Origin of the sequence: Bradyrhizobium sp. LHD-71 (genome assembly GCF_031157255.1) — a bacterium.
GTDB lineage: Bacteria > Pseudomonadota > Alphaproteobacteria > Rhizobiales > Xanthobacteraceae > P52-10.
In genome coordinates this window covers 1-57,671 of sequence record NZ_JAVIFX010000028.1, presented here as the reverse complement: position 1 = coordinate 57,671, position 57,671 = coordinate 1, and the positions used below count along the sequence as shown (strand labels likewise).

Here is a 57,671-nt window from a genome sequence, read left to right as displayed (position 1 = left end):
ATCGGCAAAGGCCGGCGCGACCGTCTCGCTCATGCCGGCGCAGCCGGACAGCGCAAGGCCAGCCGCAAGCGGCGCCAGCAGCGCGACGGAGCCGCGCAGAAAACATGAAAACGAAGCAGCCATGCCGGATGAATAGTCCCCGTAAATTGCGAATGCCTAAAGCAACAACAGATGTCCGGATTGAGGCTTCCGTGGCGGGATCGGTCGGCCGACGCGGGAATCGCAACGAGCGTTCGATCAAGCGGGCCGATCCAGCGCTCAAAGCGTGTGCGAAAACAACTGTATTCTCTTTGCCTTAGACTATTTGCGCCGTATAGATGGGCCGATGCGGGCGTGGCGGAACTGGTAGACGCATCGGACTTAAGCCATTGAGTGCCCTGGGGGAAACCCTGGGAGCAGAACTGCTCAAAGTCGGGGAAACCTTCACTGGCAATCCCGAGCCAAGCCCCCGTCAGGGGGAAGGTGTAGAGACTAGACGGGCAGCACCTACAGCGGACAAGCGCCAGGGTGAAGGGATAGTCCAGACCACGAACGCCGGGTGGGCGGCGGCGAAAGCCGAAGTGGTAAGAAAATCCGTGGGGCCGCAAGGCCTGTGCCGGTTCGAGTCCGGCCGCCCGCACCAGATCCCGGCGATCGCTGGCGCCATCGAGGCGGCGAAGAGATGCTCCCTCGCCAAGGACGAGCACCTCCTCTACAGCTGTGGGTCCGAACTCAAGGGTAAGTCGCCGGCGGACACGGGATATTCCGAGCCCAACAAGAGCAGCAGACGATCATACGTGATGGATACTTCAATATCACAGGATGAGATTCCGCGACGCGCGCTGCCAAAGCATCTTAGGAGCCTGGAAGCGGAATCCATCGAGATCATGCGCGAGGTGATTGCCGAGTTCAGGTCACCCGTGATGCTGTATTCGATCGGCAAAGACTCCAGCGTGATGCTGCACCTTGCCATCAAGGCATTCCATCCGGCGAGGCCGCCTTTTCCTCTTCTTCATGTCGACACGACATGGAAGTTTCGGGAGATGATCGCGTTCCGTGATGAAACGGCGCGTCGGCTCGGGCTCGATATGATCATCTATGCCAACCAGGACGGATTGGCGCGTGGCATCAGCCCCATCGCCTCCGGATCTTCCGCGCATACCCAGATCATGAAGACGGAAGCGCTCAAGCAGGCGCTGGACCTCCATGGCTTCGACGCGGCATTTGGCGGAGCGCGGAGAGACGAGGAGAAGAGCCGAGCCAAGGAACGCATCTTCTCCTTCCGCTCGCAGGGGCATGTGTGGAATCCACGCAATCAGCGTCCCGAATTGTGGAACCTGTTCAACATGCGGATTCGGCCGGGCGAAACCATCCGCGTGTTTCCACTGTCTAATTGGACCGAACTGGACATCTGGCACTACATCATGCTGGAAAGAATTCCCGTGGTGCCGCTCTACTTCGCCAAAGAACGCCCCGTGGTGCGGCGCGACGATGCCTGGATCATGGTGGACGACGATCGTCTGCCGCTCGCGCCCGGCGAGCAGCCGGAGATGCGGCGTGTGCGATTTCGAACCCTCGGATGCTATCCGTTGACGGGGGCCATCGAATCCGACGCCACGACCCTTGAAGATGTTCTGTCCGAGATGCGATCGACGCGTCTGTCGGAACGTCAGGGCCGCCTCATCGACAGCGACGAGACCGCCTCGATGGAAAAGAAGAAGCGAGAGGGTTACTTTTGATGGACGGCGTCGACGTTGCCGGAGAGCGCGCGAGCAAGGACCTTCTCAAACTCCTGACGTGCGGATCAGTCGACGACGGCAAGTCCACGCTGATCGGGCGTCTTCTTCACGATTCCAAGCAGATCTTCCAGGATCAATTGTCTGCGCTTGCTAAGGATTCGGCACGCTATGGCACGACGGGCGACGACATCGATCTGGCCCTTCTCGTCGACGGCCTCGAAGCCGAGCGTGAACAGGGAATCACGATCGACGTCGCATATCGCTTCTTCGGAACGTCGAAACGATCCTTCATCGTCGCGGATACGCCCGGGCACGAGCAGTATACGAGGAACATGGCGACCGGAGCATCAAACTCCGACCTTGCCATCCTGCTCATCGATGCCCGGAAAGGCGTTCTGATCCAGACACGTCGGCACTCGCTGATTTGCTCACTCCTGGGTCTGCGCCACGTCGTCCTCGCCGTGAACAAGATCGACCTGGTCGCGTATCAGGCGAGCGTTTTCGAGCGGATCGTCTCGGACTATCGCGTCTTCGCATCGAAGCTGGGCTTCTCGTCGATCGAAGCGATTCCGATCTCCGCCCGCGACGGCGACAACGTCACGAGCCCGTCGCGCAAGACGCCCTGGTATGGTGGCCCGACCCTGCTGGAATACCTCGAAACCGTCGACATCGCGCATGGAACTGCCGACAAGCCGTTCCGGTTTCCGGTGCAATGGGTCAATCGTCCGGGACCCGATTTCAGAGGTTTTGCCGGAACGGTCGCCTCCGGCACGATTCATCCCGGAGACCCCATCATCGCGGCCGGCTCCGGCCATGCTTCAAGCGTGAAGGAGCTCCTCACTTATGAAGGCTCGCAATCGTCGGCAACCGCAGGCGAGGCCATCACGCTGGTCCTGGCGCATGAGATCGACATCGCGCGCGGCGATCTCCTGGTCAGTTCGGCGTCGCGTCCCGAAGTCTCGGATCAATTTGCTGCTCATATCATCTGGATGAGCGATCAACCGCTCATCCCGGGCCGTTCGTATCTGGCCCGTATCGGGACCAAGACCACGCCGATCTCCGTCACCGGGATCAAATACAAGATCGACGTCAATACGCGCGAGCATCTCGCGGCCCCTACACTGGGTCTGAACGACATCGGCTTCTGCAACCTGTCGACCGGCACGCCGGTCGCGTTCGATCCATACGAAGAGAACCGCAAGACCGGCTCGTTCATCATCATCGATCGGCTGACCAACGATACGCTCGGCGCCGGCATGATCGCCTTCGGCCTGCGACGCGGCACCAACATCCCCTGGCAGGCGACGCTGGTTGGAAAGGCCGAGCGTGCCGCACACAAGCAACAGAAGCCGGCCATCATCTGGTTCACCGGCCTGTCAGGGGCAGGTAAATCGACCATCGCCAACATCGTCGAGCGGCAGCTTCACGCCGCCGGTCATCATACGATGATGCTCGATGGCGACAATGTGAGGCACGGGCTGAACCGTGACCTCGGCTTCACCGAGGCCGACCGGGTCGAAAACATCCGGCGCGCCGGCGAAGTGGCAAAGCTGCTGGTGGATGCGGGATTGATCGTCTTGTGCTCTTTCATTTCGCCATACCGGGCGGAGCGCGAAATGGTACGGCGACTGGTCGCTGATGGGGAGTTCATCGAGGTCTTCGTCGACACGCCGATCGAGGAATGCGCAAGGCGCGATCCCAAGGGGCTCTACGCAAAAGCGAAAGCCGGCGCGATCAAGAATTTCACCGGCTTCGATGCGCCTTATGAAGCGCCCGAAACTCCCGAGATTCATTTGCGCACGGTCGGCCAGCAGCCCGAGCAACTGGCCCATCATCTGATTGCTAAGCTGACCGAACTTGGACTGATACGATAGAAGGCTCGAGCCCTCGCATCACAGTCTTGCTCGCCTGCAGACCCAACGAAAACTGGCGCGCAGAACGCTTGCGTAGACTGACATCAAGCTGCGCTCGGCGATCACGCCGGGGGCATATCTCAAATCGTAGAGATTGGGATCGACGGGACCGATCCTCATCGGCACGGCGATGACGCCGTCGCGACGCTCGAAAAGGTTGTGCCTCAAAAAGCTTCCGAGCGGTCGGATCTCGCCTACTCTGTCGTCACCGCCGGAAGGTGAGACAACGGGGGCGGTTCGGCCTTCAGTCGCATCGGCTGAAATCCCACCGTTCGAGAAAGCACGCTCCCCTCCGGTATCATCCGGCCCGCGACGGCGGAGCTTCTCCAGCTCGGACTTGACGAGCTCTCCGACCATCGGCGCGACCTGTCGTTCGACCTCCCGCGCGACGATTTGAGCACGCACCGACGCCAAGCTTTCGGAGTTCGCAAATCGTGCGAGCTCCTCCGCGGAGAGCTGACGGAGATCGGCGCTGCCAGCCGAGAACGGAATTCCATAGTAGCGTTGGTTGAATGAGACAATGTTGTGGTCGAGGAAATCCGTCTCGACCAGGAACGGAACGGAGAAGTGCGTGGTCGACATCAATCGCAGGGGCCGATGACGAAACGCCGCGACGTGACGCGGCAGGACCGACGAGCCGTCGTAACCGAACTTCACCATGAAGTCCTGAGGGAGTGCCTCGAGCTGACGGACGACGTCCGCCGACAAGGCCTGCCGCCATCCGTTGATGCGGCCCTCCCTGAACGTGGGGCTCGAACGACCGGATGCCGCGGCGCAGATATCCCGGGTGATCCCAGGCGCGTGCAATTTGAGCTGCAGCGACCACACCAGCGCCTCGAATGCCTCGTCCGAACCGCCGCCGGCATCACCAACGATCTCTTCAAACGAAATCGGGACGACGTTTCCGCAGTCCAGCCAGGCTGCAAACTCGCCGACCCGATCGCGGACCGAGCCCAGCAGCCATCGATCCTCCATCAGCCGCGCAATGCGTTCCTCGAAGGAGAGATGTCCCAGCAGCACCGACAAAGGACTGTTGCCGTCGATGTGCCAATAATTCGCTTCGGAGACCAATATGTCGAACGGATTGCGGTAGTTGAAGAGCGCAGGCGACCGCATGAAGGGGTGAGCCCGATTGCCGAACGGCGCGCGCTGCAGCTCGTCCCGGAAGAACTCCCGCGTCATGGTATGCGCATTGCTGTGAAGCAGATAGTACCAATGACCGCCCTTCGGCCGGTCCGGCGCGACGCCCCCCGCCGCATAGCCAAGCGCTTCTGCCAAGCGAAAGAGGAGATGTGTGCCGGCCTTGGGGATCGATATCAAATAGAGCGGCAGCTTCGAATAGTAACGTTCTGTGACCGGAGCAACCAGAGCTGGCGCGCGGCGGTCGACATAGCCGAGCAGCGCGGCGCTGACCGTCTCTGCATCACCACCGATGAGGAGAATTGCGTCGAAGGGATCGAACGCTTCGGGCTCGGCCGAAGTCGGCGTCTGGCCCCTCCGTTCCGATACTCGGAAAGCTTCGCCGAACTCCGAAGAAAGGGCTGACGCAATCTCAGCGGCCGCATCGTCTAGAAGGTACGCGGTGACAGTTCGATAGCCGCCATCCAACAGGCCGCGGGCGACTCCTATCCAAGAGTTCGCATGGTCCGGCTCGGAAACGAATTGGAGAGAGCGCCCTCTCTGCGGCGCGCGGTCGTTTTCAGGCATCGTGTCGGATTATTCCATATTCAGTTTGCAACGCCATCGCTCAACGCGATGCGCAGGGATTCGTAGGAATCCCGGACGATTGAACCGGGGATGCTGTGCGGATCCCGGTCCGTCAGGTCTATCGGACCAACGGCCTGCGGAATGGCGCTGAACTGGCCGCGGTGCGAAACGATGTTGTACTCGTTCCAGCTGCGGATGAGCAGTGGCGGCACGCTGCGGTCGACCTCGAGCACCTCAGCCGAACCGTCCGCGAAAGCCTGTCGAACCATGACCTGCAGTTCATTCACCATCGCGGCCGTGGCTCGCGGCATCCTCTTTGCCATAGCTGCGGAGGCGGCTATGGCCGCCTCGACGCTGGCAGTGGCGCGAGCCTCCGATGAATAGTCACCCGCCAGCAAGTGATCCAGTACGGCATTTAGTTCCCCGGCCGCCGTTTCAGCCGCCTCCCAGACTGCCATGACGATGCCCTCGTCCGAAAAGCCCGAACGCTCGACGGTCGAATGGACGCGCCATCCGTATCGTCGAAAGGCAAACGCGCTGGCATCGATGTTCGACTTGTTGAATGCAAAGCCGAACAGATCGAGATCGGCGTGGTCCTCGAACACCTTTCCGCGGGAGACCAGCTCCGCAACGCGCCGTTGGAAAGGCGTGTACCGTGCCTCATCGAGCGGCTCGATGCGGCCATAGCCGAATACTTGCATGGCATCCTCGAGGCCATGCTCCCGGATGATCTCGAGATGCGCATTGGTCATCCAATTCTTCCAATCGCCGACCAAGCCCTTGCCGCGCCGGTAGTTGTGCTCGTGGTGACCGGTGAGATTGATGTGATCCAGTCGCTGCCAAATCTGGCCGGCATGATCGGCCTCGATGACAAGGCCTGCCTGCCGCGCCACGCGCTGGATGGTTTCTGCCGAGCGATCGATCAGATCTTCCCATCGCGTCACATGAAAACGATCCGCGACCGGCAAGAACTCGTCAAAGTAGCCTTTATAGTGACGGACGATACCGGCGAAGAAGTCGAGATTTGTGAATTTGAAAAGTGCCAGGTTCTGCCGCATCTCATCGTTGTCATCGCGCGGATCGACGTAACGCTGAATATACTCGCTGGCCAACGCATTGAGAGAGAACAGGGACGAGTTGATGATGCCGATAGGATTGCGCACGGACGCGAATTTGCGAAAGTCGTGGTACTGCGCAAGTTCAGTCCACAGTCGCGGATGACTGTGAGAATGAACGATCGCATCGGTCTCCAACACCTCCGCCGGATGGGCAATTACCAGGATGAAGTCGCCCATGCCTTTGACGCCAAGATATTTGCGGAAGCACGCGCGGGAAGGATCATCCGCCTTCAACCATTTCGGCCCACCGGCGACGGTCTTGAAGTTTCCGTTGTAGATCAACCTATCGCCGACGCCCGCCGCTGCGAACGCGGCCTCAATGGCCGTGGAGATATAGTGCTGCGCCTGCCGGACCGCCGTGTTGACCAGTCGCTGCTTGATGCCGTAGCGCAACGGGTCCATCGGCAGCAGCTGCGAAATGACGCTGCTCAGCAGCGCGAAACCGCTTCGCGGCGCTCCCACGACCAAAGGGCGCATATCTCAAAAACCCTAATTTGCGTGGCCTTTGTCCACTTTGCGCGCACAAAGTACACATAACGATGCTCTGGAAGCAATCGTGAATCGTGCTCTGCCGGCCTGTCGGTCATCGCTTCAACGTGATCCCGCACGATCGGCTCATATGCCATCAGGACATGCACATCCATTCAGCTGCAGAAGCAAGGAACTCCACGCAACGCGCGCATGAACATCGCGGCCGGCCTCACCCGTCGGACGGACGAACTGCACCAACACGACGGTGCCGTCGGCAGACTCTCTGAAAGCACGGCCACAGCGACTCAATTCAGCGACTTGCTTCCGGCAGTTGCGGCCACATCGGCTCGGTGCGGCTCCATTTTGTCACGCTTGGCGATGATGCCGGCCAAGGCTGCCACCCCTAACACGTACATCCACCCCTCGGTGAAGTCGGACAGGTGGGAGTTGAAGACTGACCCGATGATGTTTTGTGTGATGACGACCAGACCCAAATCCGAGATGTATCCCGACCCGACGAACATCCGCAGATGAGCCCCCCACATTCCGTAGAGGACCAGCACGCCCAATAGCCCCCATTGGACTGCCGCGCTCAGCGTCTGATTGTGTGGATTGGCAATGATCTCAGCCGAAGCCCCAGTATGGCCAACTGCCGCAATCTCGAACAAATCCCGGACCGATCCCGTGCCGTGGCCGATCCAAGGCTTCTCGATGAAGAAGCCAATGGATTTTCGCCAGAACTCCAATCGCTTTCCGACAGAAGACGGGATGTCGGCGCTACGGTATTCTTCAAATTGAGTGCCGACGGAGAGAATGCGGGCGCGCAAATGAGGCGACGAGAACCATGAAATCGCGAGTACCAGCGCCCCGACGATGGTCATTGCTAAGGCGCCTTTGCTCCCAGCATGTCGCCAGGCGACCACCAAAAGCATAAAGGGAATGCAAACGAGCGCCGTTCTCGATGTCACGACGAATAGCAGATTAGCGGCAAAACCCACCCCGAGCGCGGATGCAAGCATCGCGTATTTCCAGGCCTTGCGCTCAGCCGAGTACAGCGCCGCCAGGATCAATGCCACCAGGCAAACGGCAAATTCCTGGCTCTGATCGATGTAGTTTCGAACCGGGACGCCATAGTCCTCGCCGCAACATCGGCCGGTCTTCAGTGCCAGGGTCGGCTGGAATACGACCAGCCAGGAATACAGGAGGAGGACGGTGCAGGACACCAGGAACGCGACCAGGATCCAATGGGCCCGCTCCGATTTCTGGAAATAATAAAAGAGGAATGGAAACAACAGCAGCTTGACCATCGGGCTGAGGCCGCGGACCCCGTCGGACATCCCTGCCTCCGACCAGGAGATGCCGACGACCGCCAACGCCAGGAACGCGAGAGGAAAGAGCGAGGCCGGCCGGCGGAACGAGCGCGTGAAAAGCGGGACGTCCGCGCTGCCCAAGACGATCGCCAACAGCGGGATCAGAAGAATCAAGAAGCCCGACGTCGACCAAGGCAGTGTGGCCGACAGCAAAGCGGCCAATACATCCGCAGCAACGAACCAGTACCGAGATGTCCGAAAGGCCTCAAAGCGCTGTCGTGCGGTCAAAACGCTCAAGATCGAACCCATCGATACCACGTCGCAGCCGCATTGGCCGAGCTCTGGAAGGAGGAACCGCGCCAGCTTAGGGGCAAGAGTTGTCCCGTTATCGGCGCGTAGACTTACTTGAAATGACCGTCAATTACAGCCACAAGACGAACGGGACCACCGTCCATGCGCCGCACCGAGCCCATTAGCCGATTTTCCATGGCACTGAAAGTTAGCCCCGCAGACTTCCGGCCACCAAGTTCTTGGAGCGCCGGCATCCGCCTCCAGCACTGATCCCCTATCGTCAGGATCGCATGCGGCGAACTATCTCGACACCTGAATATCAACACAGCAGCCCGCTCATGCAGTCTTTCTGCGGCCCCGGTCAACCAAGGACAGATAGTTAGGTATGACAGACACAAAATATCTGAGCCTATATACCGGCAACCACGGCAAGTTGGACGGAATTGAGGACTATATCACTCTGATCGCTGCGATTATGGGGAAGCGCGGGATCGACGTGAAGGTTTCCTCCACTCTCGATCCCGAGGCGATCAACGTCATCATCGACGAATTCACGAACTACGTCGAGAATCGGCGCATCGCAAACTTCAAGACAGCATACCCGCACAGCCGAATGATCTTTGTGTTGACGGAGTTCACCGTCCGCAACTGGGGCGTGACGTCCTTCAACAACTTCGGCGGTCCTCTCGATGCCGCGACAATCGCTTTGTTCGACGTCTACCTGCGGCTCGCTCGCGATGACTTCGGCAAGATTGGTTTTGGAAGTGTTCTACGGCTATTGTGCTATTCTCCGCTATTGGCCATACAGCTATTGCCAGCCATCGCGCAGCTAATTCTGCGGATATTCTTCAAGCGCTTCTCGCGCCAGCGGGTTGAGTTTCTGCGCAGCAACCACCGCACGATCTACTTTCACATGCGCTACCTCGGCTTGATGGCCTCCCTACACCACGCAGATGCTGTAATCACCAGCCACGAAAAGGTCTTTGAAGGCACCAACCGCGAAAGCAGGCGCCCTCTCGAGCATTTTGGCGTCCTGTATGCGGAGTTGGATCCCGAGACAGTGATTGACAAGTTGATGCGGGAAAAGAAGCTCTTCATGGAAATCACAGGCACGGTCACACGGTATCGCCAGAAATGGATTGAACGCATCAATCGACAGCTGACTACGCTGGGGCTGCAGAATGTCTTCTATTATTGCAAGGCGCTTCCGTTCTCTTTCCTTGCCTCCGACGAGCCAGCTAACCGCGCCGCTTATTCGCTGCATCCGCCGCAAACTCGCACCTGGCCCTATTCCAGCCCCACGAGACTCTTTCGTGCCTTGTCGGTCGACCACAATTTGCCGGTTCTCACCCATCATTTCCACCAGAATCCGATTGAAGATGTGTGTTTCGAGTTCAAAGGCACGGCTTCGTTCGTCGAGTTGTATGAGATGTTCAATGACCGAAGTCGGCTCCGAAACTTCGTCGAGCCCAAGCTAAAGCGATACAACGAGATTGTTACCGCGCGTAACGATATGCTCGCCCAGCATGTGCGCAAACTCCTGATATCCGCAGGACGGGCAAGCTGATGCAAGACCAGCGCTACCTCCAGTGGGCCGAGCTCCTCTACCTGCTGACCCTCAAGGAACTGAAGGTACGCTACAAGCGCAGCGTGCTCGGCTATCTCTGGGCGATCGCCAATCCGTTCATCTTTGCATTGGTCTATTGGCTCGCTTTCAAATTCATCATGCGCGTGGAGATGGAGAACTACATCGTCTTCATCCTGACCGGCATGTTCCCCTGGGGGTGGCTGAGCCAGTCGACAATCCAGGGTACCGGCAGCTTCGCGAACAACCTGTCGCTGGTTCGGCGGGTCAAGCTGCCCAAACTAATTCTGCCTCTGAGCAACGTGATGCAGGAAATGTTTCACTTCATGTTCGCCATTCCCGTCATCTTCTTCTTCATGGCGATCAATGGTGAGCGCATTTACCCATTAACACTGCTGTGGCAGATGCCTCTGATGCTGACCTTGCAGCTGCTCTTCGTGTTTCCGCTAGCCGTCATTGGAGCAGTGCTCAACGTCTACGTCCGGGACATTCAGTATTTGATCGGCATCGCGTTCTCGGCGCTCTTCTTTGCGACGCCGATGGTCTATCCGTTGAACATGGTGCCGGTCGAATATCAGTTCTATTTCAAGCTGAACCCGATGTACTGGCTCATCGACAGCTGGCGGATCGTGTTTGCCGGCGGCATCCTCCCCTTGGACCACGTTGCGTGCGTGTCTGCCTCCATCGTCGCGTTTTCCTTGATTGCTTGCTGGGTCTATCAACGCCTTGCGATGCGGATTCCAGAGTTGGTCTGATGCCAGTCGTCGCGGTACATGGGGTTTGGAAAACCTACCACAATCACTCGGTGCTCGGCATCAAGGAGCGACTGGTCGGCAAGCGCGTGGCGGCCCCAGAAGGGCGCTTCGCCCGAAGCTGGGCGTTGCAAGACATCACCTTCAAGGTGGACGCAGGACGATCGCTCGGGATCATTGGGCATAACGGCACCGGCAAAAGCACTTTGCTGAGCTTACTTCTCGGAACGATCAAGGAGGATAGAGGCACCATCGAGCGCAGTGGACGCATCGGCGCGATGTTGGAGCTGGGATCGGGCTGCCATCCCGATCTCACGGGCCGGGAAAACATCTTCTTGAACGGCTCGATTCTCGGCCTTCGGATCAATGAGATCAAACGCAAATTCGATTCGATCGTCGCGTTTTCGGAGCTTGGGCCCGCGATCGAGCTGCCCATGCGGGCCTACTCGGCCGGCATGTCGGCGAGATTGGCTTTCGCGGTTTTGGCACACGCAGACCGGGACGTCCTGTTGATCGACGAGATTCTCGCTGTCGGTGATGCAGCTTTCCAGGCCAAATGTGCAGATTACCTGTCTAATTATACGGCCCGGGGAGGTACATTGATCGTCGCTTCGCATGACCTGCAGAATCTGCAAACACTTTGCGTCGAGGGCATTTGGTTGCATGAAGGCAAATTGGTCGAACAAGGACCGATCGCGGCCGTTGCCCGGTCGTATCAACAATCGATAAATCCACTCACAAAGCTCGAGTGAACGCTTTGGATTGGACTAATACATGCCGTAGCCCGGCCATCGACATTCCGGTTGTCCACACCTTGCGGCGTCGAATGATCGACCTGCAGTTCTCTGAGGAGCGAGCTGCGACGCAATTGCTCGGCGGAGCCGTTTGAAATATCGGCTTGCAGTCAGCCAGATGACTTTGGGCGAAAGTCGGCGCGGTCGATGTTCAGCGCATGGCGGAACTCGGGCGCAAACGGCTTGCTTTATCGCTATACTCCCCTCACAAAGCTACGTTTAGGGCGCCATCCCCACGCGGGAGGCACCAGGATTTGGGACGTAGATGAACAAGCGAATCTCTCTGCTGCTGCCGACTCGCGGCCGGCCTACGCTCGTCGAGCGTTTCCTCCGCAGCGTGGTGGCAGAGAGCACCCATCCCGAACTCATCGAGGTCATCCTGTGCGTCGACGACGATGACATCGGCAGCCACGGGATTACGTTCACCCAACTTTCCCTGAAAACCGTCATCGTCCCACGTCAGACGATGGGCGCTTACAATTCGATCTGTTTCCAGCATGCTACCGGCGACATCACCATTGCCGTGAATGATGACGTCATCGTCCGAACCAAGGGATGGGACGACAAGGTACGTGAACTTGATGCTCGTTACCCGGATGGGGTCTACCTGGCCTACGGGAACGATCTGTTCAAAGGGGCCAGTCTCTGCACTTTTCCGATCTTGTCGCGCCGGGCTTGGCTCCCACCCGCCGTAGCCTATCCCATCGAGTACAAGGGCGCCTTCATCGATGTGCATTTGATGGACATCTTCAAGCGCCTGCAGAAACGTGGCCATCAACGGATCATGTACGAGGAGGACCTCGTTTTCGAGCACCTCCATTATCGCAACCATCCCGAAGCGCTAGACGCCACCTATACCGATCGCTCCCGATTTGGAGACGACCTCACCTTCATAGCTCTTCGAGAAGCGCGCCGGCTCGAGGCCGACCGATTGGAAGCCTTGCTCGCGAATACGGCCCTCGCGTCCGCCCCGTCTCCACGACGAGCGGAATGCCCATCTCCGGGGCTGTTTTCGATCATCTCGCTCTGCTTGCGCAGCTTCCTGCTTGATTCGGATTTACCGATCAAGTGGAGAGCGTATCTTTTTGCCTGGCTAGTGACAAGATACTATTTCAGCAGAATCTTCAATGTCACCTGAACCGACGCCAATTTAGCCAAAGTTAGCCCACACTTTCGCTAAGGACACCGACCAGGGCGAAACTTCCATCACGCACCAGTGGGAACAATGGGTTTCATGAATGGACCCCGTTCACCGAATCGACCTGAAGCGGCATTCTGACCGAAATTCGCGTCGGGTTGATCGCCTTGTCTTTCACCCCAATTGGTTTCCATATATACGGCGCCCAGAAGTTGGGGACAGCGGATGGACGCACTTTTCGTAACGCCGGACTCGTCAGCAAAGGCCTATCAAGAGCTCGCAAAGACGTTTTCCGCTATCGAACCGCCGACCTGGTCGCTCCTGCTTGCCGAGTCCTGCCGAGCGAAGGGTTTTGAGGTCGGAATTCTCGACGGCGACGCGGAACGTCTGTCCTTGCAAAGCACGGTGACGCGCATTCAGGACGCGAAGCCGCGCCTGATCGTGATGGTGTTGTACGGGCAAAATCCGAACTCCGGCACCACGAGCATGATCGGCGCCGTGGAGCTGTCGAACGCGCTCAAGGCCGCCGGCGTCGGGGCTCCCATCTGCTTTGTCGGCTCACACACCAGTGCCCTCCCGAAGGAAGTGCTCGCTTACAGGTGCGTCGATATCGTCCTGCTCAATGAGGGCGTCTACGCGCTGCACAACCTGCTTCGCTCCAATCTGAGGAGCGATCTTAGGACCATCAAGGGAATAGGATACAAGGTTTCAAATGGGGCCGAGCAAGAGCTCATCTTGAATCCGCCCGAACAGATCGTTCCGCAAGACCGCATGGACGTCGATCTTCCCGGCTATGCCTGGGACCTGCTTCCCTCCCGCGACAGGCCGCTCGATCTCTATCGCGCACATTTCTGGCATGCCGGGTTCAGCCACGACAAACGAACTCCGTTCGCTGCGATCTACACGTCGCTCGGATGTCAGTTCGCCTGCAATTTCTGCATGATCAACATCGTGAACCGCGTCAACAATGACGAGGGGACGGATGCTTCGCATTCACGCGGGATGCGCTTCTGGAGCCCGGAATGGGTCGCCCGCGAAATGCGCAAGCTTGCCGATATGGGCGTCAAGACCTTGCGCATCAGCGACGAGATGTTCTTCCTGAACCGCAAATACTACACGCCGATCCTCGATGACTGCATACAGTCAGGCTATGGATTCAACATGTGGACCTACTCCCGCATCGATACCGTTCGGGCGAACGTCCTCGACAAATTCAAGCAGGCCGGGGTCAACTGGCTCGCGCTGGGCATCGAAGCAGGCAACCAAATGGTCCGTCAGGAGGTCTCGAAAGGAACGTTCCGGGAAGTCAATATTCGAGACGTCTGCAAGACGATCCGCGACTCTGATATCAACATCATCAGCAATTACATATTCGGCTTCCCGGAAGACACTCAGGAAACGATGCAAGAGACGCTGGCTCTCGCCCTCGAGCTGAACACCGAAATGGCGAATATGTATCCTTGCCAGGCCCTGCCGGGCAGCCCGCTCTACTACACCGCGCGCACGAACGGATGGGAGCTGCCGCAGAAGTTCGAAGAATTTGCTTTCCTTTCGTACGAGAGCGTGCCGATGCGAACGAAGTATCTGTCAGCCGCGGAGGTCCTGAGGTTTCGCGACGAGGCGTGGCAGACCTACTTCCGAGATCCGTCCTATCTCGCACTCGTCGAAAGAAAGTTCGGCACGGCCGAACGTCGCAACGTCGAGCAGATGTCGGAAATCCGGCTCAAGCGGAAATTGCTGGGTGATTGAGCAGTGCCCATGCATGTTATTCCCTCGAGTCAGGTCGAGCCTCACAGACCAGCCGCACGAGTTCCACAGTGATCATCACCAGGACCCCGTACCGCGTTTCCTTCTTTGGCGGGGGTACAGACTACCCCGCCTGGATCCAGGAACATGGCGGGGCCGTACTCGCGACTGCAATCGACAAATACTGCTACATTACCTGCCGAAGGCTCCCGCCATTTTTCGAGCACAAGCATCGCATCGTGTACTCGATCATCGAGAACGTCTCGAATATCGACCAGATCAAGCATCCGGCGGTACGCGCGACGTTGCAACACGAAGGTGTGGCTGAAGGGCTTGAAATCCATCATGACGGCGACCTTCCCGCCCGATCAGGACTTGGATCGAGCTCCTCCTTCACCGTAGGCTTGCTTCATGCCTTGCAAGCGCTGCGGGGCACCATGTCGAACAAGGATGCGTTGGCGAAGACTGCGATCCATATCGAGCAGGAATTGCTTCACGAGAACGTCGGATGCCAGGACCAGATCATCTCCGCCTTCGGCGGCATGAACTATGTCAGATTCCGGGAAGACGGGACATTCGACGTGTCGCCGGTGATCGCTTCGCCCGAACGTAGGGCCGCGCTCAAGTCCCATCTGATGCTCTGCTTCACGGGGTTTTCGCGTTTTTCCTCCGATGTAGCGAGATCCCAGCTCGAAAACATGGCAGCCAGTGCAGCGCGACTGAAGCGCATGCGTGCCATGGTGGACGAAGGCCTCGAGATCTTCGTAAACCGCTCGCTCCCGATCGAAGCATTCGGCGAACTCCTGCATGAAGCCTGGCTCGCCAAGCGAACCTTGTCGGACAAGGTGACGACGGACGAGATCGACGCGATCTATGACGCCGCGCGTGAGGCCGGAGCGATCGGTGGAAAGCTGCTCGGCGCGGGCGGCGGCGGCTTCATGCTCCTTTTCGCCAAGCCGGAGCGGCACGCGGCGATCCGCGAAAAGCTGAAGGGTCTGATTCACGTGCCGTTCGATTTCGAAGATTCCGGCAGCCGCGTGGTCCTTTATCAACCGAACGGCTTATGAACATCATGACGGAAGCGGCTTCCTCCATCGAACCTCGCGGACTTGCATGCGCGCGGACTCACCGGCCCGCCCCCGAAAGCCATGCTCTGTCCAGTTCGCTCCGCAGCGATGCCCCCAACCAGAATCGTTCAAGTGAGGCCGTGTCTTGATCAGCAACAGCGTCAATTTGCCCGACAAGGCGAAGTGGGTCTGGAGGGAGACCTTGTCGGTGCACCGTCGCGCCCCCGAGACGCGCATCGCATCCTCACTGTCCTCCATCGAGATTTTCGTCGCCCTGTATTATGGGGGCGTTCTGAATATCCACCCGACCGATCCCCGATGGGATGGCCGCGATCGTTGCGTGATCAGCAAGGGACATGGCTCGATCTGCATGTACCCGATCCTGGCGGATCTCGGCTTTTTCCCGGCCGCCGAGCTCGATCGCGTCTGCAAGGCCGGCGGCATCCTGGGAGGGATTCCCGATCCCATCATTCCTGGTTACGAAACCGTCAATGGATCTCTGGGCCACGGTCTCGGTGTCGGCGCGGGAATGGCGCTGGGGCTGAAGCGCGGCGGCTCGAAGCAGCGCGTCTTCGTGGTCTGCGGAGACGGCGAACTGCATGAAGGTGCCAATTGGGAAGCCATCATGTTTGCATCCCAGCATGAGCTCGACAATCTTCACCTCATCGTCGACAACAACAGCATTGCGATGCTCGGCTTCACCGACGACATCGTTTCCCACGCCGGACTCGTGAAGCGGCTCGAAGCGTTCGGATGGCAATGCCTCGAGGTCGATGGTCACGACGTGCTGGCCGTGCAAGAGCAGCTGTTGAGCCTGAAAGCGATCAGTAACGGACGACCGAAGGCGCTCGTCGCACGAACGCTGAAAGGACGCGGCGTTCCCGGCCTGGAGAACGAGGCTCTTTCTCACATCATGGCGCCGAAAGCTGAACTTCTCGAAGAACTCCTGAAGGCCTCCGATGAGCGTTAAACCGCGAGCGATGCGCGATGCGCTGCTGGATCAGATACATCGGGCCATGGCCCATGATCCGAAGATTTTCTTCGTCTCGGCCGACTTTGGGTCCCCAGTGCTGGATCGTATTCGCGCCGACCATCCCGCAAGGTTCGTGAATGTCGGCGTAGCCGAACAAAATCTGATCAACGTCTCCGCGGGACTTGCGCTCGAAGGCTACAAGGTCTTCGCCTACGCGATCGCCCCCTTCATCACGATGCGGTGCTTCGAGCAGATCAGGGTGAGCCTGGCTCTCCTCTCCGAGGTCCGCCCGATGAACGTCAATCTGATCGGCGTCGGCGCCGGCTACAGCTATGTCGTGTCCGGCCCGACGCACCAGTGTTACGAAGACATCACGCTGATGCGCGGGCTGCCGAATTTCCAGGTGCTCTCGCCATCCGATCACATCACCACTGAAAACCTCTTCGGAATATGTGCCGGCACGATCGGCCCCAAATATCTCCGCCTCGATGCGCAGGTGCTGCCCGTCCTGTACGCGGACGGCCCGCCGGACGTCACGAAGGGATTTCACTCTCACCGCCGCGGCCGGAAGATCTGTCTCGTCGCCACGGGTTACATGGTCCACACGGCATTCATCGTCGCCGACCGGCTACGCGAAGCCGGAATTGACGTCGGCCTCGTCGACCTGTTCGACCTTGCTCGCTTTTCCGCGAAGGCTCTGCACGACGAGCTGTCGCCGTACCAGACCATCGTCAGCATGGAAGAGGGATTCGCCGGCCGCGGCGGCCTCGACGCCCTGCTCTACAATTTCCTCGGACATAGCGCGCTCGACGCCAAGCTGATCAACGTCGGCGTCGAAGGCGGCTATCGCTTCGAGCTCGGATCGCGAGCGGAATTGCATGAGCAAGTCGGCATAGGCCCCGACGTGGTGACCAAGCGCCTGCTGCAGATTTCGGCTTCTTCTTCGAAGACTCTCCCTCCCCTGAACGGTGGTCGCCCACAATGAAATTCCCCCTGATGCGCAACAATATCGCGCGCGAAGATCTGGACGCTCTCATCGAGCACTTGAAGCAGGACGACCCGATCCTCACCAACGGTCCGAACGTGCGCGCGTTCGAGCAGGAATGGAACGAGTGGCTGGGCACCAAGTACAGCGTCCTCGTCAACTCCGGCGCCTCTGCCAATCTCCTGACGATGGCCATTCTCAAGATTCGCCATCCCGAAGGTGGCGAGGTGATCGTGCCGCCGCTCACGTGGATTTCGGACGTCGCGTCGGTGATCCAGAACGGCTTCACGCCGGTGTTCGTCGACATTGATCCGACGACCTTGGCGATGGATGCAACGAAGATCATCGATGCCATCACCGAACGGACACGCGCCGTATTTCTGACCCATGTGCAGGGCTTTGACGGACTGACCGACGAGCTGATCCAGCATCTCGAGAAAGCGGGAATTCCGCTGATCGAAGACGTTTGCGAATCTCACGGCGCGACGCATCGCGGCAAGAAGCTCGGCAGCTTCGGCTGGATATCGAACTTCTCCTTTTATTATGCCCACCACATGACGACCATCGAAGGCGGCATGATCTGCACCAACGATCATGCGGCCTATCAAGCGGCACGCATGCTGCGATCCCACGGCATGGTGCGAGAAGCCAACGACCCGGCCATCAAGGAGTCCTACGTTGCGGCTCACCCGGATCTGAATCCGGATTTCATCTTTGCTCACGCCGCCTATAACGTGCGCAATACGGAGATCGGGGGCATCCTCGGCCGGCGACAACTTCCACGGCTCGACGCCAACGTAGAGCTCCGGACAGCGAACTTCCTTCGTTTCCTGTCGCGCATCAACCCCGAGAAGTTCCGTACGGATTTCAAGACAGAGGGCTCGAGCAACTACGCCTTCAATCTGGTGCTGCGTCAGCCCGATATGGACCTCGCCGAACGCCTGATGTCGGCCATGCGCGCCGCCGGCATCGAGTTTCGCAGAGGCAGCGCCGGCGGAGGCAATCAGCTTCGTCAGCCGTATCTGAAATCATTCGTCCCGGCCGAACATTACAAGAAATTCCCGCAAACCGATCACATCCACTTCTTCGGCTTCTACATCGGCAATTTTCCCGATCTCAGAATTGACGAGGTCGATGAGATTTGCGCCATCCTCAACGCGGTGAATTGATAGCAGCCATGCAGGCAATCCTGAAGGTCGGCAAGAATACGCGTCTCCACGCCGGGGTTTCTGACTTGCCCCACGAGCAGTGTCGCGCGGCCGGCCTATCGGGATCCGGTTCCTACCCCGTCGGAGTGCCGATATGACCGCCGCGAGAGCAGTCCTGCTGACGAGGCTGACGGCCTCGATCGAGGCGAAGCGAGCGCTCCTGTCGGATCCGGACCGGATTGCCGCATTCGAAGCAATTGCCGATGTCGTCGTCGCTACGTACAAGTCCGGCGGCCGTCTCTATATCGCCGGCAATGGCGGATCTGCGGCGGATGCCCAGCACCTGGCTGCCGAGTTCGTCAGCAAGCTCGCCCGAGATCGCGCGCCCCTGGCAGCGGAGGCACTGACCGTCGATACGTCGATCCTGACCGCGATCGGGAACGACTATGGGTTCGATGCGGTCTTCTCCCGCCAGATCGAGGGAAAGATGACGGCCAAGGACATCTTTCTCGGAATAACCACGTCCGGCAATTCGAGGAACATTCTCGAAGCGCTGCGCACTTGCCGCAAGCTGAACATTCGTACGATCATCTTCTCGGGTGGCAATGGCGGCCTCGCTGCCGAGGAAGCGGACCATTGCTTGCTCGCACCCAGCGAGATAACCAGCACCATCCAAGAAATACACATCATCTTTGCGCACGCACTCTGTGAATGCGTAGAGAATGCCATGTTTCCCCTCCGATCCACATGACGGACGCTGTAGACGCGAACTCAGGCCATTCAGAACAAGGGAAGCCCCCCAATATGAGCTACAACATTCTCGTGACTGGCGGCGCCGGTTATATCGGATCAACCCTGGTTCCCCGACTGTTGGACGCTGGCCACAAAGTGACCGTGCTGGACAATTTCATGTTCAAGCAGTCCAGTCTCAACCAGTGCTGCCATCACGAAGGCTTCAGCGTGGTTCGGGGTGACATCCGCAGCGAACAGACCACGCTGCCGCTCCTGAAGAAGGCCGACGTCATTTTTCCTCTCGCGGCATTGGTCGGAGCTCCGCTGTGCAGCCGGGATCCCATTGGAGCCAAGACGACCAATCACGACGCCATAACGATGATGTTGAAGCATGTGTCCCGCAATCAGCGGATCATCATGCCGACCACGAACAGCGCCTATGGCTCCGGCGACGAGAACAACTATTGCACGGAAGACTCTCCGCTCCGGCCGATCTCGCAGTATGCAATCGACAAGGTGGCCGTTGAAAAAGAGCTGATGGAGCATCCGAACGTCATCAGCTTCCGGCTGGCGACCGTGTTCGGAATGTCCCCCCGCATGCGTCTCGACCTGCTGGTCAACGACTTCGTCTACCGCGCGGCAAACGACCGTTTTGTCGTCCTCTTCGAGGGACATTTCAAGCGCAACTATATTCATGTCCGCGACGTCGCACGGGTCTTCGAGCACGGGCTTGAAAACTTCGAGAACATGAAGGGCCAGATCTTCAATGTTGGCCTTTCAGACGCGAACGTATCCAAGAAGGAACTCTGCGAACACATCCAGAAATTCGTCCCTGAGTTTTGTTTTGTGGATGCCGAGGTAGGCCGCGACCCCGACCAGCGCAACTACATCGTCTCCAACGCGAAGGTCGAGAAGACCGGATATCGCCCCAATGTTTCGCTGGATGATGGCATCCAGGAACTCCTGAAGGGGTTCGTCATGATCAAGAACAGCATCTATGCGAATATTTGACCATCGACCGGTGGGCTGGTCAAAGATCCTGACTCGCTCGCCCGAGGTGGTCTAGACGTCAGCGAGGGAACGCCGATGGCGAACGTGCCGTTTGAGTTGAAGGGAAAGAGCGTTTTTGTCGCTGGCCACCGGGGAATGGTCGGCGGCGCGCTTGTCCGCCGGCTCGAGCAGGAAGATGTTCGACTGTTGACCATCGAGCGAAAGGAGCTCGATCTGCGGGACCAATCGGCGGTCTTCGCCTGGTTCTCCAAAGCGCGCCCCCAGGTGATATTTCTGGCCGCGGCCAAGGTCGGCGGAATCGTTGCCAACAATACTCTGCGCGCCGAATTCATCTACGACAACATCGCCATTGCCGCGAACATCGTTCATGCCGCGCATCTGAACGCCACGGAAAAGCTCATGTTCCTGGGCTCCTCCTGCATCTATCCGAGGCTCGCCGCCCAACCGATGCGCGAAGATTCGGTACTGACCGGCCCGCTCGAGCCGACGAATGAGCCCTATGCGATAGCGAAGATCGCCGGCCTCAAGATGGTGGAGGCTTATCGAAGCCAATACGGCTCTGATTTCATCAGCGTCATGCCAACCAATCTCTATGGCCCCGGTGACAACTACCATCCCGAGCACAGCCATGTGATGGCCGGCTTGATACGCCGCTTTCACGAAGCCAAGCTATCCGGCGCAGCACGCGTGGCCGTCTGGGGGACGGGTGCACCGAAGCGTGAATTTCTATACGTTGACGACATGGCGGATGCTTGCGTGCGCCTGATCAAGACTTATTCGAGCTCCGAGCTCGTCAACATCGGCACCGGCGAGGAGGTCACCATCGGTGAACTTGCCCGCCAGATCGCGGACACCGTCGGCTATCGCGGCGAGATCGTCTTCGACACGTCGCGTCCCGACGGCTCGCCGCGCAAGCTGCTCGATACGAGTCGGATTGCCGAGCTGGGATGGCAGGCGCGAACGCCGCTCAAGGAGGGTCTCAAGCTGGCTTACGCGGCTTATTTGTCGGAACAAGCAGCTTAGCAGGCGAAGGCTATCCTCGCCTGAACCAACTAATCCTGCTCGAGGCGCTTGGGCTCCGCGCGAAAATCGAGCAGCACGATCCAGAAGCAGACCAGCGCGACGACGAGGAGGATGAAGCTGCCTTCGAATGGCGCCCCGAGAAGCGAGATCAGAGACGGAAAGGCGAGGCCGACGCTGAGAAACGCGGCGAGCGCCATGGCCGGCAGGTCGACCACGAGGATCGCGGCATAGAGCGCGAGCTCGAAGAAGGCATATTCCTTGAGGCGCGGCGAGCTGAGGTAGAGCGCGAACATCGCCAGCACCGTGATCCGCATGGCGACGCGGGGATGATCCATCAGCCAGCGGTCGAGGCGCATCGGAAGCGATCCCCCTTCCCCCTCCGGCCGGCTGCCGACCGCGCGCAGGACGGACAGGGCGAACGGCACCAGCACGAGCGCGAGTGCTGCGAGCGCATAGGCCGCGAACAGCGCGGGCTTGCCGCCACCGATCCTGGCATGGTCCATGACGCTCAGCACCAGCAGCAGCAACGACGGATTGGCCTCGAGGAGATCGACAACATGCTGGCCGGGGATCTGCCCCGCCATCGCCAGCTGCCAGCTTGCGAACAGGTCAGGATACAGCAGCTTCGATAACAGGATCGGGACGCCAAAGCTGAAGGCCGCCACTGCGATCAAAGCCAGCTTGCGGCCGCGCGGCAGCGGCAGGAAATAGAGCGCCGCGAGCACCGGGAAGAACACCAGCTTGAACGAGGTGACGAGGCCGAGCAGCGCGGCGCCGGCGAGGCGCCACGAGAAACCCTGATCCTTTGAGGCGTCCGATGGAGGCGGCCGAAGCAAGAGCTTCAGCGCGATCGCGGTCAGCAAACCGCTCAGGATCGCAAAATTCCCAGATGCCACCACCCATTCGAAACCGACGAACGCGCCGAGCGCGCAGAGCACCCGGAGTGCAACATCGCGCGCGCTCGAAGGCGCTCGGCCAAGGCCGGGCAAGATCAGTCCACAGAGCACGGCGAGGACGACAAAGATGCCTCTGTAATGCTCGACCAGAGCGCCGCCGGCGCAGAGGGGGCGGAAGACGTCCAGCGTCACCGGCAGATAGGGATAAGAGAGCTTGGTGCCCTTCAGGTTCTTGACGAAGTAGGGATCCCGGCCCTCGGCATGCGCCTCGACCGCTGCGCAATTGACGCGGGTGTCCCAGCCATATTTCAGGTCGAGCGTGGCGTCGTTGGCGAGATTGCCGAGCACCAGCAGCGCCGTCAGTGCGATCAGGCAGGCAAGCCAGACGTTCCGCCGCGCGGCCGTACCGGCCGAAGGTGCCAGCCATCGTGCAGCATCAGTCATGTCGGACACTGGCGAATACCCTGTTTGGCTTGGTTTTCCGGGCCGGTGCGGCGCCTCATCGTCTCAGCCATACTGTGAACAGGATGCGTTTCGGTTTCATCCTGCCCGGTCGGAAAGGCCGCACCGGCCGCCGATCTTTGGGAAGGATGGTGAATCACTCGTTTCCAGCCGGGGCAATTGCCCGAGTTGCGGGCGCTGGCCGGCAAGGAGCGGTGATATCACACCAATTCTTGTTCGCCCTGCCCCCGCCTGACAGCCATCCCGAAACGGGGGTTGTGCGATGCAGCATTGGAAGGGATAAAGCCCTCGATTTCAAAGGTGAGCTTCCTTGTCCGACGTCAATGCCGACGATTGGGTGTCCTCCGGGCACCGTCCCATGGGTTTTCCCGAATTCGTCATCGTGATCGCGTCCATCATGGCGCTGAACCCGCTTGCGATGGACATGATGCTGCCGGCGCTGCCCAATATCGGCACCGCCTTCAAGATTCCTGTCGCCAACCATCTCCAGCTGGTGCTGTCGACCTTCCTGATCGGCTTCGGCGCGGGGCAGTTCATCATGGGCCCATTGTCGGACCGGTTCGGCCGCCGTCCCGTCTTGCTCGGCGGCATGACGGTCTATGCTGTCGCGAGCCTGCTCGCGATTGCAGCCCCCACGTTCGAAACGCTGCTGTTGGCTCGGGCGCTGCAGGGTTTTGGCACCGCGGCGACGCGGGTGATCGCGACCTCGATCGTCCGCGACTGCTATGTCGGCCGCCGCATGGCGAGCGTGATGTCGCTCGCGATGATGGTGTTCATCGCAGTGCCGGTAGTCGCCCCGTCCTTCGGACAGGCAGTGCTTCTGGTATCGCAATGGCGCGGCATCTTTGTCGTGCTGACGCTGTACGGTCTGCTCGCGCTCGCATGGAGCGTGCTGCGCCTGCCGGAAACCCTGCCCGAGTCCGAGCGCCGCTCGCTGGCGCTTGGCGACGTGCTCGCGGCTTTCCGGCAGACCGTGACCCACCGACAGACCATCGGTTACGCGATTGCCGCGGGGAGTGTCATGGGCGCGTTGTTCGCCTTTGTGTTCTCGGCGCAGCAGGTCTTCACCGGCATCTACCATCTTGGCCATTATTTCCCCCTGGCCTTTGCGGCGATCGCCGCAGGCGTTGCCATCGCGGGCTTCCTCAACGCGAGGCTGGTCGGGCGGCTCGGCATGCGCGTGATCTCGCACGGGGCCCTGACGCTTTACACCGCGGTCGCCGGCGTCATGCTGCTGACCGAAATCCTCGGCGTGCTGCCGCTGTCCCTGTTCATGGTGCTCTCCGCCCTGATGATGTTCTCGTTCGGCATGATGGTCGCCAACTTCACCGCGCTCGCCATGGAGCCGCAGGGCCATATCGCCGGCACCGCCTCCTCGCTCTACGGCTCGATCACGACGCTGATCGGGATCGTGGTCGGCATGGCGATCGGCCAGAGCTTCGACGGCACGCTGCTGCCGTTCTCGGTCGGGTTCTTCCTGTCCACGCTCGCCGCGCTCGCGATCGTGCTGGTGGTGGAGAAGGGGCGGCTGTTCAGGCCGCATCATCGCCCGATCGCCTAAGGAACCAGCGCGCCGGCTCGATGTTGTACTGCAGCAAATCGAAAGGCCGCGGTATGGAACTGGACCACCACAACGACAATCGCGACGCGGAACCGCAGCAGACGGAGCATTCCGAGCCGGTGGGACAGACGGCATTTACGCGGCCTTTCGCGAGCGAGGGGCTCGAGCGGCTGCGCGACAGCCATTGCTGACACAAGTTAGTCCAGCGTCCGCCGGCTGGCGCTGAAATCATCGGCTACGCTCTCGGGAACCGCCTCGGTAAGCCGCGGCGGCGCTATCAGGACAATCACCTGCCGGGTCACACCGGGCCTGCCTGCCAGCGACGCTTGCACGGTGAACTCCCGCCTGACGACGTATCCGGCGCGCGCCGACACCCAGTGCATCCATCGATTGCAATAATCCTGGCCCCGGAAGCAGAGTGCTGCCCAACCCCGGTCCAGCGACCGCTGCAACGAGCCCAGGCTGCGTTGATAGTCGAATGCCCGTTCATGATGCGGATGGTCGGAACCATAGAAGGCCATGGCAAAGGCCAGCGGATCATCGCCGCTCACGATGCCGAGCGGCTTGTCCGTCAGCTCGCGCCATTCGCGTGTCAATTTGCTGGCCGCCTCTGCATAAAATTCGCGCCCTTCCTCGTAGCCGTGACCGTTGCGGTAGGCGGCGTGGATCGGCGCAGCGACCAGCACGGCGGCGAGCGCGACGCCTGCCGTGATCACGGTGAGATTGACCGTATAGAAGCGCTCGATCGGGTAGCTCGCGCCGCAGACCACGAGAACGGGGAACAGGAACAGCCCCTGCAACGCCCATAGCGAGGGCAGATCTGTGCCCATCACCAGCGACGTCGAGACCGGCAGCATGATCGTGCCGATCGTGACGTAGAACAAAAGCCGCAATCCCGGACTCATGGCGGCGAAGTCGGCCGGAAACTGCTGCAGCCGCGTCCCGGCGATGAACATCCAGAGCACGGCCGGAACGCTCATCGCCGCCGCGAGCCCGAGCACGAAGTTCTTCGCCTCGCCGAGGGACATCGCGGCATAGCTGCCTGCGTGCACCAGTGCGTAGACGAAGGTCGATGCTCCCGTCGTTGCGAGCCAATGGATGTGTGGTGACAGCGCCGCGAGCCCGACGACGGTCGAGATCCAGGGCGAAGCCGAGGTGAAGTAGGCGCGCCGTGCCGGGTGGGCCAGCGCCGCAAATGCGAAACTCGCCACGAGAAAGATCGAATAATATTTGCCCAGCATTGCCAGCGCCATGGTGCATCCCGCCGCGGCGGCCCAAGATGCGGCGCGCGTCTCGAAGGCGCGGAGGAAGCACCAGGTTGCCAGCGGCCAGGTCGCGAGCAGCACTGCATTGGCATTGAAGCGCTGGGCATGGAATTGATAGGCCGGCGTCAGCATCAGCAGCAAAAGCACTAGCACGCGCTTGTGCCCAGTCACGAATTGCCGCGCGATACGATCGACGAACACCAGCGCAAGCCCGGCATTGGCCATTGCCATCAATTGCAGCGACCAGTCGGTGGACGGGAAGATCGCGGTCCAAGCGGCGACGACCCAGCCGCTCAACGGCGGATGCTTGTGATAGCCCCACTCGAAATTCCGGCCCAGCGTCCAGGCCTCGAGCGTATCAGGGTGGAGGCCGCCGCCGGCATAGGCGACGACCAGATAGAGTGTCCAGATCGCGACGAAGCAGCCGATGAGAAGCGGCACCGCCCAGCCGGCCTCGACACCATCGAGCCAACGCAGGAAAGGCCGCCGCCATTGTGCCGGCGCGCGATCCGACCTTTCGGCCATCGCCTGGAATGCAAAGTCGATCGACACGGGAATCAAATAAGGAAAGAGAAGCGAAAGGACGCCACATCTATTTCAACAGAGAAGCAAATGGCAATGCTTGGAAACTGGAAGAGTTAAAGGCGTCCACCATCCCGACCGGCCGAGGACAGACAAACGAAAACGGCGCCGCTGAGGACAGCGGCGCCGCGTAACGATGAACATGAAGGGCGCGAGGGGCCCTTCCGCCTACTCCGTCTTGTCGATGTTCCAGAACACCGGCGTCGCGGGGCCGTCGAGCACGCCGGTCAGCGATTTGCGCCAGCCGCTCGGCAGCAGATACTGCCCCAGCGGAATGTAGATCACCTGCTCATAGGCCTGCTTCTGGATGTCGGCGGCGATCTTCTTCTGCTCGTCGAGCGAGGACGTGCGCACGAAGGCGTCCTTGAGCTGCTCGATCTTGGCGTCTTCCGCCCAGCCGAACCAGCCCTTCTTGCCCTGGCCGCCGATCGAGAGATTGGCGATCGGGTTGGAGACGTCGGCCGCGACCCAGTTGGTGAAGAACATGTTCCAGCCGCCTTCCTTCGGCGGTTTCTGGCTGGCGCGGCGGCTCACCACCGTCTGCCAGTCGGTCGCCTGCAGGTCGACCTTGAAACCCGCCTCGCGCAGCAGCTGGGCCGCAACGATCGGCTGCGCCTTCAGTGTCGTGACGTCGCCGGGCGCCATGATCACGATCGGCGTGCCGTCATAGCCGGACTCGGCAAGGGCCTTCTTGGCCTCCGCCATGCCGTTGCCCTTCACCAGGGTCTCGGAGCCCACATCGGTCGCGAGCGGCGTGTCGCATACGAAGAATGCACCGCAGATCTTCTGGTACTTCGCGTTGCCGACCAGCGCGTCGAGCACGTCCTTCTGGTTGATCGCCAGCAAGGCGGCACGGCGCACCTTCACGTTGTCGAACGGTGGATGCAGGAAGTTCATCCGGCCGAGCGTCTGAAAGCCGAACTTGTTCAGGGTCTCGATCTTGAGCTCCTTGTTCGCTTCCAGCACCGGCAGCATGTCGAACGGCAGATTCTCCATGAAGTCGATGTCGCCCGACTGCAAGGCGTTCACCGCAGTCTGCGAGTCCGGCATCGTGATCCACTCGACGCGATCGACCTTCACCACCTTGCCGCCCGAGGTCCAACTCGCAGGCTCCTTGCGCGGCACGTAATCGGTGTTCTTGACGTAGACCGCCTTCACGCCCGGCTGGAATTCTGACGCCACGAACTTGAAGGGGCCCGAGCCGATCTGCTCCGGAATCTGCTTGTCCGCCGGCGTCTCGGCAAGACGCTTGGGCATCATGAAGGCGACGCGCGACGAGGGCTTTCCGATGGAGTCCAGCACGAGGCCGTAGGGCTCCTTCAGCTTCAACGTGATGGTCTTGGCGTCGGTCGCCTCGATGCTCGCGGTGAAGTCCATCAGCTTCTGGCCCATGCCGTCGACCGCGGCCCAGCGCTTGAGCGAGGCGACGCAGTCTTCCGCCGTCACAGGCGCACCGTCATGCCACTTCAGGCCGTCGCGCAGCGTGAAGGTGTAGGTGAGCTTGTCGTCGGAGATCTTCCAGTCCGCCATCTGCGGCTGGACCTTGAAATTCGAATCGGTGGCGACCAGCGTGTCGTAAACCATGTAACCATGGTCACGCGTGATGTAGGCCGTGGTGAAGATCGGATCGATGATGCGCAAATCCGAATGCAACACCGCCGTGATGGTCTTGCCGGCGGCAAACACCGGCGAGGCCATCGCCGTGGACAGCGCGACGACCGACAGCGCAAGTTTGGAGGCGAACGCGCGAGGCCCCCGGCGCAAGAAGTTGAACATGGAAAGTTTCTCCTGACGTGAAACTGTTCAAAGGCAGATTATTGGTTGAGCATCCGGTTCGTTCTTTGGGCGAACTAACCTCATGCAATGCCTTTATCTTTTCAAGACTTGCAGACAGTGCCGAGCGCGTCAATCCGGTTTCGCTGCAAGCCCTCGCGGCGTGCGCACGGGCTCCACAAGGATCGGTTTAGCTCTACAACTCTCTCCGCTCGTCCTGCCCGCGCCGATGCAATGCGCGTTCCACCTTGCGAAGCTTGAGAGACATTGAGATGAATCCAGCCAATCTTCCCTTCGATTCCGAGGCGATGCTCCAGGGCCTGCGCGGCTGGGTGGAATGCGAGAGCCCGACCTGGGACGCCGATGCCGTGAACCGCATGCTCGATATCGCAGCGCGGGATATGGCCATCATGGGTGCGACGATCGAACGCATCGCCGGGCGCCAAGGCTTCGGCGGCGTGATCCGCGCGCGCTTTCCCCATCCCAAGCAGGGCGAGCCTGGCATCCTGATCGCAGGACACATGGATACCGTCCACCCGGTCGGCACCATCGAGAAGCTGAAATGGCGGCGCGAGGGCAACAAGTGCTACGGCCCCGGCATCTACGACATGAAGGGCGGTAATTACCTGTCGCTCGAAGCGATCCGGCAGCTGGCGCGCGCCGCCTTCACCACGCCGCTGCCGATCACCGTGCTGTTCACGCCGGATGAGGAAGTCGGCACGCCCTCGACCCGCGACATCATCGAGGCCGAGGCCGCACGCAACAAATACGTGTTGGTGCCCGAGCCCGGTCGCGCCGACAACGGCGTCACCACTGGACGTTACGCCATCGCACGGTTCAACCTCGAGGCGACGGGACGGCCGAGCCATGCCGGCGCAACGCTGTCGGCGGGACGCTCGGCGATCCGCGAGATGGCCCGGCAGATCCTCGCGATCGACGCGATGACCACGGACGACTGCACCTTCTCGGTCGGCGTCGTGCATGGCGGACAATGGGTCAACTGCGTTGCCACGACCGCCACAGGCGAAGCGCTGTCGATGGCCAAGCGCCAGGCCGATCTCGATCGCGGCGTCGAGCGAATGCTGGCGTTGTCGGGCACGACCAACGACGTCACCTTCAAAGTGACCCGCGGTGTGACGCGGCCGGTCTGGGAACCGGACGCGGGCACCATGGCGCTGTACGAAAAGGCCCGAAGCATTGCCAAGTCGCTCGGCGCCGAATTGCCGCATGCGAGCGCCGGCGGCGGCTCCGACGGCAATTTCACCGGGGCCATGGGGATCCCGACGCTCGACGGCCTGGGCGTGCGTGGCGGCAATGGCCACACGTTAGAGGAGTATATCGAGGTCGAAAGCCTGGTCGAACGCGGCCGACTGATGGCGGGATTGCTGGCGACGCTGGAGTGATCAAGGCGATACCCCGTCATGGCCGGGCCTGACCCGGCCATCCACGCCTTTGCCCGAGCGGGAAGAAAGACGTGGATGCTGGGTCAAGCCCGGGCAGGACGACCATTGGGGCTCCCGGCCCGGATGGCACAGGAATTGCTGAAATGTTAGGCTGATGGCAGGCTTGTCGAAGACCCTGCCCAATTTGACTCTAATCTGACGGATCCAACTTGCTCGGATATCTCGTTCGCCGAATCTTCGCCGCGGTGCCCGTGATGGGCGTCGTCGCGCTGTTCGTCTTCCTGCTGCTCCGCCTCACCCCCGGCGATCCCGCCGCCATCCTCGCCGGCGACAATGCGACGCCGGAACGGCTGGAGCGCATCCGCACCTCACTCGGCCTCAACGAGCCCCTGATCGTGCAGTTCGTCACCTGGGTGAACAAGCTGCTGCACGGGGACCTCGGGACCTCGCTGATCTCCAACCTGCCGGTCATGAAGATGATCAGCCAGCGTGTCGAGCCGTCGATCTCGCTCGCGCTGGCCACCATCATCCTCGCCGTGATCGTCGCCGTCCCCCTGGGGGTGATCGCGGCCTGGAAGCACGGCACCTGGATCGACCGCTTCGTCATGGGCCTGTCGGTGCTCGGCTTCTCCGTTCCGGTCTTCGTGGTCGGCTACCTCTTGATCCAGGTCTTTGCGATCGAACTGCGCTGGGTGCCGGTGCAGGGCTTCCGCAGCATCTTCAACGGCTTCGGGCCGTTCTTCGAACGCATCATCCTGCCGACCTGCGCGCTCTCCTTCATCTACATCGCTCTGATCGCACGCATGACACGCGCGGCGATGCTCGACGTGCTCGGCGAAGATTACGTCCGCACCGCCCGCGCCAAGGGCATCAACGAGGTCGCGGTGATGATGCGGCATGCTCTACGCAATGCAGCGGTGCCCGTGATCACCGTGATCGGTACCGGGTTTGCGCTGCTGATCTCCGGCGTGGTCGTCACCGAGAGCGTGTTCAACATTCCCGGCATCGGCCGCCTCACCGTGGATGCGGTGCTGGCGCGCGACTACCCGGTGATCCAGGCGATGATCCTGCTGACGTCGCTGATCTATGTCATCGTCAACCTGCTGATCGACGTCGCCTACACGCTGCTCGATCCCCGGATCCGGTACTGAGGCAAGGGTAACAACAAGAATGTCCGTCGATAGCCTTCCCCAGTCGTCCATTCCGATCACGTCGCCGCTGCGGCCGCGCTTCGGATTCCTCACCTCGACGCCGATCATCGCGAGCGCCACGGTCCTGCTCGCGCTGATCGTGCTGATCTCGATCCTGGCGCCGCTGATCGCGCCGTATGATCCGATCCAGCTCGCGCCGTCGCAGCGGCTCAAGCCGTCCTCGGCGCAGTACCTGCTCGGCACCGACGCCTACGGCCGCGACGTGTTGTCGCGCGTAATCTATGGCGGCCGCATCTCGCTGCTGATCGGCATCGGCGCGGCGATCCTGTCGATCGCCATCGGGCTCGCGATCGGTCTCGTCTCCGGCTTCTTCAAATTGGTCGATGCCGTGCTGATGCGCGTCATGGACGGTCTGATGGCCATGCCGAGCATCCTGCTCGCGATCGCCGTGGTCTCGCTGTCCGGCGCCAGCCTCTGGACCGTGCTGATCGCGATCACGATCCCCGAGATCCCGCGCGTGGCGCGCCTGGTGCGCTCGGTGGTGTTGTCGGCGCGAGAGGAGCCTTATGTCGAAGCCGCGATCTCGGTCGGCTCGTCCTTGCCGAAGATCATGTGGCGGCATCTGATGCCGAACACGGTCGCGCCGCTGATCGTCCAGGGCACCTATATCTGCGCCTCCGCGATCCTGACCGAAGCCATCCTGTCCTTCCTCGGCGCCGGCATTTCGCCAGAGACGCCGACCTGGGGCAACATCATGGCCGAGGGCCGGCAGTACTTCCAGATCAAGCCGTCGCTGATCTTCTACCCGGGCCTGCTGCTCTCGATTGCCATCCTCAGCATCAATCTGATTGGCGATGCCGCCCGCGACGCCCTCGATCCGCGCATGAAGCAGCGGGAGGGGAAGTGATTATCCTCAGTTTCGTCATTCCGGGGCGCGACGAAGTCGCGAACCCGGAATCCACCTCACCACTTGCATCGCGGCTCAATGGATTCCGGGCTCGCGCTCACGCGCGCCCCGGAATGACGAGCGAGAGTTTGGCGGCATGAGCAACACCATCCTCGACATCAACAACCTCGTCGTTTCCGTCGGCAAGAAGCCGGGCGCAACGAAGATCATCGACGGCATCTCGATCCAGGTGCGCGAGCGCGAGACGCTGTGCCTCGTCGGCGAAAGCGGTTCGGGCAAGTCGGTGACCTCGCTCACCACGATGGGCCTGTTGCCCAAGGGCACGCTGGTGCCGACGAGCGGCAGCGTCAAGCTGGTCGGTGAGGAGCTGCTGAGCGCGACCGACCGCCGCCTGCGCCAGCTCCGTGCCACGCAGATGGCGATGATCTTCCAGGAGCCGATGACCGCGCTCAATCCGGTGGTGCCGGTCGGCCGCCAGATCGATGAGGTGCTGCGCGCCCATACTGATCTCGACGGCAGGGCACGCAAGAAGCGCATCCTCGACATGATGGAGCATGTCCGCCTGCCCCAGGTCGAGCGCATCTTCGCTTCCTATCCGCACCGCCTCTCCGGCGGCCAGCGCCAGCGCATCATGATCGCGATGGCGCTGGTGCTCGAGCCGAAGCTGCTCATTGCGGACGAGCCGACCACCGCGCTCGACGTCACCACACAGAAGCAGATTCTGACGCTGATCCGCGACCTCCAGCGCGATCACGGCACCGCGGTGCTGTTCATCACCCACGACATGGGCGTGGTCGCCGAGATCGCCGACCGCGTCGCGGTGATGCGGCAGGGCCGCCTGGTCGAGACCGGCCCCCTCGACACCGTGCTGCGCAATCCGACCATGGAGTACACCCGCAATCTGCTCTCCTCGGTGCCGAGCCTGGTGCCGCGGCCGCCGCGCGCGCAGAGCCGCGAGCCGGTCGTGCTCGAAGCCAACGAGCTCGGCAAGATCTACAAGGAGCGCTCCTTCTTCGGCAAAGGCCGCGAGGTCGTGGCCGCCGACAAGGTGACGCTGACGCTGCGCAAGGGCCGCACGCTCGGCATCGTCGGCGAGAGCGGCTCCGGCAAGTCGACGGTCGCGCGCTGCATCGTGCGCCTGATCGATCCGACCTCCGGCGGCGTGCGTCTCGCCGGCCGCGAGATCGCCGACATCTCGCGCCGCCTGCTGCAGCCACACCGGCAGAAGATCCAGATCGTGTTCCAGGATCCCTACCGTTCGCTCAACCCGCGCGTCACCGTCGGCGAGAGCATCGCCGAAGGCCCGGTCAACTACGGCGTGGCCCACGCCGACGCGATGAAGCGGGCGCGCGAGCTGCTTGAGCTCGTCGGCCTGCCGGCCGACGCGGTGTCGCGCTATCCGCACCAGTTCTCCGGCGGTCAGCGCCAGCGCATCGCCATCGCGCGTGCGCTCGCGCTCGATCCGGACGTGCTGGTCGCAGACGAGGCCGTCTCCGCACTCGATGTCTCCGTGCAGGCGCAGGTGCTGGAACTGCTCGACGAGATCCAGAAGCGGCTCGGCATTGCGATCCTGTTCATCACCCACGACCTTCGCGTCGCCGCGCAAATCTGCGACGAGGTGGTGGTGATGCAGCATGGCCGCGTCGTCGAGCAGGGTCCCGCCGCCGAGGTGCTGACGCACCCGAAGGAGGCCTATACCAAGGCGCTGCTGGATGCCGCTCCCGGCCGCGACTGGGATTTTGCGAACTTCCGGCCGGTGTCGGAGGGCGTGGGGGCGACCGCGTAACTCTCTCCGTCGTCATTCCAGGGCATCGCGAAGCGATGAGCCCGGAATCCATCAGGCTGCAGACTTCGCCGCACAATGGCTTCCGGGCTCGCGCCCAAGAGGGGCGCGCCCCGGAATGACCGCGGAGCAGCATTCCCAAAACGATCTGACCCTATGCGTGGCGCGATTGCTTCCCACCTTGCCCTTGCAGCAAGGCCGGGGCAAATTTCGCGCACTCTTGATGACTGGACTTGAATTGATGACACGTATCGCCGTCGGCGGCTTCCTGCACGAGACCAACACCTTCGCTCCGACGAAGGCGACGTTCGCGGATTTTCAACATGGCGGCGGCTGGCCGGCGATGACTGAAGGTGCCGACGTGTTGAAGGTGATGCGGCGCATCAATGTCGGTCTCGCTGGGTTCGTCGACAGCGCCGACGAGAGCGGCTGGGAACTCATTCCCACCATCGCCTGCGGTGCCAGCCCGTCGGCGCATGTCACCAAGGATGCCTTCGAGCGCATCGTGAAGGTGATGGTCGGCGGCATCGCGGCCGCCGGTCCGCTCGATGCGGTCTATCTCGACCTGCATGGCGCCATGGTGACCGAGCATCTCGACGACGGCGAAGGCGAAATTTTGGCGCGCGTGCGCCGCGTCATCGGCAAGGATGTTCCGCTGGTTGCCAGCCTTGACCTGCACGCCAACGTCACGCCCGAGATGATCGCGCATGCCGACGCGCTGATCGCCTACCGCACCTATCCGCATGTCGACATGGCCGAGACGGGCCGAGCCTCCGCGCGGCATCTCGCACTGTTGCTGAAGACGAAGCAGCGCCTGGCAAGATCGTTCCGGCAATTGCCGTTCCTGATCCCCATCAGCTGGCAGTGCACCAACGATCAGCCCACCAAAGGCATCTATGAGAAGCTCGCCGCGCTGGAGAGCGATGCGGTTCCGACACTCTCTTTCGCGCCGGGCTTCCCCGCCGCCGACTTCCGCGATTGCGGGCCGAGCGTGTTCGCCTATGGGACGACACAAGCCGATGCCGATCGTGCGGCCGATGCGATGGTGAAGCTGATCGAAAGCCACGAGAACGATTTCGACGGCAGGATCTGGTCGCCCGACGACGGTGTGCGTCATGCGATGGAGCTGTCCAGGAACGCAAGCAAGCCGATCATCATCGCCGACACCCAGGACAATCCCGGCGCCGGCGGCGATTCCGACACGACCGGCATGCTGCGCGCGCTTGTGCGCAACAAGGCGAGCGCCGCGACGGGGGCGATCTACGATCCGGCCTCGGCCAAGGCGGCACACGAGGCCGGCGTCGGCGCCACCGTGACGCTGTCGCTCGGCGGCAAGTCCGGCATTCCCGGTGACGAGCCCTATACCGAAACCTTCGTCGTCGAGACGCTTTCCGACGGCCGCTTCATCGCGCCCGGCCCCTATTATGGCGGCCGCGAGATGGAGATGGGCCCCTCCGCATGCCTGCGCATCGGCGATGTCCGCGTGGTCGTGTCCTCGCACAAGGCCCAGCTCGCTGACCAGGCGATGTACCGCTATGTCGGCATCGAGCCGACGCGCGAGAAGATCCTGGTCAACAAGAGCTCGGTGCATTTCCGCGCCGATTTCGAGCCGATCGCCGAAAAGCTGATGATCTGCGCCGCGCCCGGCGCGATGCCCGCTGACACCGCCACTCTGCCCTGGACGCGCCTGCGCCCGGGCATCCGCACCAAGCCGAACGGCCCCGTTTTCACACCTCCCTCACGCTGACTGGAGAACACATGCCCACGATCGACCGCATCGACGGTTATGCCGACGAGCTCACCGCCATCAGGCGCGACCTCCACGCCCATCCCGAGATCGGCTTCGAGGAAGTGCGCACTTCCGGCATCGTCGCCGACAAGCTGAAGAGCTGGGGCATCGAGGTGCATCGCGGTCTCGGCGGCACCGGCGTGATCGGCGTCATCAAGGGCAAGGGCACGGGCACCAAGCGCATCGGCCTGCGCGCCGACATGGACGCGCTGCCGATGGAAGAGAACACCAATCTGAAATGGAGCTCGAAGATTCCAGGCCGCTTCCACGGCTGCGGCCATGACGGCCACACCACCATGTTGCTCGGCACCGCGCGCTATCTCGCCGAGACCAGGAATTTCGACGGCACCGTGCACCTGATCTTCCAGCCGGCCGAGGAAGGCCTCGGCGGCGCCCGCGCGATGATCAAGGACGGGCTGTTCGAGAAGTTTCCCTGCGACGAGCTCTACGGCCTGCACAACGCGCCCGATCTCAACCACGGCGAGATCGCGATCCTGCCCGGCCCGGCGATGGCGAGCGCTGACTTTTTCGACCTGCGCATCACCGGCTACGGCGCGCACGGTGCGATGCCCGAGCGCTCCAAGGACGCGGTGGTCATCGCGACCACGCTGGCGCAGGCGATCCAGACCATCGTCAGCCGCAACGTCGAGCCGCTGCAGGCCGCGGTGGTGTCGATCACCCAGATCCACGCCGGCTCAGCCTACAACGTCATTCCTGGCGATGCACATCTCTGCGGCACCATCCGCACCTTCTCGAAGGAAGTGCGCACCCTCGTCAGCGAACGCATCCGCACCATCTGCGCCGGCATCGCCAGCGCCTACCAATGCGTGATCGACGTCGACATCCGCGACACTTTCAATGTGCTGGTCAACCAAGTCGAACAGTCCAAGGTGGTTGAGGAGGTCGCGCGCACCATCGTCGATCCCGCCAACGTGATCACGCGCGCCCAGCCGAAGATGGGCAGCGAGGATTTCGCCGACATGCTGGAGACCATCCCCGGCGCCTATTTCTGGGTCGGCCATGACGGTTCGGTGCCCGTGCACAATCCCGGCTTCGTGCTCGACGACAAGATCCTGCCGATCGGCGCCAGCATGTTCGCCCGCATCATCGAGACCCGCATGCCGGTAGGTGGCAATGCATAGGCCGAGGGCCGAAGAGACGGTCACCTCGCTGCACGATCTGTCCGCGGTCGATCTGATCGCGGGTTATCGCGCCAAGCAATTCTCGCCGAGCGAGGTGCTGGAGGACGTGCTCGCGCATGTCGCGGCGTGGGAACCGCATCTGAAGGCGCTCTATGCATTCGATCCCGACGGCGCGCGCGAGGCCGCCAAGGCTTCGACCGCGCGCTGGACCGGCGGCGAACCATCCGGCGCGCTCGACGGCGTGCCTGTGACGGTGAAGGACAACATTGCGACCAAGGGCGTGCCGGTGCCGCTCGGCGCGGCCAGCGTCAAGCTGGTGCCGGCAGAGAAGGACGCGCCGCCCGCGGCGCGGCTACGCGAAGCCGGCGCGATCATCTTCGCGAAAACCACCATGCCCGATTACGGCATGCTGTCCTCGGGGCTCTCCAGCTACCACGCGCTCGCGCGCAATCCCTGGGACCTCACCAAGAACCCCGGCGGCTCCAGTGCGGGCGCCGGCGCCGCCGCTGCGGCCGGCTATGGACCGCTGCATCTCGGCACCGATATCGGCGGCTCGGTGCGCCTGCCCGCCGCCTGGTGTGGCCTCGTTGGCTTGAAGCCGAGCTTCGGCCGCGTGCCGATCGAACCGACCTATGTCGGCCGCGTTGCAGGTCCCATGACCCGCACGGTCGACGATTGCGCGCTGATGATGAGCGTGATCGCCAAACCCGACCGGCGCGACGGCACGAGCCTACCCGCCGAGCCGCTCAACTGGAAAGGATTGGAAAAGTCGCCGGGCAAGCTGCGCATCGGCCTGATGCTCGATCCCGGCTGCGGCCTGCCGCTGGAGAAGTCGGTGCGCGAGGTCGCGGTGAAGGCTGCCAAGGCGCTCGAATCCGCAGGCAGCGTCGTCACCGAAGTCGACGGCATCCTCACACGCGAGATGCTCGACGGCCTCGACAATTTCTGGCGCGCGCGGATGTGGGACGATCTGTCCAGGCTGACGCCGGCTGAGCAGGCCAAGGTGCTGCCCTACATTTTCAAATGGGGCGAGTCCGGTGCGAAGCTTTCGGGCGTCGACGTCATCCGCGGCTTCAACCAGACCATGGCAATCCGCGCCGCGGCGGGAAAGCTGTTCTGCGAACTCGACTACGTGATCTCGCCGACCGCGCCGAACGTGAACTATCCGGCGGAATGGGCTTCGCCCACCAACGATCCCATGAAGCCGTTCGAGCACATCGCCTATACCGTGCCGTGGAATATGTCGGAGAATCCTGCGGTCTCCGTCAATGGCGGCTTCGATGCCAACGGTTTTCCCATCGGCGTGCAGATCGTCGGCCGCCGCTTCGACGATCTCGGCGTGCTCGGCATGGCCAAGGCGTTCGAGGGCCTGCGCGGCGCGCAGCGGCCCTGGCCAAGCCCGCCGGCGAAGTAGCGTCTGAGCACAAGCGCGGCCTCGCCCTGCGCATCCATCCTCTTTAGGAAGATGGATTGCCGGGTCAAGCCCGGCAATGACACAATCAATTCAAGAATGACAGGGAAGGAAACACCATGGCGTATGAGACGATCAAATACGAGGTCGCCGAGCAGATCCTCACCATCACGCTGAACCGGCCCGACAAGCTCAACGCCTTCAACGCGCAGATGCAGAGCGAGCTGATCGACGCGTTCGACGCTGCCGACAAGGACGACGATGTCCGCGCCATCATCGTCACCGGCGCCGGCCGCGGCTTTTGCGCGGGCGCCGATCTCTCCTCGGGCGCCGACACGTTCGACCGCGACGCGCGACGCGGACCGGTGAAGCGCCTCGCCGACGGCAAGGTCGATTACAGCGATCCGCAGGTGCGCGACGGCGGCGGCCAGGTGACCTTGCGCATCTTCAAGTGCCTCAAGCCGGTGATCGCGGCGGTGAACGGCCCGGCCGTCGGCATCGGCGTCACCATGCAGCTCGCGATGGATATCCGCATCGCATCGGAGGCCGCGCGGTTCGGCTTCGTGTTCTCCCAGCGCGGCATCGTGCCCGAGGCGGCCTCGAGCTGGTTCCTGCCGCGCATCGTCGGCATCTCGCAGGCGCTCGAATGGTGCTATTCGGGCCGCGTCTTCCCGGCGCAGGAAGCGCTTGCCGGACGCCTCGTCAGCAAGGTCGTCGCGCCCGATGATCTGCTGCCGACCGCCCGCGCGCTCGCCAAGGAATTCGCCGCGAAGACCGCGCCTGTGTCGGTGGCGCTGATCCGCCAGATGATGTGGCGCATGATGGGCGCCGACGATCCGATGGAGGCCCACAAGGTCGACAGCCGCGGCATCTATGCACGGGGGCGCTCGGACGACGTCAAAGAAGGCGTGGTGTCGTTCCTGGAGAAGCGTCCGGCACAGTTCAAGAACAAGGTGTCGACTGATATGCCAGACTATTTCCCGTGGTGGACGGAGCGGGAGTACAAATAGGTTCGTAGGGTGGGTAAGCGCAGGTAATCCACCACTCTCATTACCGCGCAAGCAGAAGTGGTGGGTTACGCCTTCGGCTAACCCACCCTACGGCACCGTCAATCCATCACCAGCGCCACCCGTCCGATCGCCTTGCGGTCGAGCAACAGCCGCATCGCCTTCGCATAATCCTCGAGCGGCAGGCGGTGCGAGACGTTCGGGCGCAGCTTGCCCTCCTCCGCCCATTGCAAGAGCGCCTTCAAGCGCACCTCGCCGAGCCCAGGGTTCCTTCGCACGGCTTCGCCGGCGCGCACGCCCAGCACGCTGGCGCCCTTTATCAGCAACAGATTGGTCCTGGCCGAGCCGATGCCGCCGGTGAAGCCGATCACGAGCAGCCGCGCGCCCCAGGCAATGCAGCGCATCGAATCCTCGAAGACCTGGCCGCCGACGGGATCGAACACGACGTCGGCGCCGCGGCCGTCGGTGATGCGCTTGACGGCATCGCGAAACGGCTCGCGGTCGTAGCGGACGAGATGATCGGCGCCGCGCGATTCGGCGATCGCAAGCTTCTCGTCGCTTGACGCGGTCGCGATCACGGTCGCGCCCAGCATCTTGCCGATCTCGACGGCGGCAAGGCCGACACCGCCACCGGCGCCATGCACCAGCAGCACCTCGCCAGGCTCGACCCGGCCGCGATCGATCAGCGCGTGATAGGCCGTGCCATGCCCAGCGAGATAGGTCGCAGCTTCCGCATAGTCGAACGTCGACGGCATCGGGGTGAGCTGCGACGGTGTCACCACCGCTTCGTCGGTGAAGGCGCCGTGGCGCATCTTGACGATGACCTTGTCGCCGACGGCAACGCCGCTCGCCTCCGCGCCCACTTCGGTGATGTCGCCGGCGGCTTCCATGCCGGGGGTGAACGGCAGCTCCGGCTTGAGCTGGTATTCGCCGGCGGCCATCAGCACGTCCGGAAAGTTCAGTCCGGCGGCGCGGATCGCGACGCGCACCTCGCCGGGCTTCAACGCGCGCGAAGGAAACTCCTCCAGCCGCAATGTCTCGGGCGGGCCGAGTTCGCGGCAGACGACGGCCCTCACCATCAGGCTGCACTCGCCTTGCGGCGCAGAAGCGCCTCGCGGATCAGCGGCATGCGGTCATTGCCGAAATACATGTCGGTCTTGCCGACGAAGATCGTCGGCGAGCCGAAGCCGCCGCGGGCCACGACCTCCTCGGTATTGGCCTTGAGCTGGTCCTTGATGCCCTGCTCTGCGATGCCGGCGAAAAACTTCTGCTCGTCGATGCCGACTTTCTTGCAGATCTCGGCCAGCACCGCGTCCTGCGAGATGTCCTTGTCCGCGCCCCAATAGGCCTCGAACACGGCGGTGGCGAACGGCACCATGTCTTGACCGAGCCAGATGCAGCCGCGCATGGCTTTCACGCTGTTCACGGGAAAGACGGTGGGCGGCATCTTGATCGCAAGTCCCGCCGAGCGCGCCCAGTCATCGAGGTCCTTTTTCATGTACCGCGCCTTCAGCGGTACCGGCTTCTCACGCTGGGCATAGACGCTCGGATTGACCGTGTTGAAGATGCCGCCGACCAGGATCGGCCGCCAGACGATCTCCGCCCCGAGCTCCTTCGCGAGCGGCTGGATGTTGTGGAAGGCGAGGTATGTCCAGGGGCTGGAGCAGTCGAAGAAGAATTCGATCATGGCGTTTCCTTTACTGACGGACCTCATCCTGAGGAGGCCGCGGAGCGGCCGTCTCGAAGGATGGCCAGGGTGACGGTCGGGCCTTCATGGTTCGAGACGCGCCTGCGGCGCTCCTCACCATGAGGAACGGGTACTAACGCTTCCCCAGCATTTCCTTCGCACGCTGGCCGAACATGATCTTGCGTGATTCCTCGTCGAACGGCTCCTTGACGAATTTTCCGATCGCAAGGCCCGCCTGCACCTGCGGCCGGGCGCGCACCTCGGCATACCAGCGCTTCACGTTCGGATAGTCGTCGAGCGTGAAGCCTTGCGCCTTGTGCGTCATGGTCCAGGGGAAGCAGGCGATGTCGGCGATCGAGTAGTCGCCGGCGACATAGGCGCCGGTCCTGCCGAGCTGGCGGTCGAGCACGCCGTAGAGCCGCGCCGCCTCGTCGCGGTAGCGCTCGATCGCATAGGGGATTTTTTCTGCCGCGTAGAGCGCAAAATGGCCGTGTTGCCCGAGCATCGGCCCGAGGCCAGCCATCTGCCACATCACCCATTGGATGGTGGTGGAGCGGCCGCGCAGGTCCGTGGGTAAGAGACGGCCGGACTTCTCCGCCAGATAGATCAGGATCGCGCCGGTCTCGAATGCCGAGAACGCGGCGCCGCCATCGGCAGGCGGTGGTCGATGATCGCAGGGATGCGATTGTTCGGGGAGATCGCCAGAAACTCGGGGCTGAATTGCTCGCCGGCACGGATGTTGACGGGCTTCACCGTATAGGGAAGCCCGAGTTCCTCCAGCATGATCGAGATTTTCCAGCCATTCGGCGTCGGCGCGTAATAGAGGTCGATCATGATCTTTCCCTTGGACCTTTCCTTTCGGCCGTCCCTGTCACTGCCGCCAGCCAATGACGACTTTTGTTGTTCTGTACCTCGACGTTAGGACATGGCAGGAAGGGGCGCAACACAACCTGCCGGGAGGGCCGCCATGCTGTTTCCAACCACGATCGCCGGCTCCTTGCCGAAGCCGGAATGGCTCGCCGAACCCAACATGCTGTGGGCGCCCTGGAAGTCGCAGGGCGACGAGCTCTTGCGCGCCAAGCGCGACGCGACGTTGATCTGGCTGAAGATCCAGGAGGACGCCGGTATCGACATCGTCACCGAGGGCGAGCAGGCCCGCCAGCATTTCGTGCACGGCTTCCTGGAGAAGGTCGAAGGCATCGACTTCGCGCACAAGGTCGAGATGGGCATTCGCAAGGACCGCTACAAGGCGATGGTGCCTCAGGTGGTCGCCCCGCTCCGTCTCAGGGGACGCGTTCACGCCGACGAGGCGCGCGTGGCGCGTTCGCACACCAAGAAGAAGCTGAAGTTCACCCTGCCAGGCCCGATGACCATCATCGACACCATCGCGGACCGCTACTATGGCGACCGCGTCAAGATGGCGTTCGCTTTCGCCGAGCTCCTGAACGAGGAGGCCAAGGCGCTGCAGGCCGACGGTGTCGACCTCGTGCAGTTCGACGAGCCCGCCTTCAACGTCTACATGGACGAGGTCAACGACTGGGGCATCAAGGCGCTGGAGCGCGCCGCGCAGGGCCTGACCTGCACCACCGCCGTTCACATCTGCTACGGCTACGGCATCAAGGCCAACACCGACTGGAAGGAGACGCTCGGCAGCCAGTGGCGGCAGTACGAGCAAATCTTCCCGGTGATCGATGCGAGCCCGATCCAGCAGGTCGCGATCGAGTGCCGCAATTCGAAGGTCCCGCTCGACCTGTTGGCTCTGCTCAAGACCAAGGTGGTGCAAGCCGGCGTGATCGACGTCGCCAGCGACACGGTCGAGACCGCCGAGGACGTCGTGAAGGTGATCGACGCGGTGTCGAAATTCGTCCCCAAGAGCAACATCATCGCCACCACCAATTGCGGCATGGCGCCGATGCGTCGCGAGATCGCCGAGGCCAAGCTGATGGCGCTCGGCGCCGGGGCGGCGCTGGCGCGCGAGAAGCTGGGGTAGCGGCGGTCGGCGCGACGCTAACGCGACGCCGTCGGATGCAGCACCGGCAGATAGCCCGCGTTTAACGTGCGCAATATCGAAGGCGGCGTCAGTAGCGCCGCCTCGCCAAGCTGACGCTCGATCGTGGTATAGCCCCCAGGTGACCACAACAGCGCCCTGCCCTGCGTCACCAGAAAGCTCTCGTCACCCTGCTGAACCATCGCTCCTTCGGGAAGCTGCTCGAACGGCATGAGCAGTTCGTGCAGCCGTTTCCTGCCGTGTTCGAGCCGCTCGTGATGCAGCACCGTGTCGATATCGTGCATGCGGACGCCTTGTACGCGATTGCCCTTTTCCCATGCGGCCCGGAAGCGATTGGCATCGTCGCGGCGGCAGTAGAAGCAGGGCCGATGGCCGGCGGCAAGCGCAGTGGCCTCGTCCAGGAAGAACAGCTCGGTCCAGCTCCGCTGCGCCATCACTTCGCGGCGCCGCCCGCGGAATTCGCAGGTGCAGGTGAGCCAGGCCGGCGACGACCAGCGCTTCTTCAGCAGCGTCTTCGTGGCGGGATCGTGGATGATGCCGCGATTGCCTGTGAACAGGCCGCGATGAGAGGTGGCGATGATGTCGCCGGTGGGGGTGACGCGGTTTTGCAGGGCCATGGGCGCCTCCGCGCGTCATTGCGAGCGAAGCGAAGCAATCCAGAAATGCATCTGCGGAAGCAGTCTGGATTGCTTCGTCGCTCCGCCCATCGCAATGACGGCGGAATTCACGCCGCCCCGTCGCGCAGCGGCGGGTGGTAAGACAGCGCGGTGTCCCAGGGAAAGAAGATCCAGGTGTCCTGCGACACCTCCGTGATGAAGGTATCGACCAGCGGACGACCCATCGGCTTGGCGTAGACGGTGGCGAAATGCGCATCGGGCAGCATCTCGCGCACCAGCTTGCCGGTCTTGCCGGTGTCGACGAGGTCGTCGACGATCAACAGGCCCTTGCCGGTGCCGCCGCCGAGCTTCATCGCCGCCTCGGAAATTCCCTTGAGGACCTGGAGGTCGCCCTGCTTGTTGTGATCGTAGCTCGCGATGCAGACCGTATCGATCACGCGCACGCCAAGCTCGCGCGCCACGATCGCGGCCGGCACCAGGCCGCCGCGGGTGATCGCAATCACCGCATGGAACGGACCGACCTCGTTGAGCCGCCAGCTCAGCGCCCGGCAATCCCGGTGGAACTGGTCCCATGAGACCGGGAAGGCCTTGCCCGCCCGCTCCTGCGCGCTGAGTTCCGGTGCTTCACCCGCCATTGTCGTCTCCTGCTTCGTCCGTCGGCCGTCAGGTGCTAGCGGCTGACGTTCAATCCCGCCAGCATTTCCTTCACCGCGGCCATCGCGGCCGCGAGCTTGTCCGCATCGCGCGAGCGCACCACGAGATTGGTGTTGGGCCTCGAGTCCTCGTCCATGAACGGATAGCTGCCGATGATGGTGTCGGGATGGGCTTCTGCGATCGCGCGTAGCGGGCTGCCGATATCGCCTTCCCGCGCATTGGCGCGGACCGATTCGGACAGCATGCGCACGCCCGATTTCAGCTTCGGCGAGACGATGTCCATCATCGCCTGCATGATCGAGGGCACGCCGGCCATCACGATGACATTGCCGATCTTGAAGCCGGGCGCGAGGATGGTCGCGCTCTGGATCAGCTCAGCACCGTCGGGGATGCGGGCCATGCGCAGGCGGGCCTCGTTGAGGTCCTGCTCGCTCCAGCGCTCGCGGAAGCGCGCGACCACCTCCGGATGATGATCGATGCCGACGCCGAACGCCTTGGCGACGCTGTCGGCGGTGATGTCGTCATGGGTCGGGCCGATGCCGCCGGTGGTGAAGACGTAGGTGTAGCGATGCCGCAGCGCATCCAGTGCGGCGATGATGTCGGGCTCGTCGTCGGCGACGACGCGGACCTCCTTCAGGTCGATGCCGATATTGGTCAGATATTCGGCGATGAAGCCGATGTTCTTGTCCTTGGTCCGGCCCGACAGGATTTCGTCCCCAATGACCAGAATGCCCGCCGTGACGATCTCGCTCATAAAACTATCCCTCACCTGTGGCGCCGACTTTGCCGAGGTAACGCGTTGAAGTCACGCGGTTTTGCTGCCGAAATAAGCAGTCCTCAGCCATTTTTTCAGGCACGCCGCCAGCCGTCCCCGGCAAATGCCCATCCTCCATGCTTATCGCGATGGCCCGGCCCTTGCTACCACATGAAAGTCATGCACTCTTGCCGCATGGACGCGGGACGTTACGGCCTTCACTAGGGCTTGGCGGCCTGTCCAATGACGCAACGCCTTGCGGAGACAAGTCGGGATCTATGGCAGTCGCGTTTGATGAAATGAACATTCCGGGTGGGGACCTTCGCCCCGCCTATCAGGAGCTGGCACGCTGGCTCAAGGAGACGCCTCCCGAGGCGCTCGAATATCGCCGCCAGGAGGCCGAGCTCCTGTTCCGACGCATCGGCATCACCTTCGCCGTCTACGGGGACTCCGACTCCACCGAGCGCCTGATTCCCTTCGACGTGATTCCGCGGATCATGTCCGGCAAGGAATGGACGCTGCTGGAAAAGGGCCTGAAGCAGCGGGTGCGCGCTCTGAACATGTTCCTGCGCGACATCTATCACGGCCGCGACATCCTGCGCGCCGAGATCGTGCCCGATGATCTGATCTTCCAGAACCCGGTGTTCCGGCCCGAGATGAACGGCCAGCAGGTGCCGCACGACGTCTATGTGCACATCGCCGGCATCGACATCGTCCGGGTCGACGCCGAAGATTTCATAGTGCTGGAGGACAACGCCCGCACGCCGTCCGGCGTGTCCTACATGCTGGAAAACCGCGAGATCATGATGCGGCTGTTTCCGGATCTGTTCGCCCGCCACAAGGTGGCGCCGGTCGAGCGCTATCCGGACGAGCTGCTCGCTGCGCTCCGCTCGGTGGCACCACTAAGCGCGTCCAGTGAGCCGACAGTCGCGCTGCTCACGCCCGGCGTCTACAACTCGGCTTATTACGAGCACTCCTTTCTGGCCGACAAGCTCGGCATCGAGCTGGTCGAGGGCCGCGACCTCATCGTCAAGAACAACGAAGTGTTCATGCGGACGACGGAAGGGCTGAAACGGGTCGACGTGATCTATCGCCGTGTCGACGACGACTTCCTCGATCCCCTCACCTTCCGTCCCGATTCCGTGCTCGGCGTGCCCGGGCTGATGTCGGCCTATGCAGCCGGCAACATCACGCTCGCCAATGCCGTCGGCACCGGCATTGCCGACGACAAGGCGATCTACTCCTACATGCCCGACATCGTGAAGTTCTATCTCGGGGAGGAGCCGATCCTGAAGAACGTGCCGACCTGGCGCTGCCGCGAACCCAAGGACCTCGCTTACGTGCTGGACAACTTGAGCGAGCTCGTCGTCAAGGAGGTCCACGGCTCCGGCGGCTACGGCATGCTGATTGGACCTGCCGCAACGAAAGCGACCATCGAAGCCTTCCGCGAGAAGCTCAAGCGCGAGCCGGAAGGTTTCATCGCGCAGCCGACGCTGGCGCTCTCGACCTGCCCGACCTGCACGGCATCGGGTCTTGCGCCGCGCCATGTCGACTTAAGGCCCTTCGTGCTCACGGGCAGCAAGCGTACCACGATCGTGCCGGGCGGGCTGACCCGCGTCGCGCTGAAGGAAGGCTCCCTGGTGGTCAATTCCAGCCAGGGCGGCGGCACCAAAGACACCTGGATCCTGGACGAGTAGAGCGAATGCTGTCGCGTACCGCCGAAAACCTCTACTGGCTCGCCCGCTACGTCGAACGTGCCGAGTACCTCGCGCGCACCATCGATGCGACCTTGCGCGTCACCGCGCTTCCCGCCGCCTATATCGGCAAGACCAATGAATGGGACTCAGCGCTGCTCACGGCCGGCGTCGCCGGCAGCTTCTATCAGCAATACGAGGAAGCCAACGAGAACAACGTCGTCGATTATCTCTCGTTCTCGGCAAACAATCCGTCCTCGATCAGGAACTGCATCGAGGCGGCGCGGCTGAACTCGCGCTCGGTGCGCACCGCACTGACCAGCGAGATGTGGGACACCATCAACTCCGCCTGGATCGAGCTCCAGGCGGTCTGGAGCAAGGGCACCTCCACGCGCGAGGATCTCGCGAAATTCCTGCGTTTCGTGCAGGAGACTTCGCTGCGCTTCGACGGCTCGGCCTACCGGACCATGCTGCGCAACGACGCCTACTGGTTCTCGCGGATGGGCGTGCATCTGGAGCGCGCCGACAACACCGCGCGCATTCTCGATGTGAAGTATCACGTGCTCCTGCCCGAGGAAGAGCACGTCGGCGGCCCGCTCGATTTCTATCAGTGGAGCTCGATCCTGCGCTCGGTCTCGGCACTGACGGCCTATCACTGGGTCTATCGCGAGACGCTGAAGCCGTGGCTGATCGCGGATCTCCTGATCCTCAACGACACGCTGCCGCGCTCGCTCGCAAGCTGTTACGGCAATCTGGTGCGCAACCTCGACCAGATCGGCGTCGCCTATGGCCGCCAGGGCCCCGCCCAGCGCCACGCCCGCGGCATCCGCAACCGGCTGGAACACAGCAATATGAACGACATTTTCCAGCATGGCGTGCATGAATTCATTCAGGAATTCATCGCAGATAATTCCAGGCTGGGCGAAATCATCACGAAGCAGTATTTGATCTAGTCAGGACCGAAACTCTCACCCTTCGTCATTCCGGGACGATGCGAAGCATCGAACCCGGAATCTCGAGATTCCGGGTCTGGTCCTTCGGACCATCCCGGAATGACCGATCAGAAACACCATGCGCCTGCGAATCCAGCACACCACCACCTATCGCTACGAGCCGCCGGCCACCAGCGTGATCCAGATCTTGCGCATGACGCCCGGCAGCCATGACGGGCAATATGTGGCGGAATGGCAGATCGATGTCTCCACGGACACCAAGCTCGACACGCATGAGGATGCGTTCGGCAACGTCACCCATGTGCTGTCCTGCGGTCCCGTCGGCGACATTCAGATCATCGCCGAGGGCTTGATTGAGACCCACGACACCGGCGGCGTGCTGCGCGGCGCGGACGAGCGCTTTCCGGCCGGCATGTTTCTGCGCCAGACCGACCTGACCCTGGTCAATCCGGCGATGCTGGCGGTCGCGCGGCAGTTGCGCAGCGAGGCCGAGAGCGACACGCTCGGCTTCCTGCACACGCTGATGACCGAGATCAGCGATCACATGACCTTTGACGAGGACCCGACCAACAGCGGGACCTCCGCGGCCGAGGCGTTCGCGCTCAAGCGCGGCGTCTGCCAGGATTACGCGCACATCTTCATTGCCTGCGCCCGCAGCGGCGGGGTGCCGGCGCGTTTCGTCTCCGGACATTTCCTGCGGTCGGACGGCACGGTGCATCAGGACGCCGGCCACGCCTGGGCCGAGGCCTACGTGCCTGATCTGGGCTGGATCGGCTTCGACCCCGCCAACAGCATCTGCGCCACCGACGCCCATGTCCGCGTCGCGATCGGGCTCGACTATCTCGGCGCCGCTCCAGTGCGCGGCACCCGCTATGGCGGCGGCACGGAGACGCTGACGGTGGCAGTCAAGGTCGAGCAGGCCGGCCGCGGCGGGCAGTCGCAATCACAATCGCAGTGGCAGGGCTAGGCGCAGCCGTCCGATCGCACGCGCTGTGTTACACTCGCGGGGATCAGATCTGCCCCACGAGGACCCCATGGCAACCGTCAAGCTGCTTTCGGACGATGAGCTCTCCACCGAAGCGCGCGCCGTTTTCGACGACATCCGCAAGGTGCGAAAGTCGGATTTCGTCAACAATTTCTGGCGCGCGCTGGCGCATGATCCGAAGACGCTGCGGCGAACCTGGGAGAGCATCAAGGAGGTGATGGCTCCCGGCGCGCTCGATCCCAAGGTCAAGGAGATGCTCTATGTCGCGGTCTCGATCGCGCATGGCTGCAGCTACTGCATCCATTCGCACACCGCCGCCGCGCGGGCCAAGGGCATGACCGAGGCCGAATATGGCGAGCTACTCGCCATTGTCGGCATGGCCGCCGAGACGAACCGGCTGGTCACGGCGCTCGGCGTGCCGGTGGATGAGGCGTTTCTGGTTGATGCGGCGGACAGACAGAGTTGACTGTCATTCCGGGGCGCGCGCAGCACGAACCCGGAATCCATCGGGCGGCAAGGTGCGTAGATGAATGGATTCCGGGTTCGCGACTTCGTCGCGCCCCGGAATGACAAGCGGAATCGGGGGTTGGACCGGCCGGCGAAATTGGCTAGTAATTCCGCGCAAACGCGTTCGGGGACTGGAAATGACCTATTGCTGCGGAATCCTGGTTCGGGACGGTCTGGTGATGATCGCCGATACCCGCACCAATGCCGGCCTCGACAACGTCTCGACCTTCCGCAAGCTGCACATCTTCTCCAAGCCGGGCGAGCGGATCATGGCGATCGCCAGTGCCGGCAACCTCGCCATCAGCCAGTCGGTGCTGTCGACGCTGACCGAGGGCCTAGAGGATCCCAACACAGGCGAACTCGAGACGCTGATGAACGCGCCGACCATGTTCCAGGCCGCCCAGCGCATCGGCCGGGCGATCCGGGCGGTGCACGCGACCGAAGGGCCGGCGCTGAAATCCGAGGACGTCTCCTTCGACGTCTCCTTCCTGTTCGGCGGCCAGATCAAGGGCTCGCGGATGCGCCTGTTCATGGTCTACACCGCCGGCAATTTCATCGAGTGCACCACCGACACGCCGTATCTGCAGATCGGCGAGCACAAATACGGCAAGCCGGTGCTCGACCGCGCCATGCACTATGACGTCGAGCTCTATGAGGCGCTGAAGACCGGCCTGATCTCGATGGATTCGACCATGCGCTCCAATCTCGGCGTCGGCCTGCCGATCGACGTGCTGGTGGTGCGTTCCGATGCCTGCGAAGCCGATCTCAACCACCGCATCGAGGCAGGCGAGCCCTATTACCACGATCTGCGCTCGCGCTGGTCGGCGGCGCTGCGTGCCGCGCATCAGAACATTCCGCGGCCGCCCTACAAGAACGACAAAGAACCCAAAACCTGACACCGTCAGAAAAGGCAGGAAACGATGAGTGAAGCAAAGAAGATTGCATTGGTGACGGGCGCCGGCACTGGTGTCGGACGTGCCGCGTCCCTGGCGCTGATGAACACCGGCTTCACCGTGGTGCTCACAGGCCGCCGGCTCGACATGTTGGAGGAAACCGCGAAGCTCGGCCCCGCGGGCAAGAGCCTCTGCGTCACCGCCGATATGACCAAGCCGGATTCCATCGCCGCGCTGTTCGACAAGGTGAAGGCGACCTACGGCCGGCTCGACGTGCTATTCAACAATGCCGGCATGGGCGCACCCGCCGTGAACTTCGAGGATCTCAGCCTGGAGCAGTGGCAGGCGGTGGTGAACACCAACCTCACCGGCCCGTTCCTGTGCACCCAGCACGCCTTCCGCATCATGAAGGACCAGACCCCGCGCGGCGGCCGCATCATCAACAACGGCTCGATCTCGGCGCATGCGCCGCGGCCGTTCTCGGCGGCCTACACCTCGACCAAGCACGCCATCACGGGCCTCACCAAGGCCTCGAATCTCGACGGACGCATGTATGACATCGCGGTCGGCCAGGTCGACATCGGCAATGCCGCAACGCCGATGACGGACCGCATGGTCAACGGCCCCGGCGTGCTGCAGCCCGACGGCACCACCAAGCACGAGCCGCGCATGGACGCCAAGGCGGTCGGCGATGCCGTCGCCTACATGGCCGGCCTGCCGCTCGATGCCAACGTGCTGACCATGACGGTGATGGCGACCAAGATGCCGTTCGTGGGGCGGGGCTAGCCGGTCCTGTGCCCGGACGCAGCGCGGCATGAAATGACGCGCTGCTGAGCCGGGGCCCATCTCTCGCCGACGTCGCTCGCGGTCACATGGGTCCCGGCTCGGCGGCGCACCGCTTGCGCGCGGCCCGCGTCCGGGACACGAGACCTTCCCCCTACTCCAGCGTCTGCACCTTGCGCAGGCTCGGAAACAGCTTCATCCAGAGCAGCGCCACGGCGACGGTGGCAACGCCGCCGAGCACGGCGGCCGGCATGGCGCCGAGCAGCGCGGCTGCCACCCCACTCTCGAACTGACCGAGCTGGTTCGAGGCATTGATGAACAGGAAGTTCACCGCGCCGACCCGGCCGCGCATCTCGTCCGGCGTCGAGAGCTGCACCAGCGAGAAGCGGATCACGACGCTGATCGTGTCGGCCGCGCCGAGAATTGCGAGCGCGAGCACCGACAGCCACATCCAGGACGACAGGGCGAACACGATCGTGGCGAGACCGAACACGATCACGGCCTGGAACATGCGCAAGCCCACGTGCCGCGAGATGGCGTGGCGCGCCAGCACCATGGTCATCAGGAGCGCGCCGACCGCGGGCGCTGCACGCAAGACGCCGAGCCCGACCGGGCCGGTCTGGAGGATATCGCGGGCATAGATCGGCAACAGCGCGGTGACGCCGCCGAACAGCACCGCGAACAGATCGAGCGAGATGGTGCCGAGGATCGCAGGATTGCTGCGGATGAAGCGGACGCCCGCGAAGATATTGTCCGAGCTCGTTCCCTCCTTCGCGATCGCCTGTGGGCGCGGATGGATGAAGCCGGTCAGGATCATCCCGAGAATCCAGAACAAGACCATGACCGCATAGGCAAGAGGCGGCGCCACTGCATAGGCGAAGCCGCCGAGTGCCGGACCTGTGATGGTTGCGACCTGCGCCGCGCCGCTGGAGACCGCGGTGGCGCGCTGGAGCGAGCCCTCCGGCGCGATCAGCGGCAGCAGCGCCGCCGTGGTCCGGCTCTCGAAGGCGCCGGCGATGCCGAGCACGAAGGTCGCGATGAAGATCTGCACCTCGCTGGCCGCGCCGAGATAGGTGATGAGTGCGAGATAGAGCGCGGTCGCGGCTTCCGCGAGCTGGCACAGCTGGACGACGCGCTTGCGCTCGTAACGGTCGGCGGCATGGCCGGCGACGAACACCAGGAACGCGGTGGGGAGGAACTGGACGAGACCGACCATGCCGAGGTCGAAGGCGGAGCCGGTGAGATCGTAGATCTGCCAGCCGATAGCGACCGCCGCGATCTGGCTGGAGAAGCGCGACAGGCTGCGCGAGAGGAGGAAGAACAGGAAGGCCCGGTGGGAGAGCAGCGCGCGGGCGCTGACCGGCGGATGTCCCGATATTGGCTGCTCTGGCATCGCCTCTTGGATCGTCTTCTGGGTCACCCTTGGACGACCGCCCCCTGATCTTCTCGTGCCCCCGCGTGACTGAGGCTGAACGGCTTGTCAACAGCGGGACGTCTCCCGCATTGCCCGGCATTGCCTTTGCATCGCAGGCGCGGCCATAATCATTGGGGGTTTTGGGGACATCATGCTGCGCCTGCAATCGGCACTCGGCATTTTCGCATTGCTGCTGGTCGCCTTCGCGCTCGCGGAGAACCGCCGTGCCGTCTCACTGCGGCAGGCGGCGATCGGCCTCGTCGCGACCTTCGTCACAGCGGTCGTGCTCCTGAAGCTGCCGATCGTCGCGCGCGCCTTCGGCGCCATCAACGAGGCGGTCGGAGCGATCTCCGCAGCCTCGCGCGCCGGCTCCTCGTTCGTGTTCGGCTACGTCGGCGGCGGCACCCTGCCGTTCGATCTGAAAGTGCCGGGTGCCGATTTCATCCTGGCGTTCCAGGCGCTGCCGATCGTGCTGGTGATGAGCGTGCTGACGACGCTACTGTTCTACTGGCGCGTGCTGCCGCCGATCGTGCGCGGCATGGCCTGGCTGCTCGAGCGCACGCTGGGCGTCGGCGGCGCGGTGGGGTTGTCGACCGCCGCCAACATCTTCCTCGGCATGGTCGAGGCGCCGCTGTTCGTGCGGCCGTATCTTGCGCAGATGACCCGCAGCGAGCTCTTCCTGGTGATGACCGGCGGCATGGCCGGCATCGCGGGCACCGTGCTGGTGCTCTATGCGACGTTCCTTGCCCCCCTCATCCCCGACGCAGCCGCGCATTTCGTCATCGCCTCGGTGCTGGGCGCGCCGGCTGCGATCCTGGTTAGCCTGATCATGGTGCCGGAGACCTCAGACAAGCGCACCGGCGGTTCGCTGGAGGATCCCGAGATGGAGCTCTCCGGCACGATGGATGCGATCGTGAAGGGCACGAGCGCGGGGATCGAGCTCCTGATCAACATCGTCGCGATGCTGCTGGTGCTGGTGGCGCTGGTCTATCTCGTCAACGCCGTGCTCGGCTTGCTGCCGAACATGGGCGGCGCCGCGATCTCGTTGCAGCGCCTGCTTGGCCTCGCGATGGCGCCCGTGTGCTGGCTGATGGGATTGCCGTGGGATCAGGCGGTGACGGCCGGCAGCCTGATGGGCACCAAGACCGTGCTCAACGAGCTGATCGCCTATGTCGACTTCTCCAAGCTGCCGCCCGAGGCGCTCGATCCGCGCTCGCGCCTGATCATGCTCTATGCGATGTGCGGCTTCGCCAATTTCGCCAGCCTCGGCATCATGATCGGCGGCCTCGGCGTGATGGCGCCGCAGCGGCGCGAGGAGATCAACGCGCTCGGGCTGAAGTCGATCGTGTCGGGGACGCTGACAACGTGTCTGATGGGCGCGGTGGTGGGGGTGTTGGCGTAGGTCCTGCGCCGTCATGCCCGGGCTTGTCCCGTCATCCACGTTCTTTCTCTGCGGCCAAGACGTCCATGCCCGGGACAAGCCCGGGCATGACGACAGAGAGACCGGCGTGGCGTCGTCACCTACGCCTTCAGCTCCACGGTCTTGAACTCCGCCGGCAGGATGACTTCCAGCAGTTCGACGTCGTCCGAATAGTCCAAAATCATGTGCTTGATCTTCGGCGGCTGGGTCCAGGCGCTGCCTTCCTTCATCAAGGTCTCGCCCTGCCCCTCCATATAGGTCTTCACCCAGCCCTTGAGCACATAGACCATCTGGAATTCGACGTCGTGGAAGTGCAGCTTCGACACTGCGGCCGGATCGCAGGGACCTTGCAGGCGGATGACGTGAGCTTGCGCGAGGCCGTGGCTCGCTTCGGCAATGCCGAGGTCGCGGTACTTGGCGTAGGCGCGCAGGCCGTCGGCCTTGAAATCTTCCTCGCGGTGATGGCTGATCGCGATGCGTTGCTTGGGACGCGCGAGCTTCTTCGGTGCGGCCGCGCCCGCCTTCGCCTTCACGGCCTTGCGCGCCGGGGATCGCGCCGCGGTCTTGACGCCGCTCCGCTTCTTCAGTGCGGTCTTCGTTGCGGGTCTTGATGCCTTTTGCCTGGCCATTGTCTGCCTCCCTGTTTGAGCCGCGTCCACCGGATGGGTCCATCCCGAAGACAGACTATCCAGTCTTGGAGGAAGCAGCAATTGTCGCGGACGAGTTTGTAACCCCCTGACGATCCGGTCGGCCGAAGCTTGTCCGAAGCTGTCGTGGCGAACGGCCGTCGTCTCGTCCTGGTTGTCACGCTGAACTAGTCTTGCCGCGAGATTCTGGGGGAATTGATTCATGGGCAACAGCGTCGGTCAGCGTGCATTTCACAAGGCCCGGCTCGAGAAACGGCAAAAAGCCGAGATCCTGCCAATGCTCGGGCACGCGTTGCAGCTGCACAAGATGGGGCTTCTCCCCGAGGCTCAGACCGCCTATCGGCAGCTCCTGCAGCTCGCGCCCAACCAATTCATCGCACTGCACATGCTCGGCATTCTGGAGTCCGATGCCAAGAACTATCAGCAAGCCGAAATCCTTTTGAGCCGAGCGGTTGCCGTGGATCCGCGATCTGCCGATGCTCATATGAGCCTGGGCGTCGCCCTCAACGGACTACGGCGTCACGACGCGGCCTGCGCGAGCTATCGAAAGGCCCTCGCCTTGCGGCCCAACCACGCCGTAACCTTCTCCAATCTCGGTAATGCGAGCGTGGCCCTTGAACTTCACGAGGAGGCTTTGCACAGCTACGACAAGGCGCTTGCGCTCAACCCGGATCTTGCCGAAGCCCATAACGGCCGGGGCTGGGCGCTCTGCCGCCGGCGCAACTATGACGAGGCCATCGCAAGCCTGAACCGCGCGCTGTCGATCAAGCCCGATTATGCGGCGGCGCTCGCAAACCGCGCCATCGCTTTGCGGGAACTTCAGCGGTTTGACGAAGCCCTGGCGGACGCCAATCGGGCGATCGCGCTGGCCCCCGACGACGCGAATGGTTGGCTCGCACGAGCCGGCGTGCTGCTCCAGATACAGCAAATTGCCCAGGCGTCGCACGATTGCGAGCAGGCGCTCGCGATCGATCCCAGTTCGATTCAAGCTCACATGATACAGGGCCTTTGCCTCGCCGGACTTGGCCGGGTCGACGAGGCCCTCGCCAGTTTCGACAGGGCGCTCGACATCCAGCCTGACCTGCAGAGCGCGATCTCCAACAAGATATTCACGCTCGACTTTGCGGAGGACGCCACCGTCGAACGGCATCAGCAAGCGCGGCAGGTGTGGTGGGAGCGTGTCGGTTCGAAGATCGCCTCCGAATCGTCGGCGCCTCACGACAACAGCCGCGAGCCGGACCGCCGTCTGGTGCTTGGTTATGTCTCGTCGGATTTCAACGCGCATTCAGCCGCGTTCATCTTCAAGCCGGTGCTGGAGCACCATGACCGGACGCAGTTCGAGATCGTGTGCTACGCCTGTTCGTCGAAAATGGATGCGACGACGAGCGAGTTCAAGAAAATCGCCGATCGCTGGCGTGACGCTTCGCAATGGACCGACGATCGTCTCGCGGCCGAGATCCGCGCCGATGGCGTCGACATCCTGATCGATCTGTCCGGCCACACCAGAGGAAACCGCCTCGGCGTGTTTGCGCGCAAGCCGGCGCCGATTCAGGTGCACGGCTGGGGCCATGGCACCGGCACCGGGCTGCCGACGATCGATTATCTGTTCTCGGATCCCGTCGCCATTCCGTCCGCGGTCCGGCATTTGTTTGCGGAAACCATCGTCGACCTGCCGTGCTTCGTGACGCTGGCGCCTCTGCCCGACGGGATTGCGCGGACACCGGCGCCGGCGATGTCGAACGGCTTCGTCACGTTCGGCGTCTTCAACCGCATCAGCAAGATCTCGGACGAGGCCGTGGACGTCTGGTCCAGGATTCTCGAGCGGGTGCCGGGCTCACGACTCCTGATCAAGGATGTTGCGCTTGACGATCAGCTGGTCCGCGGCAATCTGCTGGCGCGGTTTGCCGCTTGCCGATTGCCGGCCGAACGCGTCGATCTGCTCGGAGCCACTTTGCGAAGCGAGCATCTGGCTTCGTTCAATCGCGTCGATATCTGCCTCGACCCGTTCCCGCAGAATGGCGGCGTCAGCACATGGGAAGCCCTGCAGATGGGCGTGCCAGTGGTGGCGAAGCTCGGAAGCAGTCTGCCCAGCCGCGCCGCCGGCGCCATCCTCACCGCACTCGGCCTGCCGGACTGGGTCGCCGACAGCGAGGAGGCCTATGTCGAGATCGCGGCAACCCGTGCAGCCGGGATCGCCGACCTCGACAGATTGCGCCGCGACTTGCCCGGACGGATCAACGCCTCGGCTGCCGGCAACGCCTTCTCATATGCGCGCGGGGCGGATGCCGCATACCGCGCGATGTGGAAGCGCTACTGCGACCGCGGGGCCTGATCGCTCAATGCAGCCGGAACACGCCGTCCACAGCGCGCAGCTCGGTCGGCTTGATCAGCTTGGAATGCGCCACAGTGACTGAATGGAGCGGACCGTCGAGCTTTTCCTGCCAGAACGCCAGGAAATCCTTCAGCGCCGGAAATTTCGGAAACATGTCGTAATTCTGCCAGACGTAGGTCTGGAGCAGCGAGGGATGATCCGGCATGCGATAGAGGATTTGCGCCGTCGTCAGCCCGTAACCCAGCATCTGTTTCCGGAAGTCCTCGGAAACGCCCCCACTCCGCAGTCCCATGCCAAACCTCCTTTGCAGGAGCGCATCGAGGGGCGGCTTGGTCGGTGTGCCCTAAGAGCCACCCGGTCCTGATGCGCTCACATGAGAGAAATGTGACGCAAACTGACAACCCATCTCAAGCCCAAAAGTTTAACAAGCTGTTGAAATTCAACGCGTTAGCAGCAGATGTAGCACCGTGCTAATACGGGCGCGGTCTCGGTTAACGCTAGGAAATAGATTCTGGCAGTCCGTGCTTCCGGGTGCTGATTTTTCTGCTAGAAGCCCTTGCCCCCGCAAAATTCCTGTCCTATTTCAGGCTCGCCCGTGCTAGCACTCACGGGCATCGATTGCTAACAATCTTGAAATCTCAACCCGAGCAAATGCTTAGGAGGACTGCATGAAATTCCGTCCGCTTCACGACCGCGTCGTGGTCAAGCGCATCGACGCAGAAGAGAAGACCGCTGGCGGCATCATCATTCCCGACACTGCCAAGGAAAAGCCCTCCCAGGGCGAAGTCGTCGCCGTCGGTCCCGGTGGCCGCGACGAAGCTGGCAAGCTGATCCCGATCGACCTGAAGATCGGCGACCGCGTGCTGTTCGGCAAGTGGTCCGGCACCGAGGTCAAGATCGACGGCCAGGACCTGCTGATCATGAAGGAGAGCGACGTGATGGGCGTTCTCGAGGTCACCGAGTCCAAGAAGAAGGCGGCTTAAGAGCCCCTCTCCTCCCTCCAGTCAAACATCTCAAGGAAAATTCCAGATGGCAGCCAAAGAAGTCAAATTCTCGGTTGAAGCGCGCGACAAGATGCTGCGCGGCGTCGATGTTCTCGCCAACGCGGTGAAGGTCACGCTCGGTCCGAAGGGCCGCAACGTCGTGCTCGACAAGTCGTTCGGCGCTCCCCGCATCACCAAGGACGGCGTCACCGTCGCCAAGGAGATCGAACTCGACGACAAGTTCGAGAACATGGGCGCGCAGATGGTGCGCGAAGTCGCCTCCAAGTCCGCTGACGCGGCCGGCGACGGCACCACCACCGCCACCGTGCTTGCCCAGGCGATCGTGAAGGAAGGCGCCAAGTCGGTCGCTGCCGGCATGAACCCGATGGACCTCAAGCGCGGTATCGACCTCGCGGTCGAGGCCGTCGTTGCGGACCTCCAGAAGAACTCCAAGAAGGTCACCTCGAACGACGAGATCGCCCAGGTCGGCACCATCTCGGCCAACGGCGACCAGGAGATCGGCAAGTTCCTCTCCGACGCCATGAAGAAGGTCGGCAACGAGGGTGTCATCACCGTCGAGGAAGCCAAGTCGCTCGAGACCGAGCTCGACGTCGTCGAGGGCATGCAGTTCGACCGCGGCTACATCTCGCCCTACTTCGTCACCAACGCCGACAAGATGCGCGTTGAGATGGACGACGCCTACATCCTCATCAACGAGAAGAAGCT

49 protein-coding genes and 1 pseudogene (1 of these 50 running past the window's edge) are annotated in these 57,671 nt (G+C 62.4%); 34 read left to right on the top strand and 16 right to left on the bottom strand.

Annotation, left to right across the window (positions count from 1 at the left end; genetic code table 11):
- On the bottom strand, positions 1-123 hold the 5' end (the start) of the coding sequence (locus RCO31_RS26690) for a twin-arginine translocation pathway signal (RefSeq protein WP_145640638.1). Its footprint begins 303 nt before the window's first position; only the first 123 of its 426 coding nucleotides appear in the window; it begins with the start codon at positions 121-123; its stop codon lies beyond the left edge, outside the window.
- Positions 124-779: 656 nt separating this feature from the next.
- On the opposite strand from RCO31_RS26690, the gene cysD reads away from it, so the two are divergent.
- Together cysD and cysN are read left to right on the top strand one after the other, a co-directional pair.
- Positions 780-1,718 (top strand): sulfate adenylyltransferase subunit CysD, encoded by a 939-nt coding sequence (gene cysD, locus RCO31_RS26685; protein WP_145640742.1) that lies wholly within the window; start codon positions 780-782, stop codon positions 1,716-1,718.
- The gene (gene cysN, locus RCO31_RS26680) at positions 1,718-3,592 is read left to right on the top strand and encodes a sulfate adenylyltransferase subunit CysN (protein WP_145640636.1); all 1,875 of its coding nucleotides are present in this window, start codon (positions 1,718-1,720) and stop codon (positions 3,590-3,592) included. The genes cysD and cysN overlap by 1 nt, the downstream gene beginning before the upstream one ends.
- A gap of 18 nt (positions 3,593-3,610) precedes the next feature.
- Here the strand turns inward: cysN and RCO31_RS26675 are convergent, their stop codons facing one another.
- From RCO31_RS26675 to RCO31_RS26665, 3 genes are all read right to left on the bottom strand, one after another.
- A complete protein-coding gene (locus RCO31_RS26675) occupies positions 3,611-5,239 on the bottom strand; it encodes a hypothetical protein (RefSeq protein WP_145640634.1) in 1,629 nt (542 codons plus the stop codon).
- Between the two features lie 119 nt (positions 5,240-5,358).
- Positions 5,359-6,933, bottom strand: coding sequence for a sulfotransferase domain-containing protein (locus tag RCO31_RS26670; RefSeq protein WP_145640632.1), 1,575 nt, complete (start codon positions 6,931-6,933; stop codon positions 5,359-5,361).
- Positions 6,934-7,232: 299 nt separating this feature from the next.
- Positions 7,233-8,546, bottom strand: a complete 1,314-nt coding sequence (locus tag RCO31_RS26665) for an O-antigen ligase (RefSeq protein WP_145640630.1) — start codon at positions 8,544-8,546, stop codon at positions 7,233-7,235.
- A gap of 367 nt (positions 8,547-8,913) precedes the next feature.
- On the opposite strand from RCO31_RS26665, the gene RCO31_RS26660 reads away from it, so the two are divergent.
- From RCO31_RS26660 to RCO31_RS26605, 12 genes are all read left to right on the top strand, one after another.
- Positions 8,914-10,095, top strand: coding sequence for a hypothetical protein (locus RCO31_RS26660; protein ID WP_145640628.1), 1,182 nt, complete (start codon positions 8,914-8,916; stop codon positions 10,093-10,095).
- Entirely contained in the window at positions 10,095-10,868 is a 774-nt protein-coding gene (locus RCO31_RS26655; protein ID WP_145640626.1) for an ABC transporter permease, read from the top strand. Before RCO31_RS26660 ends, RCO31_RS26655 begins: the two co-directional genes overlap by 1 nt.
- Positions 10,868-11,617: an ABC transporter ATP-binding protein gene (locus RCO31_RS26650; RefSeq protein ID WP_145640624.1), complete on the top strand. Its 750-nt coding sequence runs from the start codon at positions 10,868-10,870 to the stop codon at positions 11,615-11,617. The genes RCO31_RS26655 and RCO31_RS26650 overlap by 1 nt, the downstream gene beginning before the upstream one ends.
- A 307-nt stretch (positions 11,618-11,924) precedes the next feature.
- A complete protein-coding gene (locus RCO31_RS26645; RefSeq protein ID WP_145640621.1) occupies positions 11,925-12,797 on the top strand; it encodes a glycosyltransferase family 2 protein in 873 nt (290 codons plus the stop codon).
- 225 nt (positions 12,798-13,022) lie between these two features.
- A complete protein-coding gene (locus RCO31_RS26640) occupies positions 13,023-14,546 on the top strand; it encodes a B12-binding domain-containing radical SAM protein (protein ID WP_145640618.1) in 1,524 nt (507 codons plus the stop codon).
- Between the two features lie 68 nt (positions 14,547-14,614).
- Positions 14,615-15,610 (top strand): kinase, encoded by a 996-nt coding sequence (locus RCO31_RS26635; RefSeq protein WP_145640615.1) that lies wholly within the window; start codon positions 14,615-14,617, stop codon positions 15,608-15,610.
- 145 nt (positions 15,611-15,755) lie between these two features.
- Positions 15,756-16,580 (top strand): transketolase, encoded by an 825-nt coding sequence (locus RCO31_RS26630; RefSeq protein ID WP_145640613.1) that lies wholly within the window; start codon positions 15,756-15,758, stop codon positions 16,578-16,580.
- Entirely contained in the window at positions 16,570-17,568 is a 999-nt protein-coding gene (locus RCO31_RS26625) for a transketolase family protein (RefSeq protein WP_145640611.1), read from the top strand. The genes RCO31_RS26630 and RCO31_RS26625 overlap by 11 nt, the downstream gene beginning before the upstream one ends.
- Entirely contained in the window at positions 17,565-18,737 is a 1,173-nt protein-coding gene (locus RCO31_RS26620; protein ID WP_208750624.1) for a DegT/DnrJ/EryC1/StrS aminotransferase family protein, read from the top strand. The genes RCO31_RS26625 and RCO31_RS26620 overlap by 4 nt, the downstream gene beginning before the upstream one ends.
- 133 nt (positions 18,738-18,870) lie before the next feature.
- On the top strand, positions 18,871-19,467 hold the full coding sequence (locus RCO31_RS26615) for an SIS domain-containing protein (protein WP_145640609.1): 597 nt from the start codon (positions 18,871-18,873) through the stop codon (positions 19,465-19,467).
- A gap of 53 nt (positions 19,468-19,520) precedes the next feature.
- A complete protein-coding gene (locus RCO31_RS26610; RefSeq protein WP_145640606.1) occupies positions 19,521-20,459 on the top strand; it encodes an NAD(P)-dependent oxidoreductase in 939 nt (312 codons plus the stop codon).
- A 75-nt stretch (positions 20,460-20,534) separates the two neighbouring features.
- Positions 20,535-21,482, top strand: a complete 948-nt coding sequence (locus RCO31_RS26605; protein WP_145640604.1) for a GDP-L-fucose synthase — start codon at positions 20,535-20,537, stop codon at positions 21,480-21,482.
- Positions 21,483-21,511: 29 nt separating this feature from the next.
- On the opposite strand, the gene RCO31_RS26600 is transcribed toward RCO31_RS26605, so the two are convergent.
- Positions 21,512-22,822, bottom strand: a complete 1,311-nt coding sequence (locus RCO31_RS26600) for a hypothetical protein (protein WP_231088683.1) — start codon at positions 22,820-22,822, stop codon at positions 21,512-21,514.
- 328 nt (positions 22,823-23,150) lie between these two features.
- Here RCO31_RS26600 and RCO31_RS26595 point away from each other — a divergent pair, with 328 nt between their 5' ends.
- On the top strand, positions 23,151-24,401 hold the full coding sequence (locus RCO31_RS26595; protein WP_145640599.1) for a multidrug effflux MFS transporter: 1,251 nt from the start codon (positions 23,151-23,153) through the stop codon (positions 24,399-24,401).
- A 197-nt stretch (positions 24,402-24,598) separates the two neighbouring features.
- Here RCO31_RS26595 and RCO31_RS26590 read toward each other — a convergent pair whose 3' ends face one another.
- Both RCO31_RS26590 and RCO31_RS26585 read right to left on the bottom strand, forming a co-directional pair.
- Complete coding sequence (locus RCO31_RS26590; RefSeq protein WP_145640595.1) at positions 24,599-26,191, bottom strand: glycosyltransferase family 39 protein; 1,593 nt, start codon at positions 26,189-26,191, stop codon at positions 24,599-24,601.
- A gap of 225 nt (positions 26,192-26,416) precedes the next feature.
- Entirely contained in the window at positions 26,417-28,024 is a 1,608-nt protein-coding gene (locus RCO31_RS26585) for an ABC transporter substrate-binding protein (protein ID WP_145640592.1), read from the bottom strand.
- A gap of 269 nt (positions 28,025-28,293) precedes the next feature.
- On the opposite strand from RCO31_RS26585, the gene RCO31_RS26580 reads away from it, so the two are divergent.
- From RCO31_RS26580 to RCO31_RS26545, 8 genes are all read left to right on the top strand, one after another.
- A complete protein-coding gene (locus RCO31_RS26580; protein WP_145640589.1) occupies positions 28,294-29,424 on the top strand; it encodes a M20/M25/M40 family metallo-hydrolase in 1,131 nt (376 codons plus the stop codon).
- Positions 29,425-29,633: 209 nt separating this feature from the next.
- Positions 29,634-30,575, top strand: a complete 942-nt coding sequence (locus RCO31_RS26575) for an ABC transporter permease (protein WP_167520704.1) — start codon at positions 29,634-29,636, stop codon at positions 30,573-30,575.
- A gap of 19 nt (positions 30,576-30,594) precedes the next feature.
- Positions 30,595-31,482 (top strand): ABC transporter permease, encoded by an 888-nt coding sequence (locus RCO31_RS26570; protein WP_145640586.1) that lies wholly within the window; start codon positions 30,595-30,597, stop codon positions 31,480-31,482.
- 136 nt (positions 31,483-31,618) lie between these two features.
- On the top strand, positions 31,619-33,268 hold the full coding sequence (locus tag RCO31_RS26565) for an ABC transporter ATP-binding protein (RefSeq protein WP_145640584.1): 1,650 nt from the start codon (positions 31,619-31,621) through the stop codon (positions 33,266-33,268).
- Between the two features lie 238 nt (positions 33,269-33,506).
- On the top strand, positions 33,507-35,012 hold the full coding sequence (locus RCO31_RS26560) for a M81 family metallopeptidase (RefSeq protein WP_145640581.1): 1,506 nt from the start codon (positions 33,507-33,509) through the stop codon (positions 35,010-35,012).
- A gap of 11 nt (positions 35,013-35,023) precedes the next feature.
- Positions 35,024-36,196 (top strand): M20 aminoacylase family protein, encoded by a 1,173-nt coding sequence (locus tag RCO31_RS26555; RefSeq protein ID WP_145640578.1) that lies wholly within the window; start codon positions 35,024-35,026, stop codon positions 36,194-36,196.
- On the top strand, positions 36,189-37,610 hold the full coding sequence (locus tag RCO31_RS26550) for an amidase (RefSeq protein ID WP_145640575.1): 1,422 nt from the start codon (positions 36,189-36,191) through the stop codon (positions 37,608-37,610). Before RCO31_RS26555 ends, RCO31_RS26550 begins: the two co-directional genes overlap by 8 nt.
- 116 nt (positions 37,611-37,726) lie before the next feature.
- Positions 37,727-38,617 carry a crotonase/enoyl-CoA hydratase family protein gene (locus tag RCO31_RS26545; protein ID WP_145640573.1) on the top strand — a complete coding sequence of 297 codons (891 nt, stop codon included), beginning with the start codon at positions 37,727-37,729 and terminating at the stop codon, positions 38,615-38,617.
- 98 nt (positions 38,618-38,715) lie between these two features.
- Here RCO31_RS26545 and RCO31_RS26540 read toward each other — a convergent pair whose 3' ends face one another.
- From RCO31_RS26540 to RCO31_RS26530, 3 genes and pseudogenes are all read right to left on the bottom strand, one after another.
- Positions 38,716-39,693 (bottom strand): NADPH:quinone oxidoreductase family protein, encoded by a 978-nt coding sequence (locus tag RCO31_RS26540; protein WP_145640569.1) that lies wholly within the window; start codon positions 39,691-39,693, stop codon positions 38,716-38,718.
- Positions 39,693-40,301: a 2-hydroxychromene-2-carboxylate isomerase gene (locus RCO31_RS26535; RefSeq protein ID WP_145640566.1), complete on the bottom strand. Its 609-nt coding sequence runs from the start codon at positions 40,299-40,301 to the stop codon at positions 39,693-39,695. Before RCO31_RS26535 ends, RCO31_RS26540 begins: the two co-directional genes overlap by 1 nt.
- Before the next feature lie 133 nt (positions 40,302-40,434).
- A pseudogene (locus tag RCO31_RS26530) lies at positions 40,435-41,135 on the bottom strand (glutathione S-transferase N-terminal domain-containing protein).
- 133 nt (positions 41,136-41,268) lie between these two features.
- Here RCO31_RS26530 and RCO31_RS26525 point away from each other — a divergent pair.
- A complete protein-coding gene (locus RCO31_RS26525; RefSeq protein WP_145640564.1) occupies positions 41,269-42,291 on the top strand; it encodes a methionine synthase in 1,023 nt (340 codons plus the stop codon).
- A gap of 17 nt (positions 42,292-42,308) precedes the next feature.
- On the opposite strand, the gene RCO31_RS26520 is transcribed toward RCO31_RS26525, so the two are convergent.
- The 3 genes from RCO31_RS26520 to RCO31_RS26510 form a co-directional block, all read right to left on the bottom strand.
- Positions 42,309-42,926: a hypothetical protein gene (locus RCO31_RS26520; RefSeq protein ID WP_145640561.1), complete on the bottom strand. Its 618-nt coding sequence runs from the start codon at positions 42,924-42,926 to the stop codon at positions 42,309-42,311.
- Positions 42,927-43,033: 107 nt separating this feature from the next.
- Positions 43,034-43,561, bottom strand: a complete 528-nt coding sequence (gpt, locus tag RCO31_RS26515) for a xanthine phosphoribosyltransferase (protein ID WP_145640559.1) — start codon at positions 43,559-43,561, stop codon at positions 43,034-43,036.
- 35 nt (positions 43,562-43,596) lie between these two features.
- Complete coding sequence (locus RCO31_RS26510) at positions 43,597-44,334, bottom strand: molybdopterin-binding protein (protein WP_145640556.1); 738 nt, start codon at positions 44,332-44,334, stop codon at positions 43,597-43,599.
- A gap of 278 nt (positions 44,335-44,612) precedes the next feature.
- Between RCO31_RS26510 and RCO31_RS26505 the strand changes: the two genes are divergently transcribed.
- The 6 genes from RCO31_RS26505 to RCO31_RS26480 all read left to right on the top strand — a co-directional run bounded on the left by RCO31_RS26505 (position 44,613) and on the right by RCO31_RS26480 (position 50,152).
- A complete protein-coding gene (locus RCO31_RS26505; RefSeq protein WP_145640554.1) occupies positions 44,613-46,031 on the top strand; it encodes a circularly permuted type 2 ATP-grasp protein in 1,419 nt (472 codons plus the stop codon).
- Positions 46,032-46,036: 5 nt separating this feature from the next.
- On the top strand, positions 46,037-46,981 hold the full coding sequence (locus RCO31_RS26500; protein WP_145640551.1) for an alpha-E domain-containing protein: 945 nt from the start codon (positions 46,037-46,039) through the stop codon (positions 46,979-46,981).
- Between the two features lie 118 nt (positions 46,982-47,099).
- Positions 47,100-47,948, top strand: coding sequence for a transglutaminase family protein (locus tag RCO31_RS26495; RefSeq protein ID WP_145640548.1), 849 nt, complete (start codon positions 47,100-47,102; stop codon positions 47,946-47,948).
- Between the two features lie 67 nt (positions 47,949-48,015).
- Entirely contained in the window at positions 48,016-48,432 is a 417-nt protein-coding gene (locus tag RCO31_RS26490; protein ID WP_145640545.1) for a carboxymuconolactone decarboxylase family protein, read from the top strand.
- Positions 48,433-48,610: 178 nt separating this feature from the next.
- Positions 48,611-49,369: a proteasome-type protease gene (locus RCO31_RS26485; RefSeq protein ID WP_145640542.1), complete on the top strand. Its 759-nt coding sequence runs from the start codon at positions 48,611-48,613 to the stop codon at positions 49,367-49,369.
- Positions 49,370-49,393: 24 nt separating this feature from the next.
- Entirely contained in the window at positions 49,394-50,152 is a 759-nt protein-coding gene (locus tag RCO31_RS26480) for an SDR family oxidoreductase (protein WP_008563019.1), read from the top strand.
- A gap of 151 nt (positions 50,153-50,303) precedes the next feature.
- On the opposite strand, the gene RCO31_RS26475 is transcribed toward RCO31_RS26480, so the two are convergent.
- Positions 50,304-51,542, bottom strand: a complete 1,239-nt coding sequence (locus RCO31_RS26475) for an MFS transporter (protein ID WP_145640540.1) — start codon at positions 51,540-51,542, stop codon at positions 50,304-50,306.
- 172 nt (positions 51,543-51,714) lie between these two features.
- Between RCO31_RS26475 and RCO31_RS26470 the strand changes: the two genes are divergently transcribed.
- Positions 51,715-52,965, top strand: a complete 1,251-nt coding sequence (locus tag RCO31_RS26470) for a NupC/NupG family nucleoside CNT transporter (protein WP_145640537.1) — start codon at positions 51,715-51,717, stop codon at positions 52,963-52,965.
- 119 nt (positions 52,966-53,084) lie between these two features.
- Here RCO31_RS26470 and RCO31_RS26465 read toward each other — a convergent pair whose 3' ends face one another.
- Positions 53,085-53,612 (bottom strand): cupin domain-containing protein, encoded by a 528-nt coding sequence (locus RCO31_RS26465; RefSeq protein ID WP_145640535.1) that lies wholly within the window; start codon positions 53,610-53,612, stop codon positions 53,085-53,087.
- Positions 53,613-53,832: 220 nt separating this feature from the next.
- Between RCO31_RS26465 and RCO31_RS26460 the strand changes: the two genes are divergently transcribed.
- Positions 53,833-55,962 carry a tetratricopeptide repeat protein gene (locus RCO31_RS26460; RefSeq protein WP_145640533.1) on the top strand — a complete coding sequence of 710 codons (2,130 nt, stop codon included), beginning with the start codon at positions 53,833-53,835 and terminating at the stop codon, positions 55,960-55,962.
- A 4-nt stretch (positions 55,963-55,966) separates the two neighbouring features.
- Here RCO31_RS26460 and RCO31_RS26455 read toward each other — a convergent pair whose 3' ends face one another.
- Complete coding sequence (locus RCO31_RS26455) at positions 55,967-56,254, bottom strand: usg protein (RefSeq protein WP_060736469.1); 288 nt, start codon at positions 56,252-56,254, stop codon at positions 55,967-55,969.
- Positions 56,255-56,630: 376 nt separating this feature from the next.
- Between RCO31_RS26455 and RCO31_RS26450 the strand changes: the two genes are divergently transcribed.
- Entirely contained in the window at positions 56,631-56,945 is a 315-nt protein-coding gene (locus RCO31_RS26450) for a co-chaperone GroES (protein WP_145640531.1), read from the top strand.
- A gap of 46 nt (positions 56,946-56,991) precedes the next feature.
- Positions 56,992-57,671, top strand: a 680-nt coding sequence (groEL, locus tag RCO31_RS26445; protein ID WP_308971448.1) for a chaperonin GroEL, incomplete at its 3' end; no start/stop codon positions are given.

Bases quoted from the DNA above. Each gene is read 5' to 3' on its own strand.
- RCO31_RS26610 (WP_145640606.1), top strand. From the start codon at position 19,521: ATGAGCTACAACATTCTCGTGACTGGCGGCGCCGGTTATATCGGATCA.
- RCO31_RS26600 (WP_231088683.1), bottom strand. From the start codon at position 22,822: ATGACTGATGCTGCACGATGGCTGGCACCTTCGGCCGGTACGGCCGCG.
- RCO31_RS26565 (WP_145640584.1), top strand. From the start codon at position 31,619: ATGAGCAACACCATCCTCGACATCAACAACCTCGTCGTTTCCGTCGGC.
- RCO31_RS26670 (WP_145640632.1), bottom strand. From the start codon at position 6,933: ATGCGCCCTTTGGTCGTGGGAGCGCCGCGAAGCGGTTTCGCGCTGCTG.
- RCO31_RS26510 (WP_145640556.1), bottom strand. From the start codon at position 44,334: ATGAGCGAGATCGTCACGGCGGGCATTCTGGTCATTGGGGACGAAATC.
- RCO31_RS26475 (WP_145640540.1), bottom strand. From the start codon at position 51,542: ATGCCAGAGCAGCCAATATCGGGACATCCGCCGGTCAGCGCCCGCGCG.
- RCO31_RS26660 (WP_145640628.1), top strand. From the start codon at position 8,914: ATGACAGACACAAAATATCTGAGCCTATATACCGGCAACCACGGCAAG.
- RCO31_RS26580 (WP_145640589.1), top strand. From the start codon at position 28,294: ATGAATCCAGCCAATCTTCCCTTCGATTCCGAGGCGATGCTCCAGGGC.
- RCO31_RS26585 (WP_145640592.1), bottom strand. From the start codon at position 28,024: ATGTTCAACTTCTTGCGCCGGGGGCCTCGCGCGTTCGCCTCCAAACTT.
- gpt (WP_145640559.1), bottom strand. From the start codon at position 43,561: ATGGCGGGTGAAGCACCGGAACTCAGCGCGCAGGAGCGGGCGGGCAAG.
- RCO31_RS26590 (WP_145640595.1), bottom strand. From the start codon at position 26,191: ATGGCCGAAAGGTCGGATCGCGCGCCGGCACAATGGCGGCGGCCTTTC.
- RCO31_RS26550 (WP_145640575.1), top strand. From the start codon at position 36,189: ATGCATAGGCCGAGGGCCGAAGAGACGGTCACCTCGCTGCACGATCTG.
- RCO31_RS26470 (WP_145640537.1), top strand. From the start codon at position 51,715: ATGCTGCGCCTGCAATCGGCACTCGGCATTTTCGCATTGCTGCTGGTC.
- RCO31_RS26525 (WP_145640564.1), top strand. From the start codon at position 41,269: ATGCTGTTTCCAACCACGATCGCCGGCTCCTTGCCGAAGCCGGAATGG.
- RCO31_RS26460 (WP_145640533.1), top strand. From the start codon at position 53,833: ATGGGCAACAGCGTCGGTCAGCGTGCATTTCACAAGGCCCGGCTCGAG.
- RCO31_RS26450 (WP_145640531.1), top strand. From the start codon at position 56,631: ATGAAATTCCGTCCGCTTCACGACCGCGTCGTGGTCAAGCGCATCGAC.
- RCO31_RS26655 (WP_145640626.1), top strand. From the start codon at position 10,095: ATGCAAGACCAGCGCTACCTCCAGTGGGCCGAGCTCCTCTACCTGCTG.
- RCO31_RS26605 (WP_145640604.1), top strand. From the start codon at position 20,535: ATGGCGAACGTGCCGTTTGAGTTGAAGGGAAAGAGCGTTTTTGTCGCT.
- RCO31_RS26620 (WP_208750624.1), top strand. From the start codon at position 17,565: ATGAAATTCCCCCTGATGCGCAACAATATCGCGCGCGAAGATCTGGAC.
- RCO31_RS26495 (WP_145640548.1), top strand. From the start codon at position 47,100: ATGCGCCTGCGAATCCAGCACACCACCACCTATCGCTACGAGCCGCCG.
- RCO31_RS26465 (WP_145640535.1), bottom strand. From the start codon at position 53,612: ATGGCCAGGCAAAAGGCATCAAGACCCGCAACGAAGACCGCACTGAAG.
- RCO31_RS26520 (WP_145640561.1), bottom strand. From the start codon at position 42,926: ATGGCCCTGCAAAACCGCGTCACCCCCACCGGCGACATCATCGCCACC.
- RCO31_RS26480 (WP_008563019.1), top strand. From the start codon at position 49,394: ATGAGTGAAGCAAAGAAGATTGCATTGGTGACGGGCGCCGGCACTGGT.
- RCO31_RS26665 (WP_145640630.1), bottom strand. From the start codon at position 8,546: ATGGGTTCGATCTTGAGCGTTTTGACCGCACGACAGCGCTTTGAGGCC.
- RCO31_RS26490 (WP_145640545.1), top strand. From the start codon at position 48,016: ATGGCAACCGTCAAGCTGCTTTCGGACGATGAGCTCTCCACCGAAGCG.
- RCO31_RS26555 (WP_145640578.1), top strand. From the start codon at position 35,024: ATGCCCACGATCGACCGCATCGACGGTTATGCCGACGAGCTCACCGCC.
- RCO31_RS26485 (WP_145640542.1), top strand. From the start codon at position 48,611: ATGACCTATTGCTGCGGAATCCTGGTTCGGGACGGTCTGGTGATGATC.
- cysD (WP_145640742.1), top strand. From the start codon at position 780: ATGGATACTTCAATATCACAGGATGAGATTCCGCGACGCGCGCTGCCA.
- RCO31_RS26570 (WP_145640586.1), top strand. From the start codon at position 30,595: ATGTCCGTCGATAGCCTTCCCCAGTCGTCCATTCCGATCACGTCGCCG.
- RCO31_RS26505 (WP_145640554.1), top strand. From the start codon at position 44,613: ATGGCAGTCGCGTTTGATGAAATGAACATTCCGGGTGGGGACCTTCGC.
- RCO31_RS26650 (WP_145640624.1), top strand. From the start codon at position 10,868: ATGCCAGTCGTCGCGGTACATGGGGTTTGGAAAACCTACCACAATCAC.
- RCO31_RS26455 (WP_060736469.1), bottom strand. From the start codon at position 56,254: ATGGGACTGCGGAGTGGGGGCGTTTCCGAGGACTTCCGGAAACAGATG.
- RCO31_RS26560 (WP_145640581.1), top strand. From the start codon at position 33,507: ATGACACGTATCGCCGTCGGCGGCTTCCTGCACGAGACCAACACCTTC.
- RCO31_RS26640 (WP_145640618.1), top strand. From the start codon at position 13,023: ATGGACGCACTTTTCGTAACGCCGGACTCGTCAGCAAAGGCCTATCAA.
- RCO31_RS26540 (WP_145640569.1), bottom strand. From the start codon at position 39,693: ATGGTGAGGGCCGTCGTCTGCCGCGAACTCGGCCCGCCCGAGACATTG.
- cysN (WP_145640636.1), top strand. From the start codon at position 1,718: ATGGACGGCGTCGACGTTGCCGGAGAGCGCGCGAGCAAGGACCTTCTC.
- RCO31_RS26645 (WP_145640621.1), top strand. From the start codon at position 11,925: ATGAACAAGCGAATCTCTCTGCTGCTGCCGACTCGCGGCCGGCCTACG.
- RCO31_RS26535 (WP_145640566.1), bottom strand. From the start codon at position 40,301: ATGATCGAATTCTTCTTCGACTGCTCCAGCCCCTGGACATACCTCGCC.
- RCO31_RS26615 (WP_145640609.1), top strand. From the start codon at position 18,871: ATGACCGCCGCGAGAGCAGTCCTGCTGACGAGGCTGACGGCCTCGATC.
- RCO31_RS26545 (WP_145640573.1), top strand. From the start codon at position 37,727: ATGGCGTATGAGACGATCAAATACGAGGTCGCCGAGCAGATCCTCACC.
- RCO31_RS26500 (WP_145640551.1), top strand. From the start codon at position 46,037: ATGCTGTCGCGTACCGCCGAAAACCTCTACTGGCTCGCCCGCTACGTC.
- RCO31_RS26625 (WP_145640611.1), top strand. From the start codon at position 16,570: ATGAGCGTTAAACCGCGAGCGATGCGCGATGCGCTGCTGGATCAGATA.